General features: G+C 33.6%; 54 protein-coding genes (1 of these 54 running past the window's edge). 22 read left to right on the top strand and 32 right to left on the bottom strand.

The window, feature by feature from the left end:
- A protein-coding gene (locus B0E44_RS10705) for a malate:quinone oxidoreductase (RefSeq protein ID WP_077374275.1) crosses the window boundary here: on the top strand, positions 1–587 show its 3' portion. 907 nt of this gene lie to the left of the window's left edge; 587 of the gene's 1,494 nt are visible here — the last part of the coding sequence; its start codon lies off the left edge, out of view; its stop codon occupies positions 585–587.
- Between the two features lie 240 nt (positions 588–827).
- On the opposite strand, the gene B0E44_RS10700 is transcribed toward B0E44_RS10705, so the two are convergent.
- Complete coding sequence (locus tag B0E44_RS10700) at positions 828–3,041, bottom strand: FUSC family membrane protein (RefSeq protein ID WP_077374272.1); 2,214 nt, start codon at positions 3,039–3,041, stop codon at positions 828–830.
- A 194-nt stretch (positions 3,042–3,235) separates the two neighbouring features.
- Here B0E44_RS10700 and def point away from each other — a divergent pair, with 194 nt between their 5' ends.
- The 3 genes from def (at position 3,236) to mazG (ending at position 5,183) form a co-directional block, all read left to right on the top strand.
- Positions 3,236–3,823 carry a peptide deformylase gene (gene def / locus B0E44_RS10695; protein WP_077374268.1) on the top strand — a complete coding sequence of 196 codons (588 nt, stop codon included), beginning with the start codon at positions 3,236–3,238 and terminating at the stop codon, positions 3,821–3,823.
- 44 nt (positions 3,824–3,867) lie between these two features.
- Positions 3,868–4,326 (top strand): DUF5606 domain-containing protein, encoded by a 459-nt coding sequence (locus tag B0E44_RS10690; protein ID WP_077374265.1) that lies wholly within the window; start codon positions 3,868–3,870, stop codon positions 4,324–4,326.
- Positions 4,327–4,409: 83 nt separating this feature from the next.
- The gene (gene mazG / locus B0E44_RS10685; protein ID WP_077374262.1) at positions 4,410–5,183 is read left to right on the top strand and encodes a nucleoside triphosphate pyrophosphohydrolase; all 774 of its coding nucleotides are present in this window, start codon (positions 4,410–4,412) and stop codon (positions 5,181–5,183) included.
- Between the two features lie 37 nt (positions 5,184–5,220).
- Here the strand turns inward: mazG and B0E44_RS10680 are convergent, their stop codons facing one another.
- On the bottom strand, positions 5,221–5,901 hold the full coding sequence (locus tag B0E44_RS10680) for a Crp/Fnr family transcriptional regulator (protein ID WP_077374259.1): 681 nt from the start codon (positions 5,899–5,901) through the stop codon (positions 5,221–5,223).
- Between the two features lie 107 nt (positions 5,902–6,008).
- Between B0E44_RS10680 and B0E44_RS10675 the strand changes: the two genes are divergently transcribed.
- From B0E44_RS10675 to B0E44_RS10640, 8 genes are all read left to right on the top strand, one after another.
- A complete protein-coding gene (locus tag B0E44_RS10675; protein WP_077374255.1) occupies positions 6,009–8,450 on the top strand; it encodes a heavy metal translocating P-type ATPase metal-binding domain-containing protein in 2,442 nt (813 codons plus the stop codon).
- A gap of 117 nt (positions 8,451–8,567) precedes the next feature.
- A complete protein-coding gene (gene ccoS / locus B0E44_RS10670) occupies positions 8,568–8,747 on the top strand; it encodes a cbb3-type cytochrome oxidase assembly protein CcoS (protein ID WP_077374252.1) in 180 nt (59 codons plus the stop codon).
- Positions 8,748–8,801: 54 nt separating this feature from the next.
- The gene (ccoN, locus tag B0E44_RS10665) at positions 8,802–10,979 is read left to right on the top strand and encodes a cytochrome-c oxidase, cbb3-type subunit I (RefSeq protein ID WP_077374249.1); all 2,178 of its coding nucleotides are present in this window, start codon (positions 8,802–8,804) and stop codon (positions 10,977–10,979) included.
- Positions 10,980–10,996: 17 nt separating this feature from the next.
- Positions 10,997–11,164, top strand: coding sequence for a CcoQ/FixQ family Cbb3-type cytochrome c oxidase assembly chaperone (locus B0E44_RS10660; protein WP_077374246.1), 168 nt, complete (start codon positions 10,997–10,999; stop codon positions 11,162–11,164).
- Between the two features lie 27 nt (positions 11,165–11,191).
- Positions 11,192–12,121, top strand: coding sequence for a cbb3-type cytochrome c oxidase N-terminal domain-containing protein (locus B0E44_RS10655; RefSeq protein ID WP_077374243.1), 930 nt, complete (start codon positions 11,192–11,194; stop codon positions 12,119–12,121).
- An 81-nt stretch (positions 12,122–12,202) separates the two neighbouring features.
- Positions 12,203–13,621: a cytochrome c oxidase accessory protein CcoG gene (gene ccoG, locus B0E44_RS10650; protein ID WP_077374240.1), complete on the top strand. Its 1,419-nt coding sequence runs from the start codon at positions 12,203–12,205 to the stop codon at positions 13,619–13,621.
- A 47-nt stretch (positions 13,622–13,668) separates the two neighbouring features.
- The gene (locus B0E44_RS10645) at positions 13,669–14,127 is read left to right on the top strand and encodes a FixH family protein (RefSeq protein ID WP_371594755.1); all 459 of its coding nucleotides are present in this window, start codon (positions 13,669–13,671) and stop codon (positions 14,125–14,127) included.
- Between the two features lie 96 nt (positions 14,128–14,223).
- The gene (locus tag B0E44_RS10640; RefSeq protein WP_077374237.1) at positions 14,224–14,925 is read left to right on the top strand and encodes a sulfite exporter TauE/SafE family protein; all 702 of its coding nucleotides are present in this window, start codon (positions 14,224–14,226) and stop codon (positions 14,923–14,925) included.
- A 47-nt stretch (positions 14,926–14,972) separates the two neighbouring features.
- On the opposite strand, the gene hemN is transcribed toward B0E44_RS10640, so the two are convergent.
- The 8 genes from hemN to B0E44_RS10600 all read right to left on the bottom strand — a co-directional run bounded on the left by hemN (position 14,973) and on the right by B0E44_RS10600 (position 25,107).
- Positions 14,973–16,337 carry an oxygen-independent coproporphyrinogen III oxidase gene (hemN, locus tag B0E44_RS10635; RefSeq protein WP_077374235.1) on the bottom strand — a complete coding sequence of 455 codons (1,365 nt, stop codon included), beginning with the start codon at positions 16,335–16,337 and terminating at the stop codon, positions 14,973–14,975.
- A 123-nt stretch (positions 16,338–16,460) separates the two neighbouring features.
- Positions 16,461–16,931: a hypothetical protein gene (locus B0E44_RS10630; protein ID WP_077374232.1), complete on the bottom strand. Its 471-nt coding sequence runs from the start codon at positions 16,929–16,931 to the stop codon at positions 16,461–16,463.
- A 111-nt stretch (positions 16,932–17,042) separates the two neighbouring features.
- Positions 17,043–17,387 carry a hypothetical protein gene (locus tag B0E44_RS10625; protein ID WP_077374229.1) on the bottom strand — a complete coding sequence of 115 codons (345 nt, stop codon included), beginning with the start codon at positions 17,385–17,387 and terminating at the stop codon, positions 17,043–17,045.
- Positions 17,388–17,519: 132 nt separating this feature from the next.
- Positions 17,520–19,532, bottom strand: coding sequence for a DUF349 domain-containing protein (locus B0E44_RS10620; RefSeq protein ID WP_077374226.1), 2,013 nt, complete (start codon positions 19,530–19,532; stop codon positions 17,520–17,522).
- Between the two features lie 291 nt (positions 19,533–19,823).
- Positions 19,824–20,573 carry a shikimate dehydrogenase gene (locus tag B0E44_RS10615; protein ID WP_077374223.1) on the bottom strand — a complete coding sequence of 250 codons (750 nt, stop codon included), beginning with the start codon at positions 20,571–20,573 and terminating at the stop codon, positions 19,824–19,826.
- Positions 20,573–21,970, bottom strand: coding sequence for a tetratricopeptide repeat protein (locus B0E44_RS10610; protein WP_077374220.1), 1,398 nt, complete (start codon positions 21,968–21,970; stop codon positions 20,573–20,575). The genes B0E44_RS10615 and B0E44_RS10610 overlap by 1 nt, the downstream gene beginning before the upstream one ends.
- A 188-nt stretch (positions 21,971–22,158) precedes the next feature.
- Positions 22,159–23,340 (bottom strand): aspartate aminotransferase family protein, encoded by a 1,182-nt coding sequence (locus tag B0E44_RS10605; RefSeq protein ID WP_077374217.1) that lies wholly within the window; start codon positions 23,338–23,340, stop codon positions 22,159–22,161.
- 132 nt (positions 23,341–23,472) lie between these two features.
- Entirely contained in the window at positions 23,473–25,107 is a 1,635-nt protein-coding gene (locus B0E44_RS10600; RefSeq protein ID WP_077374214.1) for an OstA-like protein, read from the bottom strand.
- 288 nt (positions 25,108–25,395) lie between these two features.
- Between B0E44_RS10600 and B0E44_RS10595 the strand changes: the two genes are divergently transcribed.
- Positions 25,396–27,279, top strand: coding sequence for an alpha-amylase family glycosyl hydrolase (locus tag B0E44_RS10595; RefSeq protein ID WP_077374211.1), 1,884 nt, complete (start codon positions 25,396–25,398; stop codon positions 27,277–27,279).
- A gap of 19 nt (positions 27,280–27,298) precedes the next feature.
- Positions 27,299–29,104: a glycoside hydrolase family 13 protein gene (locus tag B0E44_RS10590; protein WP_217341305.1), complete on the top strand. Its 1,806-nt coding sequence runs from the start codon at positions 27,299–27,301 to the stop codon at positions 29,102–29,104.
- Between the two features lie 81 nt (positions 29,105–29,185).
- Here the strand turns inward: B0E44_RS10590 and B0E44_RS10585 are convergent, their stop codons facing one another.
- From B0E44_RS10585 to rsfS, 7 genes are all read right to left on the bottom strand, one after another.
- Entirely contained in the window at positions 29,186–29,962 is a 777-nt protein-coding gene (locus tag B0E44_RS10585; RefSeq protein WP_077374207.1) for a superoxide dismutase, read from the bottom strand.
- A gap of 13 nt (positions 29,963–29,975) precedes the next feature.
- Positions 29,976–30,239, bottom strand: coding sequence for an acyl-CoA-binding protein (locus B0E44_RS10580; protein WP_077374204.1), 264 nt, complete (start codon positions 30,237–30,239; stop codon positions 29,976–29,978).
- Positions 30,239–30,892: a phosphatidylserine decarboxylase family protein gene (locus B0E44_RS10575; protein WP_077374201.1), complete on the bottom strand. Its 654-nt coding sequence runs from the start codon at positions 30,890–30,892 to the stop codon at positions 30,239–30,241. Before B0E44_RS10575 ends, B0E44_RS10580 begins: the two co-directional genes overlap by 1 nt.
- Positions 30,882–31,733 carry a phosphatidate cytidylyltransferase gene (locus B0E44_RS10570; RefSeq protein WP_077374198.1) on the bottom strand — a complete coding sequence of 284 codons (852 nt, stop codon included), beginning with the start codon at positions 31,731–31,733 and terminating at the stop codon, positions 30,882–30,884. The genes B0E44_RS10575 and B0E44_RS10570 overlap by 11 nt, the downstream gene beginning before the upstream one ends.
- 1 nt (position 31,734) lies before the next feature.
- Positions 31,735–32,337 (bottom strand): LUD domain-containing protein, encoded by a 603-nt coding sequence (locus tag B0E44_RS10565; protein ID WP_077374195.1) that lies wholly within the window; start codon positions 32,335–32,337, stop codon positions 31,735–31,737.
- 110 nt (positions 32,338–32,447) lie between these two features.
- Positions 32,448–34,373, bottom strand: a complete 1,926-nt coding sequence (gene ftsH, locus B0E44_RS10560; protein WP_077374192.1) for an ATP-dependent zinc metalloprotease FtsH — start codon at positions 34,371–34,373, stop codon at positions 32,448–32,450.
- A 15-nt stretch (positions 34,374–34,388) separates the two neighbouring features.
- Positions 34,389–34,760, bottom strand: coding sequence for a ribosome silencing factor (gene rsfS, locus B0E44_RS10555; protein WP_077374189.1), 372 nt, complete (start codon positions 34,758–34,760; stop codon positions 34,389–34,391).
- Between the two features lie 96 nt (positions 34,761–34,856).
- Here rsfS and B0E44_RS10550 point away from each other — a divergent pair, with 96 nt between their 5' ends.
- Positions 34,857–35,585, top strand: a complete 729-nt coding sequence (locus B0E44_RS10550; RefSeq protein WP_077374186.1) for a biotin--[acetyl-CoA-carboxylase] ligase — start codon at positions 34,857–34,859, stop codon at positions 35,583–35,585.
- Between the two features lie 81 nt (positions 35,586–35,666).
- Here B0E44_RS10550 and B0E44_RS10545 read toward each other — a convergent pair whose 3' ends face one another.
- Positions 35,667–36,059: an STK_08120 family protein gene (locus tag B0E44_RS10545; protein ID WP_077374183.1), complete on the bottom strand. Its 393-nt coding sequence runs from the start codon at positions 36,057–36,059 to the stop codon at positions 35,667–35,669.
- Between the two features lie 81 nt (positions 36,060–36,140).
- Positions 36,141–36,782 (bottom strand): orotate phosphoribosyltransferase, encoded by a 642-nt coding sequence (gene pyrE / locus B0E44_RS10540; RefSeq protein WP_077374180.1) that lies wholly within the window; start codon positions 36,780–36,782, stop codon positions 36,141–36,143.
- Between the two features lie 7 nt (positions 36,783–36,789).
- Here pyrE and B0E44_RS10535 point away from each other — a divergent pair, with 7 nt between their 5' ends.
- Complete coding sequence (locus B0E44_RS10535) at positions 36,790–37,392, top strand: NUDIX hydrolase (RefSeq protein ID WP_077374177.1); 603 nt, start codon at positions 36,790–36,792, stop codon at positions 37,390–37,392.
- A gap of 8 nt (positions 37,393–37,400) precedes the next feature.
- Here B0E44_RS10535 and B0E44_RS10530 read toward each other — a convergent pair whose 3' ends face one another.
- Positions 37,401–39,131 carry a M14 family metallopeptidase gene (locus B0E44_RS10530; protein WP_077374173.1) on the bottom strand — a complete coding sequence of 577 codons (1,731 nt, stop codon included), beginning with the start codon at positions 39,129–39,131 and terminating at the stop codon, positions 37,401–37,403.
- A gap of 133 nt (positions 39,132–39,264) precedes the next feature.
- Here B0E44_RS10530 and B0E44_RS10525 point away from each other — a divergent pair, with 133 nt between their 5' ends.
- From B0E44_RS10525 to B0E44_RS10515, 3 genes are all read left to right on the top strand, one after another.
- Positions 39,265–40,449: a BamA/TamA family outer membrane protein gene (locus tag B0E44_RS10525; protein WP_077374170.1), complete on the top strand. Its 1,185-nt coding sequence runs from the start codon at positions 39,265–39,267 to the stop codon at positions 40,447–40,449.
- 119 nt (positions 40,450–40,568) lie between these two features.
- Positions 40,569–41,921 carry a DEAD/DEAH box helicase gene (locus tag B0E44_RS10520; protein ID WP_077374166.1) on the top strand — a complete coding sequence of 451 codons (1,353 nt, stop codon included), beginning with the start codon at positions 40,569–40,571 and terminating at the stop codon, positions 41,919–41,921.
- A 255-nt stretch (positions 41,922–42,176) separates the two neighbouring features.
- Positions 42,177–42,617 carry a hypothetical protein gene (locus B0E44_RS10515; protein WP_077374163.1) on the top strand — a complete coding sequence of 147 codons (441 nt, stop codon included), beginning with the start codon at positions 42,177–42,179 and terminating at the stop codon, positions 42,615–42,617.
- 71 nt (positions 42,618–42,688) lie between these two features.
- Here the strand turns inward: B0E44_RS10515 and B0E44_RS10510 are convergent, their stop codons facing one another.
- From B0E44_RS10510 to B0E44_RS10485, 6 genes are all read right to left on the bottom strand, one after another.
- The gene (locus B0E44_RS10510) at positions 42,689–43,267 is read right to left on the bottom strand and encodes an alkylphosphonate utilization protein (RefSeq protein ID WP_077374160.1); all 579 of its coding nucleotides are present in this window, start codon (positions 43,265–43,267) and stop codon (positions 42,689–42,691) included.
- A 136-nt stretch (positions 43,268–43,403) separates the two neighbouring features.
- A complete protein-coding gene (locus B0E44_RS10505) occupies positions 43,404–44,291 on the bottom strand; it encodes a restriction endonuclease (RefSeq protein ID WP_077374157.1) in 888 nt (295 codons plus the stop codon).
- 62 nt (positions 44,292–44,353) lie between these two features.
- Positions 44,354–44,818 carry a pantetheine-phosphate adenylyltransferase gene (gene coaD, locus B0E44_RS10500; protein ID WP_077374154.1) on the bottom strand — a complete coding sequence of 155 codons (465 nt, stop codon included), beginning with the start codon at positions 44,816–44,818 and terminating at the stop codon, positions 44,354–44,356.
- 88 nt (positions 44,819–44,906) lie between these two features.
- Positions 44,907–45,479: a TMEM175 family protein gene (locus tag B0E44_RS10495; RefSeq protein ID WP_077374151.1), complete on the bottom strand. Its 573-nt coding sequence runs from the start codon at positions 45,477–45,479 to the stop codon at positions 44,907–44,909.
- A 51-nt stretch (positions 45,480–45,530) separates the two neighbouring features.
- Positions 45,531–46,145: a hypothetical protein gene (locus B0E44_RS10490; RefSeq protein ID WP_124019315.1), complete on the bottom strand. Its 615-nt coding sequence runs from the start codon at positions 46,143–46,145 to the stop codon at positions 45,531–45,533.
- Positions 46,146–46,268: 123 nt separating this feature from the next.
- A complete protein-coding gene (locus B0E44_RS10485; protein ID WP_077374145.1) occupies positions 46,269–47,240 on the bottom strand; it encodes a D-alanine--D-alanine ligase in 972 nt (323 codons plus the stop codon).
- Between the two features lie 282 nt (positions 47,241–47,522).
- Here B0E44_RS10485 and B0E44_RS10480 point away from each other — a divergent pair, with 282 nt between their 5' ends.
- Complete coding sequence (locus B0E44_RS10480) at positions 47,523–48,146, top strand: PASTA domain-containing protein (protein ID WP_077374142.1); 624 nt, start codon at positions 47,523–47,525, stop codon at positions 48,144–48,146.
- Positions 48,136–49,176 (top strand): RluA family pseudouridine synthase, encoded by a 1,041-nt coding sequence (locus B0E44_RS10475; RefSeq protein ID WP_077374139.1) that lies wholly within the window; start codon positions 48,136–48,138, stop codon positions 49,174–49,176. The genes B0E44_RS10480 and B0E44_RS10475 overlap by 11 nt, the downstream gene beginning before the upstream one ends.
- A 107-nt stretch (positions 49,177–49,283) precedes the next feature.
- Here the strand turns inward: B0E44_RS10475 and B0E44_RS10470 are convergent, their stop codons facing one another.
- From B0E44_RS10470 to B0E44_RS10450, 5 genes are all read right to left on the bottom strand, one after another.
- Complete coding sequence (locus tag B0E44_RS10470) at positions 49,284–50,513, bottom strand: ATP-binding cassette domain-containing protein (RefSeq protein ID WP_077374136.1); 1,230 nt, start codon at positions 50,511–50,513, stop codon at positions 49,284–49,286.
- Positions 50,514–50,599: 86 nt separating this feature from the next.
- Complete coding sequence (locus tag B0E44_RS10465) at positions 50,600–51,238, bottom strand: hypothetical protein (protein ID WP_077374133.1); 639 nt, start codon at positions 51,236–51,238, stop codon at positions 50,600–50,602.
- Between the two features lie 89 nt (positions 51,239–51,327).
- Positions 51,328–52,746 carry an adenosine deaminase gene (locus tag B0E44_RS10460; RefSeq protein ID WP_077374324.1) on the bottom strand — a complete coding sequence of 473 codons (1,419 nt, stop codon included), beginning with the start codon at positions 52,744–52,746 and terminating at the stop codon, positions 51,328–51,330.
- Between the two features lie 214 nt (positions 52,747–52,960).
- Positions 52,961–54,238, bottom strand: coding sequence for an MFS transporter (locus B0E44_RS10455; RefSeq protein ID WP_077374130.1), 1,278 nt, complete (start codon positions 54,236–54,238; stop codon positions 52,961–52,963).
- Complete coding sequence (locus tag B0E44_RS10450) at positions 54,238–54,762, bottom strand: GNAT family N-acetyltransferase (RefSeq protein WP_077374127.1); 525 nt, start codon at positions 54,760–54,762, stop codon at positions 54,238–54,240. Before B0E44_RS10450 ends, B0E44_RS10455 begins: the two co-directional genes overlap by 1 nt.
- 281 nt (positions 54,763–55,043) lie before the next feature.
- On the opposite strand from B0E44_RS10450, the gene yaaA reads away from it, so the two are divergent.
- A complete protein-coding gene (gene yaaA, locus B0E44_RS10445) occupies positions 55,044–55,802 on the top strand; it encodes a peroxide stress protein YaaA (protein ID WP_077374124.1) in 759 nt (252 codons plus the stop codon).
- A gap of 96 nt (positions 55,803–55,898) precedes the next feature.
- Here the strand turns inward: yaaA and B0E44_RS10440 are convergent, their stop codons facing one another.
- On the bottom strand, positions 55,899–57,053 hold the full coding sequence (locus tag B0E44_RS10440; RefSeq protein WP_077374121.1) for an alpha/beta hydrolase-fold protein: 1,155 nt from the start codon (positions 57,051–57,053) through the stop codon (positions 55,899–55,901).
- Positions 57,054–57,671: the final 618 nt, after the last annotated feature.

Genomic DNA, 57,671 nt, shown 5'->3' with positions numbered 1-57,671 from the left:
TCCCTCATGTGGATTCCCGAATGATTGATGGAGAGAGAGCATTACTTTTTGGACCGTTTGCAGGATTTTCTACGCGCTTCTTAAAAAACGGCTCTTATTCAGATTTACCCTTGTCTATAAAACCAGACAATGTAATTCCGATGATTGTTGCTGGGTATAAAAACATCCCGCTTACTAAATATTTGATTGAGCAAGTGCGTCAATCTCCAAAAGACAGAATGAATGCTTTGCGCGAATATGTCCCAGGTGCTAGAACCAAAGACTGGAAATTGGAAAGAGCAGGACAAAGAGTTCAAGTTATTAAAAAAGACGAAGAGCTAATTGGTAAATTGGAGTTTGGGACAGAAATTATCAATACAAACGATGGAACTTTGGCGGTTTTATTAGGTGCTTCTCCTGGAGCTTCAACTGCGGTTTCTATTATGGTTGAGTTGGTAAGTAAATGTTTTCCAGAGCAATTTAGTTCTCCAGAATGGCAGGAAAAAGTGAAAGCTATGATTCCTTCTTTTGGTCAGGCTTTAAATGAAAATCCAGAGTTATTGGCAACTATTAGAAAAAATACAGCCGAAGTTTTAAAATTAAGCTAAACTGATTATTAATTTTTGGAGCAACAGCATAAGGCTTTTTTAGTCACATAGAACCTGCTCTACACTATATCTTTTCTTTTTTAAAGAAAAAAAGAAAAGGATGCCGTTACGATCAGGGCTAAAGATGAAGATTTGGAATTTTTGGAATGAATTTCAATTAGAACAGGCTCAAGTTGATAAACACAAAATGACAGTTTTTGGTTTCGAATAAAAGGAACCAAAAGCTGTCATTTTTTTTAATCAATCCTCCATTAGTTTTTTAGTGTTTTTTAAAATTCCTTCCGATAAATTGGTTAGCCAAATTAATTGCTCTATTACCAATTGTGCTTCCTGCATTTTTAAGGCAAAAGCTTCTTCGTCAATTGGATTTCCTTCTTTTAGTTCGCTTTCTCGAATGTTTTTTAATTCTATAAAACGATTAGCTAACTCTTCTTTTGTAATTTCATTCGAATCATTAACTGACTCTCCTTTTAAATAGGCAATCGCCTGCTCTAAGTTTTTAAGCACTTTTTCGACAACGATAGTCAAGGCTTTGGAAGAAGGTGTTGTTTTATGGGATTGAGTATAAGTACCTAAAGAGGCTGTCGATGAAAGCAAGGAATGATTAAGTTCTGTCAATTTATATAGAAGAACAATTTTCTTTTGTTTGGACTTAGGTTCTTGCGACATTCTTTGGAATGAAGCCATGAGATTTCCAATTTCGATGAATGCATTTTTTCTTGCCAAACGATAAGAGGTAGTAACGTCTCCTTTTTGGGTATAAAAAATAAAAATCTCCTTCAAATAATCTCGATTGGCAATAATAGATTTCTTTAAGTAAACAGGGGCTTTGATATATTCCCAAGAAGGCCATAAAAAATGATTGGCAAGGTAAGCCAATAAAGCTCCTGTGAAAGTGTCTGCTATTCTAAATTGAATAACATTTACAAAATCAGGAGATAGTATTCCATGTAAGAATACAATATACATGGTTACAAAAGTGGCACTTACTGTATAATTCGTTTGCGTAAAAGAAAATCCAAGTAGCATACAAAGTATAGCCAAAATACTCAATAGAAAATGAGTAGGCATTAATGATAAAATACTGAAAGCAATTATGCCACCAATTATAGTTCCTATTACACGTTGTATAGATCGCTGTTTTGTCAATCCATATCCTGGTCTCATGATGATAATGATCGTCATCAAGATCCAATAAACATTTTGAAACGGAAGAAATTCACCTACAATACCCCCTAAAATAAGTGCAACTGTCAATCGTAGAGAATGTCTAAAAATAGTTGACGAAAAGCTTATATTTTGAATAAATGTACTAATTGGATAATATTGGGGAGTTAAAAATTTTTCTAAATCTTTATCTTTTCCTTTGAAATCGTAAGTATTCGATACTGACGTGAAAGCGCGTTCAATTACTTTGATTTTTTCGATTTGCTTCTCTGCGTATTCCATCATGGTTTTTAGCATCAAAACGCCCTCGGAAGCTTCTGTTTTTCCTAACTCATTTTCGTATTCAATTATAGCTGTTTCCAGAGCTAATAAATGGTTGGATAATTTATGTTTTGGGATATAATTGGTTCTTTTTTCAATGTTTTTGGATAATTGTTTTAATGTTGATGCCAAATTATAAGCCAAGTTTTGATAAGTGGCTAATGTTTTAGGATGCTTTTCAAACTTTTGATGCAATCGATTATGGTCAAATGAAGTTGATAGCGCTAACTCCAATATTTCTACCAATGAAATAAATACAATGAGCATTTTTCTATTTTGATTGGAAGAAACTGCATTGATTTGTTTCCCTATAAGGACTCTTCGAATATTATGATGGATGTCATTGAGTTCGACTTGTAAATGCAGTTGTTTTTCGAGAATTACTTTTCTGTCGGCGATGCTGTTCCATAAATCGCCTCTTAGTTTTAAGTATTTGGATGTTAATTTGATGCATTCGGCAACTTGTAATTCGGCGTAGCGATACGGTCTTAAGTAATGAAATATTAATGAAATGATTAAATAAAATAAACCACCAGCAAGTATTAATGCCGAATGTTGAACCATTTCTAATCCAGTATGCAAATTAGAAAAGGATAACGATACTGATAATAAAGCAGAAAAAGAAGTGAAAGTAGCTCTTTGTCCATAGACAGATAACATCGCTAATATGAATACCAATATGGAGAAAAAAGGATAGAAAATAAAAGGAATGGGGTAGGTAAGATTGATTAATAAATTGACTCCTGCTATCAAAAAAGCAGTGACAATAATTCCGTTTATCTTATGCTTTAAACTGCTCGGGATATCACTTGGATAAGTCAAAAAAGCACCAAGGGCAATGACAAAACCAATTTCGAAAAGGCCAAAATAAGTAAATACCAATACGGGAAGAACTGCTGATATAGTTGCTTTTAATGCATTTGTAAAATAAGTGCTATCAGTAAATTTTTCTATTTTGGTAATCATGGAATTTCATTTAATACAAAGATAAGTTATAAATGGCTTCGTAAGATTTTATATAACCTATCAATACAATTGTACAAAAATATGCTAATTATCAAATGTAGATTATTCATTATCTATTTTTTTACTACTTTTGCCAACTTAATAAAGTGGATTTTTTCCTTTATTTACGCTAGGTATTAATAAAAATAAATCAAATGATATTACCAATTATAGGATATGGTGATCCTGTTTTAAGAAAAATAGGGGAGGAACTTACTCCAGATTATCCAAATTTAAAAGAAATTATTGCAAACATGTATGAAACCATGTATAATGCAAGCGGGGTTGGTCTTGCTGCAGAGCAAGTGGGATTGTCATTGCGATTATTTGTTATTGATACTACCCCATTTAGTGACGATGAGGATTTGGAAGACAAAGAGCAAAAACAATTGAAAGGTTTCAAAAAAACTTTTATCAATGCTAAGATTATAAAAGAAGAAGGTGAAGAATGGGCTTTTAATGAAGGTTGTTTGAGTATTCCTGATGTGCGTGAAGACGTGTACAGAAAGCCAACAGTTACCATTGAATATTGTGAAGAAGATTTTGTTATGAAAACCGAAGTTTTCGATGGTTTGATAGCAAGGGTGATTCAACACGAATACGATCATATAGAAGGGATTTTATTTACCGATAAAATATCATCTTTGAAAAAGCGTTTGATCCAGAAAAAATTAAAAAACATCACCGAGGGGAAAACATTTCAAGATTATAGAATGAAGTTTTTTGCCAAAAAGGGAAGATAATTTATACGTTCGTTTTAATAAAAAAATAAATAAAAAAAATAAAAATGAGTTTAGAGAAAATATTATCGATTTCAGGGAAACCGGGTTTATATGTTTTAAAAGTACAAACACGTACAGGTTTTGTGGCTGAGTCATTATTGGATGGAAAAAAAATCACGGTAAGTTTAAAAAGTAATGTAAGTCTGTTGTCTGAAATTTCAATTTACACTTATGAAGGCGAAAAACCTTTGGCAGAAATTATGCAGAACATTGCTAAAAAAGAAAACAAAGGTCAAACAATTTCCCACAAAGAAGATAATGCAACTTTATTGTCTTACTTTAGAGAAGTATTGCCGGAATATGACGAAGAAAGAGTATATGCTTCAGATGTTAAAAAGATCGTGAATTGGTATAATACACTTCAAGCAAAAGGATTGCTTGTTGATGAAGCTCCAGTTGTAGCTGAAGAAACAAAACCAGCTAAAAAAGCACCTGCAAAGAAAGCATCAGCTAAAAAAGAGTAATTTTAAAGTTATTCAAAATATATTAATCCTGTCAAGATATTTTCCTGACAGGATTTGTTATTTTTACACAAAACCAAAACACGATGAGCACTAAACAAAACCAGCTTCAGGCTTTTGAGCGATTATTGGACATAATGGACGATTTGCGTGAAAAATGTCCTTGGGACAAGAAGCAAACTATGCAAACGCTTCGTCATCTAACTATAGAAGAAACCTATGAATTGGGAGATGCTATATTGGATAATGATTTGAATGAAGTAAAAAATGAATTGGGAGATTTGTTGCTGCATATTGTTTTTTATGCCAAAATAGGCAGTGAAACAAACGATTTTGATATGGCTGACGTGTGTAATGATATTTGTGAAAAACTCATTCACAGACATCCTCATATTTACGGAGATGTTGTTGTTAAAGATGAAGAAGAAGTAAAACAGAATTGGGAAAAACTAAAACTAAAAGAAGGCAAAAAATCAGTTTTGGAAGGAGTGCCAAAAAGTTTGCCTGCTCTTGTGAAAGCCAGCAGAATACAGGATAAAGTAAAAGGAGTTGGGTTTGATTGGGAAGAACCACACCAAGTTTGGGATAAAGTTCAGGAAGAACTGCAGGAATTACAAGATGAGGTGGTTGCCGGAAATCAGGATAAAATGGAATCCGAGTTTGGCGATGTTTTATTCTCGATGATCAATTATGCCCGTTTCTTGAATATTAACCCTGAAGATGCATTGGAGCGAACCAATAAAAAATTCATAAAACGTTTTCAATATCTGGAAAGCAAAGCCGATGAACTAGGAAAGCCCTTGATGGATATGACCCTTGCCGAAATGGATGTTTTTTGGAATGAAGCGAAAAAGCTTTAGGTTCAAGCAGTATTCGGAACACAGTAAAAAGATTGCTTTAATCAGCAATCTTTTTTAATTTATTAATGTCTTTTAAAACAATTTTTTTACCCACCAATTCAATCAATCCTAATTTATTAAAATCGGATAATAATCGGATGCAGCTTTCAGTTGCGGTACCTATCATACTGGCCAATTCTTCTCTGGATAGTTGTACTTTCAGTGTTTTATCCGTGTTGGTGCCGAAAGTTTCATGCAAATAAATCAAAGTTTCGGCTAATCGCTCTTTTACTGATTTTTGTGCCATATTGACCATATGATCATCTGCCAATCGTAAATCTCCGCAAATTGATTTCATAACATTCATCGAAAACTGATTGTTTTTGTCGAAAAAACCTAATATTTCAGCTTTTGGTATAAAACAAACCTGCATATCTTCTAATGCTACAGCACTTAAGTTGGCTGGCTCGTCACTTATCATCGAGCGTTGTCCTAATAATTCTCCCTTGGCTACCAATTTTACAATATGGTCTTTCCCGTTTGGACTTAATTTAGTCAATTTGCAAACACCGTCTTTAATACAAAATATGCCATTCACATTTTCTCCTTCCTCAAAAATGCTTTCGCCTTTTTTGATTATTTTAGAGGTTTTACAATCGGAAAGTTTTATAAGTTCGTCTTTGTTTAGTGCTTTCAAAGAACTAAACTCTCTAACGATACATTGTTCACATTTGCTCATAACGAAATAGGATTTGCGTCTACAAAGTTATACTTTTATATGATAAATATCATTGTTTTAATACAATCAATTTGTAAAATTTGCACCCGCTTAATTAAGCTTTATTTATGGAGAAAAATAACTGTTTTCATTGTGGTTTAGATATAATAAAAGAAGAAGAAATACTTTTTGATGAAAAAGAATTTTGCTGTAATGGATGCAAAACCGTATATGAAATTTTCAGCCTGAATGATTTAACCTGTTATTATGATTTCGAAAAATCACCAGGCGCAACTCCACAAGATATTAACGGAAAATATGATTTTTTAGACAATGAAAGTATCGTTTCAAAGCTGTTGGAATTTCAAGAAGATTCAACCGCTATTATTTCACTTAACATTCCTCATATACATTGCAGCTCGTGTATTTGGATTTTGGAGAATTTACAGCGTCTTCAAAAAGGTATAAACACATCCCAAGTTAATTTTCCCGAAAAGAAAGTCCGAATCAATTACAATCCTGAAATTGTTTCACTGAAAAGCATTGTCTATTTATTGAGTTCTATAGGCTATGAACCTTATATTAGCTTGGAAAATTATGAAACCGGAAAAAATAATGTTGACCGAAGCTTAACCTATAAACTCGGTGTAGCATTCTTTTGTTTTGGTAATATCATGTTGCTATCTTTTCCGGAGTATTTTGAAGTAAAAGAATTTTGGCTGGATAATTACAAGCCTTTTTTCAGGGGATTGATTTTTGCGCTGTCTTTGCCTTCTTTTTTATATTCAGCCAGCGGTTATTATGTTTCGGCCATTAAAAGTATAAAATCCAAAATGCTCAATATCGATATTCCTATCGCATTGGGAATTGTCGTGATGTTCATTCGCAGCACATTTGATATTGTAATGGATTATGGACCAGGATTTTTTGACAGTCTGACCGGTTTGATTTTCTTTATGTTGTTGGGTAAAATGTTCCAAATCAAAACGTATAGTTTTCTTAGTTTCGAAAGAGATTTTAAATCTTATTTTCCGATAGCTATTACCAAAATAAATACAGACTCTACCGAGGAAAGCATTCCTGTTTATGAAATCGAAAAAGGAAACCGGCTATTAATCCGTAACCAAGAGCTGATTCCTGTTGATGGAATTTTAATATCGGATAAAGCCGAGATTGACTATAGTTTTGTTACCGGAGAAGCCGTTCCAATTACCAAAAAATCGGGAGATAAAGTTTTTGCGGGAGGAAAACAAATTGGGAAAGTTATTGAAATGGAAGTTTTACATTCGGTTTCCCAAAGTTATCTGACGCAATTGTGGAGCAATGATGTTTTTCAGAAAAAAGTAGAGCAAAAACACAAAACGATTACTGATAACATCAGCCGTTATTTTACGCCAATTCTTTTGTTAATAGCATTTGCAGGATTTGGATATTGGATATTTTTTGATGCCAATACAGCTTTCAATGTTTTTACGGCAGTATTAATAGTAGCTTGTCCTTGCGCATTGGCATTGACCGCTCCTTTCACTATGGGGAATATGCTCCGAATTTTTGGCAATAAACATTTTTACCTCAAAAATGCTTTGGTAATCGAACAATTAGCCAAAGTCGATACGATTGTTTTTGATAAAACCGGAACGATTACCACAAATGCAAAGTCGAATATTTCCTATGAATCCTCCCCCAGCCCCTCCAAAGGAGGGGAGCAAAAAGCTGTGCTAACAGATACAGATTTAACACTGATAAAAAATGTGCTTCGTGCTTCGAATCATCCTTTGAGCAGAATGCTTTATGATTTTTTGCCGGAAACCAAAAGATTAAAATTGGATACATTCGAAGAAATAACCGGAAAAGGAATTCAAGCCGAAATTGATGGAATTTCAGTTAAAATTGGTTCTGCAGATTTTGTAATTCAAGATGTTTTTTCGGCAGTTACAACTCCCTCCCCTTCGGGGAGGGCTGGGGAGGGGACTGCTGTTCATATAAAAATAGGCAAAGTATATTTTGGAAAATATATTTTTAACAATCAATACCGAGAAGGCTTATCCGATTTGTTCACAAAGCTGAGTACTCAGTATCAACTGAAAGTTTTATCAGGTGACAATGACGGGGAACAAAGCCAATTAGAATCAATTCTGCCTAAGGGGACGGAAATGATTTTTAATCAAAAACCCGAGCAGAAATTGGAGTTTATAAAAGCTTTACAGGAACAGGGCAAAAATGTAATGATGGTAGGCGATGGGCTTAATGATGCTGGGGCTTTGGCACAAAGTAACGTGGGAGTCTCCATCTCAGAAAATGTAAATGTTTTTTCACCAGCCTGTGATGCAATTTTGGATGCAAAAGAATTTAAAAAACTTCATTATTTTTTAAAATTATCAAAAAAAGCCATAACGACTATCAAAATGAGCTTCGTTTTATCACTTTTATACAATGTTGTTGGGTTGTCTTTTGCGATTACTGGAAATCTCTTGCCATTGGTTGCGGCTATTATTATGCCACTGAGTACCATTACGATAGTAAGTTTTGTTACCATAATGAGTAATTATTATTCGAGGAAAATAAAATAGTTTAATAAGGAAATGTTTCTTTTTTTTTCATAATTTTAACATATTAGATTAAATATGATAATTGTCATTTTTTATAAAAAGTGATAAAGATAATTTTGTTAACCAAATATTAAGATTATGAGTGTTATCTATTTGTTGATTGCCATTAGTATTTTCGTCGCCATAGGTTTTTTTATCGCTTTTGTTTTTGCGGTAAAATCAGGTCAATATGATGATGATTATACGCCATCGGTCAGAATGCTTTTTGACGATGAATTGATTAAATCTTCCCAAAAGAAATCAGAAATTAAGAGGTAAACTACTCTTTAATCTTTTTACCAATTTTAAACAACCTTAAAAACAATTATAAATATGGAAATGGAACAATTTTATTATGACAACAAAATTGTAAAGAAATTCATTTATGCTACCATACTGTTTGGAGTAGTGGGAATGCTGGTGGGGCTTATATTGGCCACTATGTTCCTTTTTCCAAACATGACCGAAGGTATTTCTTGGTTAAGCTTTGGAAGATTGAGGCCTTTACATACCAATGCAGTAATTTTTGCCTTTGTTGGTAATGCAATGTTTGCCGGTGTTTATTATTCGCTTCAGCGATTATTAAAAGCCAGAATGTATAGTGATTTCTTGAGTAATCTAAATTTTTGGGGTTGGCAATTAATTATTGTTGCGGCTGCAATTTCACTTCCATTAGGATATACTTCTTCAAAAGAGTATGCCGAATTAGAATGGCCAATTGATATTGCTATTGCTTTGATATGGGTAGCTTTCGGTATCAACATGATTGGTACGATGCTAAAAAGAAGAGAGCGTCATTTATATGTTGCCATTTGGTTTTACTTAGCCACATTTATTACTGTTGCGGTATTGCATATTTTTAACAGTTTGGAATTACCGGTTTCGGCCATGAAAAGTTATTCTGTGTATGCAGGAGTTCAAGATGCCTTAGTACAATGGTGGTATGGTCATAATGCAGTTGCTTTTTTCTTGACGACACCATTTTTAGGGTTAATGTATTATTTTGTACCTAAAGTTGCCAATCGCCCTGTATACTCTTATAGATTGTCCATTATCCACTTTTGGTCTTTAATATTTTTATATATCTGGGCAGGGCCTCACCATTTATTGTATTCTGCTTTACCTAACTGGGCTCAAAATCTTGGAGTTGTTTTCTCAGTAATGTTGATTGCTCCATCATGGGGAGGTATGATTAACGGACTTCTGACATTAAGAGGAGTTTGGGATAAAGTTCGTGAAGAACCTGTATTGAAGTTTTTTGTGGTTGCTATGACAGGTTACGGTATGGCTACTTTTGAGGGGCCAATGCTTTCCCTTAAAAATGTAAATGCTATTGCGCATTATACGGATTGGATCGTTGCACACGTTCACGTTGGTGCATTGGCTTGGAATGGTTTTATGGCTTTTGGTATTATTTATTGGTTAATTCCAAGAATGACCAAAACTACTTTGTATTCAACAAAATTGGCCAATTTCCATTTTTGGATTGGAACATTAGGGATTATATTATATGCTTTGCCATTGTATTTGGCGGGATTCCTTCAGGCTTCTATGTGGAAACAATTTAATCCAGACGGAACCTTAACCTATGGTAATTTCCTTGAAACGGTGACTCAAATTATGCCAATGTATTGGATGAGAGCCATTGGAGGAACGATGTATTTGGTTGGGATGCTTACATTGGTTTACAATATTATCCAAACAGTTAGAGTTGGTGATGAGGTTGAAGATGAATTGGCAGAAGCGCCAGCTTTGCAAACGATAAGTTCAGGAAGACTTAAAGGTGAAAAATATCATTCGTGGTTGGAAAGAAAACCAATCAAAATGGCTGTATTTGCTACGATTGCGATATTGATTGGAGGGATTATTCAAATAGTTCCAACAATTATGGTGAAATCAAATATTCCAACAATTTCTGGTGTTAAGCCATATTCTCCTTTAGAATTAGAAGGTCGTGATTTATACATTCGTGAAGGTTGTGTGGGATGTCACTCCCAATCGGTTCGTCCATTTAGAAGTGAAGTGGAACGTTATGGACCACAATCCAAAGCAGGTGAGTATGTATATGACCATCCATTTTTATGGGGGTCGAAACGTACTGGTCCCGATTTGTTGAGAGTTGGAGGAAAATACAATGACAATTGGCATTTTAACCACTTTTGGAGTCCTCAAAGCACATCGGCGGGTTCTATAATGCCTAGTTATAAATGGCTGTTTGACAATGAAGCTATGGATATTTCAATGACTGAAAAGAAAATGAAAGCGATGGTTACTCTTGGAGTTCCTTACACTGATGTTCAAGTTGCTAATGGACTAAAAGATTTACGAACCCAAGCCATTGCCATCGAAGAGAGTCTTAAAAATGATCCTGATTTTGTAAAAAGTTATGACGATAGCAAGAAAAAAGCTTTGGCTAAAGGTGAAAAATTCGTTCCGATGAATGAAAGAGAAATTGTGGCATTAATTGCTTATATGCAAAGACTGGGAACTGATATTAAAGTAAAAGAATAACAAAAAAAGTAAACGTTATGTTTGAGCAAATAAAACACAATATGGAAACCATTTCTGGAGTCGAAATTTTTCCAATACTATCGTTGCTGATTTTCTTTTCTTTTTTTGTTGGTTTAGGTCTTTGGGTTTATTCCTATAAAAAAGAGACAATAGACGAAATAAGCCAAATCCCATTAGAAGATTAAATTGTACAATTTCAAAAAATATAAATAATGAAAAAATTAATCCCACCTTATATAAGAGTACTTTTCATATTTTTCTCCGTCATGGGAGCGATGGAATATTTTATCGATTCAGGGGATAAGCCTGCTTTCATAAAATATCCTATGGTGTCAGTCTTTTTGTTCGTGTTGCTTTTTCTTTTGATTGCAATCGAAATAACATTAAAAGCAGTTAATACAATTACCTATAGTTTGCTGTCTGAAGAAGAGAAAGTAAAACTGGCTCATGAAGAAAGTTTAAGTCTGAATGAGAAAGAATGGTATAAAAAATTAATGCAGCGTTTGACGAAAACTGTGCCAGTCGAAGACGAAAAGCAACTATTAATGGATCATGATTATGACGGAATCAAGGAATTAGACAATAATTTACCGCCATGGTGGGTGTATTTATTCTATGCCTGTATTGTTTTCTCTGTAATATATTTAGTTCGTTATGAGATTATGGGAGCTCCAGATCAGGAAACAGAATTGAAGAATGAATTGGCTCAAGCCAAAATTGAAGTGGCTGAATATATGAAAACAGCTCCCGATTTGATGGATGAAAAAACGGTAACTTTGTTAACGGAACAAGCTGATTTAGATGCAGGAAAAGCAATTTTTACCACTAATTGTGTTGCTTGCCATAGAGCAGATGGTGGCGGACAAATTGGACCTAACTTAACAGATGATAATTGGATATTGGGTGGCGGAATCAAGAATTTATTCCACACGATTACCAATGGAGGCCGTGACGGAAAAGGGATGATTGCCTGGAAAGGCACTTTGAAACCAAAAGAAATTCAGGCCGTGTCAAGTTATATTATATCTTTAAAGGGAAGCAATCCAAAAGATCCAAAAGCTCCTGAAGGTGATGTTTGGGTAGAAGAAGGAACGTCAACTACTGCAACAGCTCCCGCTACAGATAGTACAGAAGTAAAATAATAATATAATATTGAATATAGAGAGCTTTGTCAAAATTTACTACTTTGAGAAAGCTCTTTTTTAATATAAAAAATAAATAAAATGTCGAATAATCTAGACGAATCTTTCAGAGATACCATAGGAACTATTGATAAAGAAGGTCATAGAAAATATATTTATCCCAAAAAGCCTTCTGGTAAGTTTTATGATTATAGAAAATGGGTCAGCTATTTTTTATTGATTATTCTTGTTGCCAATCCTTTTATAAAAATAAATGGGAATCAGTTCATGATGTTCAATGTTTTGGAGCGCCGTTTTAATATTTTTAGTTTTCCTTTTTGGCCTCAGGACTTTTACATTTTTGTTCTTTTTATGGTAATTGGGGTTGTATTCGTTATTTTGTTCACAGTTATTTTTGGGCGAATATTTTGTGGCTGGATTTGCCCTCAGACTATTTTTATGGAAATGGTTTTCCGCAGAATAGAATATTGGATAGAAGGCGATAGGGGAGCGCAGATCCGTTTGGAAAAACAAGAATGGGATAGTGAAAAAATAAGAAAGAAAGCTTTAAAATGGTTTGCTTTTCTTGTGATTTCATTTTTGATTGCCAATGTATTTTTGGCCTATCTTATTGGTAGTGATGAATTATTCCATTTGATTGAAGACGGACCTATGGCTCATTCGAGTAGTTTTATTTCATTATTGATTTTTACCGGCGTTTTTTATTTTGTTTTCGCCTGGTTTAGAGAACAGGTTTGTATAATCGCTTGTCCTTATGGAAGGCTTCAAGGGGTTTTATTGGATAAAAAATCAATAAACGTGGCTTATGATTTTGTTCGCGGTGAGAAAGAAGCAGGAAGAGCCAAATACAATAAACAGGAAGACCGTGAAGCTTCGGGAAAAGGAGATTGTATTGACTGTAAGCAATGTGTAAATGTTTGTCCCACAGGAATTGATATCCGTAATGGAGTTCAGCTTGAATGTGTAAATTGTACTGCTTGTATCGATGAATGCGATACGATAATGGAAGGTGTAGGATTGCCGAAAGGACTTATTCGATATGCTTCGGAAGATGAAATTGAAACCAAAGCCAAGTTCAAATTTACAGCCAGAATGAAGGGGTATACCGCAGTTTTGGTTATATTGGTTGGTGTACTTACAGGCTTATTGTTTCTAAGAACAGAAGTCGAAGCTACTATCCTAAGATTGCCAGGTCAATTATTCCAGCACAAAGGTGATAATATTAGTAATATTTATACTTTTAAAATAATTAATAAAACGAATCATGATATTACCAATCTGCATTTTAAATTGGTTGGAATCAAAGGCACTCTAAAGGTAGTTGGCGTTCAGGAATTGAAGGTTCTCAAACACGAAATGTCCAGCGGAACGATGTTTATTGAAATCAATAAGTTTTTGCTGGAAAGTGACAGAACTAAATTAGAAATTGATCTCTATGAAGGGGATAAAAAAATTGAGACAACCTATACTAATTTTTTGAGCCCGCGCAGTTTTGATTAGATTTGGTGCAATATTAAAATTTTTAATTAGAAGAAAACTTAAAAAAAATGAAAATAAAAAATAATTGGGGAACTTATATCGTGATAGCTTTCGCTTTGTTTATAAGCTTTATTATGTATTTTGTTTTAAAAGTACAGTCAGACAGTAAGTATGATAATGATTTGGTTGTCGAAGAGTATTACAAACATGATGTGCATTTTCAGGATGAAATGGAACGTATTCAAAATGCTCATGATTTAAAAGAAAAACCGTCAGTTACTGTTAATGGTAATGGAGTTAGTATTGCTTTTCCTGCGGATTTTAAAGCAAAAGACATCAAAGGAACTGTTGCTTTATATAGAGCTTCCAATAAAAAGTTTGATTTTCAGATACCTCTTTCATTTACGGATTCTGCCTCTTTGTTTATTCCAAAAGACAAATTTATTGCTGGCGAATGGAATATCAATATGGAATGGAAATATAGTGGAAAATCCTATTTAACTAAAGAAGAGATTTATATAAAATAAGGTTAGAGGATAGAAGTTAGAGATTAGAAGTTTTTCACGAAGACTTTATTTTGCAATCTAACTTCTAACTTGTAACTTCTAACTTCTAACTTCGCAATGCTTTACACCGCTTTTTTATTTGGTTTAATCAGTAGTTTTCACTGCATCGGAATGTGTGGTCCTATTGCTATGATGTTACCTGTAGAACGGAATAATCCTGGAAAGAAAGTAATCCAAATTATTACATATCATTTGGGACGGTTGACGGCTTATGGAAGTATAGGTCTGCTTTTTGGGTTGTTGGGCAAAGGCTTATTTTTGGCTGGAATACAGCAACAATTGTCTATTTTTATTGGTGTTGCCATGATTTTGGTGATTCTGATTCCAGAAAAGATTTTTTCCAAATATAATTTTTCGAGGCCGGTTTATAAATGGATTTCGAAAATTAAGCAAAATCTAGGTAGTCATTTCAAAAACAAAAGTTTCAAATCTCTTTTTATTATTGGTCTGCTTAATGGGTTTTTGCCCTGCGGTATGGTTTATGTGGCTTTGTTTGGAGCTATTGCTATGCAAAGTGCAGGTTTCGGGCTGCTCTATATGTTGCTTTTTGGTTTAGGAACCGTTCCTTTGATGAGTTTGGTGGTATACATCAATTCGTTTCTCACTGTTCCAATCCGAAATCGGATTCAAAAAGTGATTCCTTATGTTGGAGTTATTATAGGCGTATTGTTTATTTTGAGAGGTTTGGGACTAGGTATTCCGTATGTATCTCCTTCAAATATGAGTTTGTTTGTACAGGAAAAAGCCAATTGTCATTAATGAGTTACTAAGATTCTAAGTATCTCTTAGAATCTTAGTAACTTTTTCTAAATGGTCATTGAAAACAACGCAGTTTCAGGTGTTTTTCTTTTTAGTCTTAGGTCAAATGCCATGCAAATGTTGCGTACATAGGGTTTTCCTTTTTCGGTGACAATAATTTTGCTGTCGTTAATAATCAGCAAACCATCTTTTTCCATTTCTTTGAGCTGAATTAGAATTTCAGGAATTTCGGGAACATAATTATCGACATTATCCCAGCTGGTTTCAAATTGGCACATTAGATTCAAAATGTGTTTTCGGATAATCAGATCTTCTTCGGATAATAAATGACCTCTATAAACCGGTAATTGGTCTGACTCCAATATTTTATAATATTCTTCAATAGTTTTGACATTTTGTGCAAAACTGTACCAACTGTCGCTTATGGACGAAACACCCAAACCAATCATTAATTGCGTTTTGGAGGAGCTGTATCCCATGAAATTACGGTGCAATTTTTTGTCTTCAAATGAATGGTATAAACTGTCCGTTTTTAAAGCAAAATGATCCATGCCAATTTCATGATACTCATTTTCAAAAAGTAGTTCCTTGCCAACTTCGTAGAGTTTTCTTTTGGCATCATCTTTTGGAATATCTTCGTCATGAAAACCACGCTGTCCGTTTCCTTTTATCCATGGCACATGAGCATAACTATAGAATGCCAATCGGTCGGGCTGCAGGGAGTTTGTTTTTTCGATGGTATCAATTATATCTTCTACTTCCTGAAATGGCAAACCAAAGATAATATCATGTCCGATGGAAGTGTAGCCTATTCTTTTTGCCCAAAAAGTAACTTTGGCAACATTATGAAAAGGCTGTATTCTGTGAATTGCTTTTTGGACTTTCTCGGAATAATCCTGAACCCCAAAACTCACTCTTCTGAAACCCAAATCATACAGTTTTTGCAAGTGAGCAAGAGTTGTATTATTAGGATGGCCTTCAAAACTGAATTCATAGTTTTCTGCTTTTTCAGCAAGAGATAATATTCCGTTTATTAATTTTTCAAGGCTATCTATAGAGAAAAATGTTGGTGTTCCTCCACCTAAATGGATTTCTTTAATTTTGGGTTTTTTGCCCAAGATATCGCGGTAAAGTGTCCATTCTTTTAAAACAGCTTCTATATATGGATTTTCAACTTCATGATTTTTGGTGATACGTTTGTTGCATCCGCAAAAAGTGCATAAGCTTTCGCAAAACGGCAAATGAATGTATAAGCTGATACCTTCTTTGTCATTGCTTTCCTGAAAAGATTTTTTTAGCGTTTGAAGCCATATTTCATTCGTAAACCCAGACTCATTCCAATAAGGAACCGTAGGATAACTTGTATAACGTGGTCCGGGAACATTGTATTTTTGAATAAGTGAGGTTTTCATAATTATGTATTTATATGAAGAACAAAATTATGCTGACTTTTTTAACATAAAAATGATAATTATCATATTCTTTTTCAGGCAAATACAAGCAAAGAGGCTCATTAGAACCTCTTTGCGGAATTTTTATAGATTTTCGTTAACTATACGAACCCATTTTTTTGCCAGTTTATGATCTTCAAATAAGCAGTTATGATCCAAAAAATGATTTTCAATATTATAAATAGGAAGCATTTCTTTCTTCATTGTGTTTTTGTGAACCAATTCAATTTCAACTTTGGCTATGATACCTAATTTACTTTGAGTGGTTTCTAATAAGTTGCACAGAAGAATATTTGATAAATCCACAAAATAAACGGTTTCTTTTTTATAACTGAAATCAATAAATAGAAAGGCTTTATTCTTTTGGTCGATGGAGAGTATTTTTTTGTTCTGCGTTTCGGTTAAGTCAAAACTATAATGACCGTTTTTACTGAATTGTTTCTTTATTTGTGTTATTTTTTTCTTGTTTAAAATATTTGAGCGAAAGAGCAATGTTAGCGGAATGCCTATCAAAACTGTGATTACAAGGCCTATAATTGTTACGGAAGTATCCATTTTATTTTTTATTTTGGGATTATATATAATGATTTATTTTCTTGGTTCAGACAGAATCAAGAAGGAATTAAAAGTTGTTTTAACTTTTATAAGATGGAATCAAGTATGGAATCACCAAAAAATGTGAAAAGGAAAAAGCAAGATTGATACGCTATTGTATCTGTCAATATCTTGGTCTGATAAAACGATTTTTAGGTTACTTTCCTTGAAGTCGGAAAATAATAGAAGTACTGAGTTTTCATTTAAACCGACAGGTATGCGGTTGTTGTGTTTGAGGTCAGGATTGCTCCTTTCAACACTTGGTTGAACGAAATTTGAAGCGCTTAGACTTTCTTTATTAATTTCAGGATTGTTTCCCTTTGAAAAAGAAATCGTTTCATCTTGATTTGCTCCATAAGCAAAGCTGAACTGTACTAACAGTCCAATAAATACGATAAATTTCCAAAAATTTCTCATGTTGCAAAAATAGAGAATCCGTTTTGTGTTTAAGAAAGTAATATGGTAAATGAAAGTTAAATTTGTATGTTTTTAATGAAAAAGCCTCAAACTAGTTTGTTTGAGGCTCAGAATCTATTTGTAAATTTAAACTTATTCTAGGTTTAAATTTCTCAACTGTTTTAGTTTTTCTTTCCAAACATCTAGACTTTCTTTATGGATAGCAATGTTTTTTCGAACTTCCAATACGATTGAATTTTCTTTTTTTGCATTTTTTGTATTAGTAAAAAATTGAATATTATTTTCTAATTGAAAAATTTCGTTTTGTACTTCCTCAATTTTACGCATCAAGAAAATTTTCTCATTGTCTAGTTTTCTGGTGTCATTGCTCTCAGATAAATGATCCATTCTGTTGGAGAAACGCATCATTTCGGTATCTTTTTTGCTTAAGCTTAATTTTTCAAATAAGGCATCCAGAATTTTGTTGAATTTACCTTCGATATGTCTTCTTGGGAAAGGTACTTTACCAAAGTTTTTCCAAGTTTCAATATGCAGTTTGATAGCGTCCAAATCGGTTTTGTGATCTCCTGTTAATTGGAATTCTCTTAACGTCTCCAAATAGGCTTTCTTTTTGTCAAAAGCTTCTACTTCGTCAACGTTTTCAACATTTTTGTGCTCTTTTAATTTGTCGAAATAATGGTTACATGCTTCTCTAAATTCGTTCCAGATTTTATCCGAATATTTTCTAGGAACATGGCCTATTTTTTTCCAATCTTCCTGAATTTGCTTCATGATAGGAGTAGTGCTGGCAAAATCAACACTTTCCTGTAATTCTTTGGCTTTCTTTACCAAAGCAATTTTTTTGTTCAGGTTATCGTTTTGATCTTTTTTAATGTCCTTGTAAAAAGAATTTTTAAAGCTGTTGAAGTTTCTAACGGCAGTTTTAAAAGCAGCCCAAGTGGCTTCATTTACATCTGAAGGTACTTTTCCTGCTGAGAAAAACTCAGTGCGTAACGCTTCTACTTTTTCAATTTGCGCAAGCCATTGGGAATGTGCATTTACTTTCTCTGTAGCTAAAACTTCAATTTTGGCAATGATTTCTTTTTTCTTCTCCAAATTTTCAAGCTCGGTTCCTCTTAAGTTTTCGAACAAAACTTCACGCTTATCATGCATTTTTTTTGTCAGTTCGCTAAATTGGTTCCAAATCTCATCGCGGTGTTCTCTGGAAACTGGACCAATATCCTCTTTCCAGATGCGGTGCAAATCCTGAAGTTCTCTGAAAGCTTTGTTGATATCAGCTTCTTTTAGCAATTCTTCAACACGGGCAACAATTTTTTGTTTTTGTTCCAAGTTGTGTTTGAAATCAATATCCCTTGCTTCTCTGTCTAAGTGTAAATAATCATAAAAATTCTCAACATGGAAATGATAGTTGTTCCAGACGTGATTGTATTTGTCTTTTGGAATTGCACCGGCATTTTTCCATCTTTCTCTCAATTCATTAAAATGATTTAAGGTGTCTTTGATGTTTGCTTGAGGATTGATTAATTCTTTTAATTCTTCTACAATGGCTAATCGAACTTCTAAATTAGTTTTCAGATTTGACTGCAGACTTTTAAAATGAACATTTTTATTGTCTTTGTAGATAGTATAATATTGATCGAATTTTGATTTTAAAGGAGAGTGATATTGGAATTCTTCGTTAGGATCTTGATTTTCCTGATTGAATTCTTCTCTTTTTTCTTCTATGAGGTGGTTGTATTTGGCTAAAAAGGCTTTGCGGATTTCTTCGACATGCTCTTTAATAGACATTACTTTTTCATTGGTAACCAAATTCTTCAGTTCGCTTACAAGCGTATCCATTGGTAATGCTTCATAATCAAGCATCGGAATATCATGACGTTCTTTTAACGTTTCATCTTCACTTTCTTCAGCATTTGTCTCTGCGATGGCATCAATTGCATTTTGCTTTTCGTCTGTTTCGTCTTCATTCGAAATTACTGTTTCAGAAACTGGGTTTACCGTGTTTTCCTCTGCAACAGCATCACTGATTTCGCTTTCTTCTACTACAGACGCTTCTGATTGAACTGCTTCTTGCAATTCATTAGCTGTTTTTCCATCTATCTCATTTTCTTGAAGAGACAGGTTATCGTTCTTTTCTTCTAACATTTTGTAAATGTATAAGGTTTTTATTTTTTGAATGCGAAAGATACTAAAGGTGCGTCAAAATACAAAATAAAACTTTTGTTTATAGTCTTTTTTTAGCGAAAAATCTTTCTTTACGGTTATTATTTGATTTGATTCTAGTTTGTGGATTAATTTTTGAAGTTTTGATAACTACTTTTTTTAATGACAGGTATTAAATAGAAAACCCTCAAAGGATTATCCGTTTTGAGGGTTCTATACTTTTATAATTGTAAAGCAGATATTTTTCTAAAAGCAATATAGTGAGTAATATTTTTATTTATTCCAAATCTTCCAAGCTTTCTCCGCTTGAAAAATGAGCATATCCAAACCATTTTTAATTTGTGCGCCTTGTGCTTTGGCTTTGCTAAGGAATTGAGTTTCGGCTGGATTGTAAATCAAGTCATAAGCGATATGCTTCTCTGTAAAGTATTCATAAGGAATAAGCGGAAATAAATCAATATTTGGACTTGTTCCCACTGGAGTACAATTAATTATAATTTGATAGTTATCAAAGGTTGTGGCATTGATAAGGCTGTAATCTATGCAATTTTGCTTGGCTTCACGGGACACAAATGTATAGGTGATGTCCAATTGATCCAATGCGAAAGCAACTCCTTTGGAGGCACCGCCAGTCCCCAGAATAAGTGCTTTTTTATGATGTTGTTGTAATAGTGGTTCAAGTGATTTCTTGAAACCGTAATAATCGGTATTGTATCCTTTTAATTTTCCTTTTTTTGTAAATTTTATGGTGTTAACGGCTCCAATTTGGGTAGCGTTTTTAGATAGTTTATCCAAAAAAGGAATCACAGATTCCTTGTAAGGAATAGTTACATTTAGTCCATTAAGATCTGTGTTGTTTTCCTTTAATTCTGTAAAATTACTGATTTCGGGAATATCGAAATTTTCATAAGTGCAACCTTCAAAATGTTCTTTGCTGAATTTTTCTGTAAAATATCCTTTTGAAAATGAATAACTGATATTGCGACCTAATAAACCAAAACGTTTTCTTAAAACTTCAATCATTATTGTTTTTTATGTTTGTCAATATAATTTCGCACCATTTTTTTCTCCCAAACGACTGGGAATAAATCTTCCAATAGGATGTAATTGTCATAATTCAGACGCAGAGCATTACTCAAATGAAATTTTGCTTTGATATTGTCAGAAATCATAAAATACAATCCAGCCAAACGATATTCTACTTCGTTTTCTTCTGGGAAGTACTCGGATGCTTGTAATAATGTTTGAATTGCACTTTCGAATTCTCCTAAAAACTGTAAAATGTCAACCCAAAATAACCAAGTATCGAGTTGATAGTCACCAAACTCTACTGCTTTTCTATATCCAAATTCAGCTTCTTCAAACAAGTTCATCTGTTTGTTGATGGCTGCAAATCGTTTCCAGTATAGTTTATTTTGATTGTCGATAGCCAAAGCTTTATTGACAAAAAATAATGCTTTTTGGAAGTTTTTTTGACGCACATAAAAATCGGTAATCGCAATCCAGCCTTTATCTAATAGTGGATCTTCGTGTACCGTTTTGTTGAAATATTTTAGGGCTAAAACTTTGTTGCCTAATTTTTCATAACATTTACCTATTCGAAGCAATGCATAAGAGGTTGCATCGTCCAATTCGATTGTTCGATTGTAGCTTTCTATGGCTAGGTCATATTTTTTTAGACGTTCCAATGCTTTTGCTTTTTCCATAAAAGCACCAAGAAATTCTTCGTCTATAAGAGTTGCGTAATCAAAAGCACGTATGGCACTTTCGTATTCTTTTACGCCATAGTACAAACGTCCCAATTGATGCCAAGCGATCTCGCTATAAGGATTTTTGTCAATGTATTTGTTTATATAAGCTATGGCTTCTTGATTTTGATCCAAAAATTCAAAGCAATAAACCACATTGTATAGCGCAGATTGATCTTCAAAATCTTCTTCAAGACATTTGATGAAACTTTCTTTAGCCAACTCTAGATTGTCCATAAAAAGATATTCCATACCGATTAAGTTATAAACATCGGCATAGTCATCGGTGTATTCTAGAGCAATGGTAAGCATTTCCACTGCTTTTTCATGCTGATCCCTTTTGGAGCAAATATTGGCTTTTTGGATGTAAATTTCTTCATTTGTGGGTTCTATAGCATAAAGCTCATTCAATAGCTTTTCGGCTATTTCGAGTTTGTCGTCATAAATGAGCATTTCTACTTGAACTAATTTAAGTCCACTGGATCTTGGGTGTTGTTCCAGAGCTAGTTTTAAAGCTTTTTTGGCCAATGCTGACTTGCCCATGTCGAGGTAATGAAGAATGATTTCTTCAAATTCTTCGGAGTCAAAAAAGAGTACTTTGTTGGTTTTCAACATGGACTCAAATTTGGATAGGGATAAGTTATAATCTTCTTCTTCGTTGCTTAATTGCATACTGTGTGTTTTTAAATTATCCTAAAATAAAATTAGGAAAACGTATTGTTGAAATGAGGAAGAATTTTATTTGTTGTGAACAATTTAATTAACAGGTTTCAATGGCAATTTCAATGTCAATATCAAATTTTTAAATCGATAATTCGTTGTTCTAAAAATAAAAAATCTGCATTCTGAAATCTGCAATCTTAAATCTTAATTTCATTCATTACTTCAAGAATTATTGCGCAGCCTTCTCTGATTTCTTCTTCGGAAATTGTAAGAGGAGGTGTTATTCTAATCGCGCATCCTTCAAAAAGCAACCAAAATAAAATTAAACCTCTGTCTTGACATTTTAGAATCACTTCATTCGTGATGTCTGGACTTGCTGTCATAGCAGCAAGCATCAATCCTTTTCCTCTTATTTCTTGTATCAAAGGATGTACCAAAAGCGATCTAAAGAGTTTTTCTTTCTCTAAAGCCTCTGTCATGATGTTGGTTTCAGTTAATTCTTTCAAAGTAGCCAAGCAAGCTGACGCAATGACAGGGTGACCACCAAAAGTGGTAATATGACCTAATTTGGGATTTTCAGTCAGTAAATCCATCATTGCAGATGATGCTGTGAAAGCACCAACAGGCATTCCGCCTCCCATTCCTTTTCCCATAACAACGATATCTGGTACAACATCGTAGTTTTGAAATCCGAAAAGTTTTCCTGTTCTTCCAAATCCCGGTTGGATTTCGTCGAGTATCATCATTGCACCAACTTCGGTGCATCTTGCTCTAACTTTTTTAAGGAAATCATTATGTGGCTCAATAAAACCAGCTCCTCCTTGAATTGTTTCTAGTATGATACCAGCTGTTCTGGTGGTGATTTTTTGTAAATCGGCTTCGTTGTTGAAGGTTATAAAATCGACATCAGGTAGCAAAGGTCGAAAGGCTTGTTTACGCTCTTCAAATCCCATAACACTCATCGATCCCATTGTATTACCATGATAGGCGTTGTGGCACGAAATCAGTTGACTCCTTCCAGTGGTTCTTTTGGCTAGTTTTAAGGCACCTTCTATACCTTCTGTACCTGAATTGACTAAATATGTTTTGTCTAAAGGGGCAGGCATGAGTGAAGCCATCAATTTGCAATATTCAACTGCAGGGCTTTGAGAATATTCGCCATAAACCATAACATGCGAATATTTGTCTAACTGATCCTTTATGGCATCATTTACTCTCTTGTTTTGGTGTCCTAATGTGCAAGCTGAAACGCCAGCCACAAAATCTAGGTATTTTTTGTTATTTGTGTCAAAAATATAAGAGCCAATAGCATGCGAAACCTCCATGCCCAATGGATATGGTGATGTCTGTGCTTGGTATTTTATGAAATCAGGATTCACTTTTTGAAAAGTTTAATGAGTTATGGGTTATGAGTTTATGGTTTTAAAGGTTTAAGAGTTTAATTTCTCTGACGATCTCTCTATTCTATTTTCTCAAAATCTGTCTTCTGCAATCTAAAATCTGCCAACTGATTACTTTTTAGTACTCTTCTTTTTATCGTAATTCAAGGTTTCTTTTCGAATTTTCATCGGAACTGCTTTTTTTGCTTTGTCTTTTAAAGTAGCTTCCATTACTTTGAGTTCTTCGGCATTCTCTTCCTCGCTAAAAACATCGTCTTTGGATTTTATCCTTTCGTCTCCGCGCCATTTGAGCCCCCTGAGGGTTCTTGCATTTTCAGGTAATTCAGCTTCAGGATAGATATCACCATCAACTTGTTGGAAAAAAGTGATGGTTTCTATTGTGTTTTTATCAAAAAGAATATTGATTTTACTACTCACATTTTTGTTGATTCCAATGAGTTCTTTTGCATCATTCCGCATATAATAAATTACTTCCGCATTTTTTATAATATCGACATCATGGAGTTTTCCTTCTTGAAATTTTCCAAATAAATTTTGTCCTTTTACCTGATTAAATCCAGTCCCGAGAGTATCCTTCGAGACTATGAATGTATTGTTGAGTACTTTGAGAGAATCTAATTTTTGAGTCTTTTTATCCGCTATGAGGTGCATTAAGTCGCCTGTAATTTGACTATCGCCATTCCATAATATTGGGTTTCCGATTAGTTTTGTTAAACCTATTTTGGAGCTTGAATGGATAGAATCGCATTTTCCACTCATATCTGTTTTGTAAAAGCGAACATTATTGAAAGCGCGAATGATTCTATCGCCTTCTTTACCGGTAACCATTAATTTTTTACCATGAATATAAACCGAATCATTATCTACAAAATTAACTGCTAAGGCTCTTTTGGTTACAAACATGGAGTCTTTCTTTTTGTATAATTCGGCATAATGGCCTCGAATTACTCCCCGATTAATAGAATCGGTTATTTTTACATTTCGGGTTGCCGAAGCAAATTCTTTAGTCCGATCATAATACAAACTATCTCCTTTTATGACTCGATCATCGTACTTAATGTATGATTTATCCAGAAAATGGGCCAGATTTTTTTTGGTGTCATAGAACCCCTTTTCGGTGTAAATATAATTGGTTTTACTGGTAATTGTTGATGGACCAAAAAGATAGGAATGTCCTGAATTACTGAAATAATCCAGATGATTTGATTTGATTTCGTATGTTTTGTTTGTAAGCGTTACGGCGGTTAAGAACTGAAATTTTTTCTGTGTCACGTAATATCTTCCAGACTTGCTTTTTAAGGTGTTGTCTTTGTTTACGATAGTTCCATTTGTATTGTAATAGACTTCTTGTATGTTTCTGTCAAAATTGATTGTGTCTGTGGCCAAAGTAGCGTCAGGAGAGCTCATGACTGCATTTCCAGTTGCAAATGCTTTTTTCAATTCACCACTGTATTCTGCGTAATTACTGTTCAAATACAAGGTGTCTCCCTGTACCAATTGTACGTTTCCAAAAGCTTTTAAATAATTTTCTTTGAGAAAAAAATAAGCTTTATTACAAGTTAGTATTACACCGTCATGATTTACACGAACATTTCCAGTGAGTAATACAGCTCCTGGAAATTTATATTCATCTAAATCTTGATAGTCTGCGTTTTCAATATGTATTTTTTTGGGAGCTTGTGCTAAAGCAAGATTTGCACAAAGAAATACTAGGCTATAGATAATGAAATTTAAAGATTTCTTCAATGGTCTTAATTTTTTTGTAAATTTATGAAAAATGGGGCAAACGCCTTATATATTAGGATTTATTTATAATAGTTTGTCATTGGAATTATAAGGGCGGTTTTTGAAAAAAAAATATTTATAAACAAAGAGCTTAGCTATTACGTTGTAGTGTTTTTTTAATCTATAAACTAACCTGAATCCGTTGGTTTTGGTGGTTGTTTTTTTGAAAAAAGCGTTAAATTTATGGATTGATACCGAATGCAAATATAGTATCAATTGTATATTTTTAATTTTTTATAATTTAAAAAAATGATCACAAAAAAAATAGTAATGGCAGGAATAAGTGTTTTGCTTATAGCGACTGCATGTAAAACTAAAGATGTAAAAATGAGTGTACAAAAGAAAGAAACTGTTTCCGAAAATAAAGCAGTAGTTTATCAGGTTTTTACCCGATTATTTGGTAACAAAAATGCAACCAATAAACCATGGGGAACTATTGAAGAAAATGGAGTTGGAAAGTTTAATGATTTTACAGATAAAGCGCTTCATGAAATTAAAGATTTGGGTGCTACACATATTTGGTACACTGGTGTTCCCCATCATGCAGTTATAAGGGATTATACCGCAATAGGGGTTTCAAATGATGATCCAGAAGTGGTAAAGGGTAGAGCAGGCTCACCTTATGCTGTAAAGGATTATTATAATGTTAATCCAGATTTGGCAGTCAATCCTGAAAAGCGTTTGGAAGAATTTGAAGCTTTAATCAAAAGAACCCATAAGGCAAATCTTAAGGTAATTATTGATATAGTTCCAAATCATATTGCCCGTAAATATGAAGGGAAAAGCAATCCGAAAGGGGTAAGGGATTTTGGTGCCGATGATGATGTTACGGTAGAATATAAAAGAGACAATAACTTTTATTACATCCCGAATACTCCATTTCAAATTCCAGATACTGACAAACCTTTAAACGGAGAAAAGAATCCGCTTATTGATGGGAAATTTGAAGAAAACCCAGCAAAATGGACTGGAAATGGTTCCCGATTGGCAAAGCCAGACAAAAACGACTGGTATGAAACAGTTAAAGTAAATTACGGTGTTCGTCCCGATGGTACCAAAGATTTTCCAGAATTGCCGGCTGGTTATGATAAATTATCCAGTAAAGAACATTTTGAATTTTGGAAAGATAAAAGCGTACCTAGTTCATGGATTAAATTTAGGGATATTGCATTGTACTGGACAAACAAAGGCGTTGATGGTTTTAGATACGATATGGCCGAAATGGTTCCTTACGAATTTTGGAGTTATATGAACTCGGCTATAAAGAATGTAAATCCAGATGCCTTCTTAATGGCTGAAGTGTACAATCCGAAAGAATATCGCAATTACATTCATTTGGGTAAAATGGATTATTTGTATGATAAAGTAGAGACTTATGACAAACTGAAAGATATTATCCAAGGAAAAACTCCGCCAGATGGGCTTTCATACATTCAAAGCGGTTTGGCTGATATTGATGTTCACATGTTGAAATTTTTGGACAATCATGATGAGCAACGATTGGCAAGTCCTGAGTTTGCAGGTTCTCCCGAAAAAGGTAAACCGATGATGGTTGTTTCTGCTATGATAACTTCAGCTCCGATTATGATCTATTTTGGTCAGGAAGTAGGAGAGGCTGGTAATGAAAATGGAGGTTTTGGTTCCCATTCCAGAACATCTATTTTTGATTATGTGGGAGTTCCGAATCACCAGCGATGGATGAATAACGGCGCATTTGACGGTGGAAAATTATCGCAAAGCGAAAAAGATTTGCGTGATTTCTATAAAAGGTTGTTGAATTTTTCGGCTAAAAGTTCTGCAGTAATGGGGCAGTTTCAAGATCTTCAGGAAGTAAACCGTCAAGCAAATATTGGCTATGATCCAAACCATGTGTATTCTTTTGTGCGTTGGTCAGATAATCAAAAATTAATAGTGCTGACTAATTTTTCTTCAGAAGCTTCAAATAATTTTGACCTAAAAATTCCTGCTGATATTATTAACAAATGGAATTTGAAAGACGGAAGTTATACAATAAAAGACCAATTGTATCAAAATAGTTCAATTCAATTACATGTTGTAAATGGAGAAGGAAAGGCTTCTGTTTCAATTAAGCCTTTGGAATCATTTATTTATGAGTTAAACATTGTAAAATAAATTTTTAATAAATAAGTAAATGAAAAATATAGTTGCATTAAGTTTATTTCTTTTAATGTTTTTGCCCTCTTTTGCACAAGTAGATTTTACGCCAAATTGGAGTAAAGGAGTAGTATGGTATCAAATATTTCCAGAACGTTTTTATAATGGGGATCCTTCAAACGATCCAAAAGTGGACGATCAAAATGGGGCTTTTCCTTTTGATGTTACCTCAGATTTTCAAATTCATCCATGGACTAGCGATTGGTATAAACTGCAACCCTACGAGCAGAAAAATGGTAAAGATGTTTTTTATAATATTCAACGTAGACGCTATGGTGGAGATTTGCAGGGAGTTATAGATAAGTTGGATTATCTGCAATCTTTGGGAGTTAATGCCATTTATATGAATCCTATTTTTTGGTCGCCTTCTTCTCATAAATATGATGCCCTGTGTTATCACCATGTTGACCCAACATTTGGACCAGATCCAGTAGGAGATATGAAATTAATAGAGAAAGAAGATCCTTTGAATCCTGAAAAATGGGTTTGGACGAAAGCAGATTTACTGGCGCTAAAACTTATTGATGAAGTACACAAACGAAAAATGTTTATCATCTTTGATGGAGTTTTTAATCACTTAGGGGTAAATAGTTTTGCTTTTCGAGATGTTGAAAAAAATCAAGAAGCCTCAGCTTATAAAGATTGGTTTTCTGTTAAAAGTTGGAAAGATGATGCCAAAGGGACAAAGTTTGAATATGAAGGCTGGTATGGTGTAAAAACGCTACCTGAGTTAAAAGAAGATAGTAATGGAATTGTGCCTGGACCTAAGCAATATATTTTTGATGCGACCAGACGTTGGATGAATCCGATGAACAAGGGAACGCAATATGGAATTGATGGTTGGCGTTTGGATGTTGCTTTTTGTGTTGATCATCCTTTTTGGAAAGACTGGAGGAAATGGGTAAAATCAATTAACAAGGAGGTTTACCTGACCGCAGAATTGGTTTACTCAATAGATAAGACCAAGCCATATTTAAGCGGTGATGAATTTGATGCAACAATGAACTATAATTTTTCTTTTGCAGTACATGATTTTTTTGTTCAGGATGCAAAGGCTTCTACGGTTACACAGTTTGACACTCAACTAAAGGAATTAAGAGATGGATTTGGCGAAGGTGTTGCAATGAATATGCAAAATTTAGTTGATAGTCATGATGCCACCAGAATCGGTAGTGCGGTAGCAAATCCAGATGGGAAAAAGTTTGGCGACTGGGGTGATTATTTTAACTGGAGTCAGAAAAGTTCTAATACCGAATATAATGCTCGCAAACCCAATGCAGAACAATTACAAAAGCAAAAATTAATTGCCGCGTTTCAAATATTGTATTTGGGTTCTCCAATGATTTATTATGGTGACGAATGTGGTATGTGGGGCAGTAATGATCCTGATTGTCGTAAACCAATGGTTTGGGATGATAAAAAATATGATTCAGAAACATTCAATCCAAACCAAACTATACATGATGCTGATAAAGTAGATTTTAATACCGATTTATTTAATTGGTACAAAAAATTCATTGGGTTGCGTAATAAGTATAATGCAATTAAAAAAGGAAGCTACACAACTCTTGAAACTAATGATGCTGAAAAAACATATGCTTTTATCCGTAAAATTGGTACACAAGAAGTAATTGTTATTTTGAATCGAAGTGATAAAAATGTAAATTTCAATAACCCAATTCTTAAAAAAGGAGAATTTAAAGATGTATTTACAAAGAAAACAATGAAAGAGGTTCAAATAAAACCAATGGATATTGTTGTATTAAGCAACACTATTTTGTAAGTAGCTGAAAGAATTTTAGAAAGAAATAATAAATATTACCTATTATCAAAAAAGCTGAGACATTAATTTGTCTCAGCTTTTTTACTTTTTAAAAGTAGCTTTATAATTTTCGTTTACCTTTTCCCAATCTACTATTTTGAAAAAATCGTCAATGTAATTTTTCTTTTTGTATTGATAGTCTAAGAAATAAGCGTGTTCCCAGAGGTCAATTCCTAAAATTGGAGTTCCGTGAAATCCAATAACCGGAGCATATGTCATTAATGGATTGTCTTGGTCTTGAGTTGTTGATAATTGTAAAACTCCTGTTTTATCTACAACGAGCCAAACCCAACCAGAACCAAATTGTCTAGTTGCAGCATCTTTAAATACGGTTTTGAAATTAGAAAATGAACCAAAATCTTTAGTGATTTTTGAGGCTAATGTATCTATGGGTTCTCCGCCAGCTTTAGGCCCAATGGATTTAAAGTATAAACTATGGTTGTAATATCCTCCAGCATTATTACGTAGTATAGGGTCGTTGATATCTAATTTAGTCAATAACTCTTCTATGGTCAAATTCTCTTTGTCTGTACCTGCAACGGCTTTGTTTAGGTTGTTGGTGTAGTACAAAAAATTTTTATAATGTGATTCTAGTGTCAAAGCTGATAAATCAGGTATTAAGGCATCATATCCAAAAGGAATTTTTTCGAATGGAAACGAACCTTCATTTGCTTTTAAATCATTTGGGTTGCCTATGGTAATCTTCTCTTGTACAGTAGGCAAAGGAACTTCGACAACTTCAGTTAGCTTTTTGTCGTTACATGAAATTAAAACCGAAATAAAAAGCAAATGAGCTATTAGAGTAGTGTTTTTTTTCATCAGAAGAATACAATTACTTTATTAAGGAATGAATTAGTTCAATATATTGTTGTTTGGCTTCGTCTTGTGTAAGGTGGCTTATTTGTATCCAAGCATTGGTTTTGAATGCATTTCTTAAATCAGAATTATCCATAACAAAGCTTGTTTTATCAAATGTAGCATGCTTGTAAAAGGCATAAAGACGTAACTGTACATCTTGTGGTAAAGATGCTTGGGTCATAAATGAAGCAATTTCAACTGCTTCTTGAAATTGAGTATCTAAATCTTTTCCAATCATTAAGGCTTAATTGCAATTATAGTTTTTCCTCCAATTGCTTTTTGGTCAAGTACCACATTAATTGGTGTACCTAAAGGTAAAAAAATATCAACTCTTGAGCCAAATTTGATAAAACCGGCATCAGTACCTTGTACTACTTGCATTCCTTCTTGGGCATAATTTACAATTCGTCTTGCTAATGCACCAGCAATTTGACGGTACAATATCGAGCCAAAAGTTTTATTTTCAATTACAACCGTAGTTCTTTCATTCTCTTCACTTGCTTTTGGATGCCAAGCTACCAAGAATTTACCAGGATGGTATTTACTGAATTTTACCATACCACTTAGTGCATAACGAGTAACGTGTACATTTATAGGAGACATAAATATAGAAACCTGAATTCTTTTGTCTTTAAAATATTCACCTTCGTACACCTCTTCAATAACTACAACTTTTCCGTCAACAGGAGCAATAATATGATTTTCATTTATTTCTACCGTACGTTTTGGATTTCTAAAAAATTGCAAAATGATAATTAACAGCAATAGTGTCGCAATTTCAATGGTCATTCTGATCCATTCTGTCTGAATGAAATAATCCGTTGCTAAAAAAACTACAGCAGTGAAAATCGTGCCTAATAAAATACTTTGAGTTCCTTCTTTATGAAACATAACTTAAAATTTGATAAAATAAAAATATTATTGGTGCTACAAAGATAACACTATCTAGTCGATCTAGAATGCCTCCATGGCCTGGCATTATATTTCCGCTGTCTTTTTTTTCCGAAATACGTTTGAATTTGGATTCTACCAAATCTCCTATCGTTCCAAAAATCCCTACAATCAAGGCAATTATGATCCAAATGTACGTGTTTTTTTCAGGAAGCATTAAGAAATATTTTGATATAAAATAACTGGCAATTAATGCAAATCCAATTCCACCCAAAAAACCTTCGATGGTTTTTTTGGGGGAAATTCTTTCAAATAATTTATGTTTTCCAAAAGTTTTGCCAACTAAATACGCAAAAGTGTCGTTGGTCCATATTAAAATGAAAATACTGATTAGAATATTTGGATTATACCCTTTTATTCCAAAAGGTATTTTTGTGATAATAATAAAGGGTAATACAATGTATCCGATTAGATAAGCGAATTTCGAAAAAGTATCTACTCTTAAATTTTTATTATCAAATAGAAATACGATGCATTTTAAGGAAACAATGAGAGATAAAAAAAGTACCGCCAAATCAAAGTTTTTGCTGTAACGTAATATATAAAATAGGCCATCTGCTTTTGTGGCTATAGCAATTTTATAAAAAAACAAGTAAAATATATTGGCGATTGCGATTGGGGCAATTTTGTTTAAGTGAACTAAATTGCAAAACTCCATTACTGCTATCAATAAAAAGACTCCAAATAGAATAAAAAAAGTTTCTATAGAGTACTGTATTGAAGCTATTAATAATAAGATGTAAATAGCGCCAGATATTGATCTTTTTAGTGTTTCATTCATTTTAAAGATCTTCTAAAAGCAACAAATATAAATTTTTGGCAGAGCTTCCATATTGAGTGAAATCTTCTTCTTTTGCTTTTTCAAAATATTTTATTGTTGTGATATTTGTTGGGTATTCTGTCAAGTATTTTTTTCTGATCGCACTTAGACCATCGCTTTTCCCTTCCACTATCTGACTGGTATTGGCTAAAATAATGATGTTCGTGGGCAAATCATTTGGTTTTTTTTGTTTGATTTGATTTGAAGAAAATAAAATGGAGCCTTCTTCGGCTACAAGATTTTCACAGCTCGACAACAAAAATTTAGGATTTATATTTTGACCGTAAGTAAGTTTATTCTCATCCAGTAAAAAGTGTAGTTTTGGCTCATAGCATAGTGCTTCGCATTCAAACCAATCGTTTTCTTCAAGTATATTTTCAAATTGTTCTCTTACTTCATTTAAATTTTCGCAGTATAAAAATTTACCCCCATTTTTTTTAAAATTATAGATAAACTGTTCATCTAAAGGGGAATTGATATCTGGATTTGGTTTGTTTGAATGACCGCTTCTTGCTTCATCTGAAGAGGGGTCGTTAGAACCAAATAATTTTTTAAAAAGATTCATAATTTGTTACTAATCGTTTTGTGTTACTTGAAAACGTTCAAAGATAAAAAAATCTTAATTCAAAACGTGGTTTTGAATTAAGATTTTAAATATTTGTTAATTTTTTTAAATTATGAAACTACTTCACCTAAGTTTTTATCAAAAGTTCTTTTTCCGAAAATAGTTTCTAAATCGTCTTTGAAAATAACTTCTTTTTCGATTAAGATAGAGGCTAGTTGCTCTAATTTATCTTTGTTCTCTTCTAGAATTGCTATCGCTCTTTGGTATTGACTTTCGATAAGATCTGAAATCTCTTTATCAATTACTTTGGCAGTTTCATCAGAATAAGGTTTAGAAAAACTGTATTCACTTTGTCCACTGGAATCGTAATAAGTTACATTTCCAATTTTGTCATTTAACCCGTAAACGGTAACCATGGCGCGAGCTTGTTTTGTGACTTTTTCTAAATCACTCAAAGCACCTGTAGATATTCTGTCAAAAGTTACTTTCTCTGCAGCTCTACCACCCATAGTCGCACACATTTCGTCAAGCATTTGATCTGTACGAACAATTAGACGTTCTTCAGGTAGATACCAAGCAGCACCAAGACTTTGTCCACGAGGAACGATAGTAACTTTGATTAATGGAGCAGCGTGTTCAAGCATCCAACTTACAGTGGCGTGTCCGGCTTCGTGAATAGCGATAGCTCTTTTTTCCTCTGGAGTGATGATTTTGTTTTTCTTTTCAAGTCCTCCTACAATACGATCTACTGCATCTAGGAAATCTTGTTTATCAACAGCTTCTTTATTATTTCTTGCGGCAATTAATGCGGCTTCATTACAAACATTGGCAATATCAGCTCCTGAAAAGCCTGGAGTTTGTTTGGCTAAAAAGTCGGTATCCAGTCCTTCTACTTTTTTCAAAGGCGCAAGATGTACTAAGAAAATTTCAGCTCTCTCACGAATATCTGGTAAGTCAACAAAAATTTGTCTGTCAAAACGACCAGCACGCATCAAAGCTTTGTCCAAAACGTCTGCTCGGTTTGTAGCAGCCAAAACAATTACATTTGAATTGGTACCGAAACCATCCATTTCAGTCAATAATTGGTTTAATGTGTTTTCTCTTTCATCATTTCCCCCAGACATATTGCTTTTTCCTCTAGCTCTACCTACAGCATCGATTTCATCAATGAAAATAATGGCTGGAGATTTTTCTTTGGCCTGTTTGAAAAGATCACGTACCCTTGAAGCACCAACACCTACAAACATTTCAACGAAATCTGAACCTGATAAAGAGAAGAAAGGTACTTGTGCTTCACCAGCTACAGCTTTAGCCAATAATGTTTTACCAGTTCCTGGAGGCCCTACAAGTAGCGCTCCTTTTGGTATTTTACCTCCTAAATTAGTGTATTTCTCAGGGTTTTTAAGGAATTCAACAATTTCTTGTATTTCTTCTTTTGCACCTTCTAAACCAGCTACATCTTTGAATGTAGTTTTGATATCTGTTTTTTCATCAAAAAGTTTGGCTTTCGATTTTCCAATATTGAAAATTTGTCCGCCTCCGCCACCTGGACCACCAGACATTTTTCTCATAATAAAAATCCAAACACCAATAATGATAATAATTGGCAGTAGGCTTACAAAAAGATCTGTCCAATTGCTTTTTTGTAAAAAATTAAAATCTTTTAATTTTCCTTCAGCAACAGCTTTTTCTAATTTGGTTTGAAAAATTTGGTCATTACCAATGTCAAACGAATAATGTGGGCCTTTGTTAGGTCTGTCCAGTACGTCTTTTGAGACTTTTTTATGTTCCGCATCATTTAAAGCTTGCGCATTTAAATAAACTTCAGCTTCGTTTTTATTGTAAACAATAACTTTTTCGATTTGTCCTTTCTCTAAATAAGAATTGAATTTAGAAGAGGTTAACAGAGCAGGTTCTTGAAAGCTAGATCCACCAGTTACAAAACTTATTCCTAGAAAAATTAATAGTATTGCAGTGTAAACTAACCAAGGACTTACTTTAAATTTATTTGAATTTGGATTATTCTCTTTAGCCATTAGAAGATTATTTCTTTAATATTTGTTTTCTATTTTAGTGATTTTGGCATCACCCCAAAGACTTTCAATGTTATAATATTCACGGATGTGTTTTTGAAATACATGTACAACAATGTGAACATAGTCCATCAGCACCCATTCGGCTACATCAGAACCTTCAACGTGCCAAGGTTTGTCTTTTAAATCTTTAGAAACTGTTTTTTGAATAGAATTAACGATGGCATTCACTTGAGTGTTTGAATTACCATTACAAATAACAAAATAGTCACATACTGCAGTGTCTATTTCTCTTAAATCTAAAATATCGATATCACTTCCTTTTACTTCTTCTATTCCTTTTATAATGTTCGCCAATAGAACATCATTGTTTATAGTCTTTTTCGCCATTTAATTTTTTATATAAGTTTGTAAAGTTACCATTTTTTGTGATTAATTTTGAACCTTAACATAATATTAAATTATGTTTTACAAAAAATAGTACACATGAAGCTAATCAAACTCGATGCCATAGATTCTACAAATGAGTTTTTAAAAGGTTTATCGAACAAACAAGAGGTTCAAAATTTCACTGTAGTTACTGCTGATAATCAATTGAAAGGGAAGGGGCAAATGGGAGCCAAGTGGAATTCTGAACCAGGTAAGAATCTTATAATGAGTGTTTTGATTAAGGAATTTTTATTTGACAATGAGACAGTTTTTGATTTGAATGTAGTGGTCTCTTTAGCTGTAATTCGAACCTTAAAAAAGTATAATATTCCCGAATTAAGCGTAAAATGGCCTAACGACATTATGTCAGCAAATAAGAAAATAGGTGGCATATTGATTGAGAATAGTATAAAAGGAACTGGAGCAATTACATCCATTGTCGGGCTTGGGTTGAATTTGAATCAAATGAAATTTGAAAATTTACCACGAGCATCATCACTGGCATTGATTTGCGATTCTTTTTTTGATAAAGAAGAAATTCTATTGGGAATAGTAGTCCAAATGGAACAAATGATTGCTAATTACAGTGCAATTTCTTCTGGTTTATGGGAAGAGTATGTTAGTGGATTATTCAAAATAGGCATTCCTACAGCGTTTACAGATGAAAAAGAAAGCAATTTTATGGGGATTATAAAAGGGGTTTCTTCAATAGGGAAGCTTCAGATTCTTTTGGAAGATGACAGCATTTGTGAATATAATCTGAAAGAGGTGCAAATGTTGTACTAGGATAAGATTCCTTTTTTATTGTTATAAAAAAAAAAGCCTTTTAGCAAAAACTAAAAGGCTTTACTCTTAAATAAAAAGATATTAAAGTTTTGTCATATTGTTGGCCAAGGTCTCGATGAATTTGCTAATTGGTCCTTTTATCATCATAGCCATCATCGCATTAAATTCGCCTTCAAAATCGAGTTTTACAGCACTTGAACTTTCTGAAATGGTATCAATATTAGCTACTAAAGTGAAAGGAAGTTTGTCGCTTGCAGCACCCAAAACAATTTTGTTTGGAGCTACTTTTTCTTTCATCTTTAATTTGATTTCAGGCATTCCTTTTAATCCAAAAATAAAAGCATCTTCTCCGGTTACTTCAAATTTTGCGATATTATCGGGCATTAATTTTTCGAAGTTTTTTACATCGCTCAATAAATCGAATAATTCTTGACTTGATTTTTCAACCGTAACTTTTGGACTTTCTAAGTTCATAATTATATTTTAATGTTTGTTTTTCTTTTTTTTAATCAAAAAATGCTTTGTCTGTTGGCTATCGCTCGGGTCTGCCCTAATTTATACGTTCCAAGTTGATGGACTTATATTCCATTCTCTCAAAGTTTGCTCTTCTTTTTCGGTTATGTAACTTTTTGCGACTGCCAAATTCAATAAATTTTGATAGTTACTCAAAGTGTATAAATCTATTTTAGCATTTTTGAAATTTTGGTCGGCAACATCAAAACCATAAGTAAATATAGCTGCCATTCCTTTTATCACTGCTCCTGCTTCTCGTAAGCCTTCAACGGCAAGCAAACTACTGTTTCCAGTACTGATTAAATCTTCAATAATTACTACGCTTTGTCCTTTTTGCAGGAAACCTTCTACTTGATTTTGACGACCATGTTTTTTGGGTTCTGGGCGAACATATACAAAAGGAAGTCCCATGCTCTCTGCAACCAGCATTCCTATGCCTATTGCTCCAGTGGCTACACCTGCAATCACATCTGGTTTCCCAAATTGTTTCTCAATGTTCTTAGAAAATTCGTCTCGGACATAATTTCTTATGGCTGGAAACGAGAGGATTAAACGATTATCGCAATATATAGGCGATTTCCATCCGGAAGCCCATGTAAAAGGATTTCCTGGATTCAATTTAATTGCATTTATTTGCAAAAGCAATTCGGCTGTTTTTTCGGCTGTATCTTTATTAAAAATCATAATACAAATGTATAAAGTTTTTGTTAACGACAAACCACTTTTTTTGACAAATCAAATCTCTAAGGAGACGGATTTTCAACTTTTCTTGTTAGACAGTATTGATGTTGAGCAAGTTATTGTAAAAATGTTTCAAAATAAAATTAAGAAAGCGTATTTATATCACCCTGATGAAAGTGTGATAATGAAAACGTTGAAAGCAAAAATTCCTGTTAATAAAGCTGGAGGAGGATTGGTCTATAATAAAAAGGGTGAAGTTTTATTCATTTTTAGAAATGGAAAATGGGATTTGCCTAAAGGAGGAACAGATAAAGGAGAGCTAATTGAAAAAACGGCTATGCGCGAAGTTGAAGAAGAAACGGGCGTAAATGAATTGGAAATTGTTAGAAAGCTACAAAAAACCTATCATGTTTTTAAACGAAACGGGAAATACAAATTAAAAATCACCCATTGGTTTGAAATGCAGTCAACATTTGAAGGTACTCCAATTGGCCAGTTAGAAGAAGGAATTGAAAAAGTAGCCTGGTTGAACCCAGATCAAATAAAGGAGGCTTTGAAGAATTCCTATGAGAATATTAAATTATTGTTTGAGGAAGAAAAACTGATTAAATAAAGTGATTTTTAGTTGAGTAATCTATAAACTGGATATTGTAAATGTTCTTTTTCATAGAATTTGGAATGTTTATAAACCCAATCCAATTGTGCTTCGCTATTTTTTGCAAATGCAGGGTCATTATTGACTTTGCTTTCCAATTCAATTTTTAAACTAGGGTTGTCTTTTAAAAGTTGGGCGGCCAAATCCTCAAAAACATATTCTGAATACCCTTCTTTTTGTTGTAAAATGCTATCGAAAAAGTTCCAGTTGAAGAACGAATCAACAGCTTCGGGTTCTAAAGTTTCCAGTAAATATTTTACCGCTTTTTGTTCAGTCGAAAATACATAATCTCCTTTGCTGAAAGTTTTCTTTTCAATACTTGCCTTCAATTTTGTGTTTCTGTGCGGATAATGTCCCTCATAAGCTTGGCTTGACGTTTTGTAATCGGTAATTTTATAACTTTCGACTTCAATAATTGTGTCTTTTTTTAACTGTGTGTAGTTGCAGTTATTACTTTTTAATAAATCAATGACATTCCAGTAGCCTTTTGGAATAATATAAGATTTCGGAATCGTAACTTCTTTTACCGATTTGTACTCTTTGATATAAGGTATGTTCTTTTGGTACGGTTTGGTTCTGTCATAAAATAATCGTTGTCCCGTCGTGACCTCACTTTTTTTGTAAGAAGCCTCAAAGCCAGAAAACAGAAAAGTTGTCGCCTTTGAGCTGTCTATTTTCCATTCAATAGGATAGGACTTTTTAGGTTTGTATTGTTCTTCATTTTTGGCACGCAGTTCTTTTAATTTTTTATAATTCAAATCGGTAAAAGCAAGAGTGGAAATCATGTATTCATAAGTAGCTTTTACACGATCAGCATATTTTTTTAGCATATGGGTTTCAACAACGAAACCGATAGTATTAAACAGCGAAGTATAACCTGTTGTATATCTTGGTGTATCCGAAAATTGCACGAAACCATTGTCGGGTGTTTCCTCGAATGCATTGACATAAGGCGTTGTTGGAATGTTTTTTTGTTCCAAATCTTTTACAATAAATGGCATCATTTCGTTATTCATAAAGTCTCCAAGAACAGTTCCCAATTTATTATGCTGAGTCATGATATAGGTTAATTTGTATTGATAATCGGAGCCATTACTAACATGATTATCGATAAAAACATCTGGGTTTATTTTGTGATAGATTTCAACAAAACTTTTGGTGTTTCGTGTATCGGATTTAATCATATCGCGATTCAAATCATAGTTTCTGGCATTGCCCCGAAAACCGTATTCTTCCGGGCCTTCTTGGTTGGCTCTGGAAGAGGAATTTCTGTTCAAAGCGCCACCGATATTATAAATAGGAATGGTAACTATTACGGTGTTTTTTGGTGTTTTTATTTTGCCTAAAGCCAAATCCCGAAACAACTGCATCGTAGCGTCTATGCCGTCCGGTTCGCCTGCGTGAATCCCATTATTGAGAAATAGTACAGCTTTGTTTTTTTGAATTTCATTAAAATTAAATTTCTTTTCAGGGTTGAAAGTAATCATGTATAAAGGTTCGCCACTATCTGTCAATCCCATTTTTTCCATTTTTACTGTTGAAAAATCATGAGCCAAAAGCGTATAAAAAGCCATTGTTTCTGTATAATCAGCCGATTGGTTTCCATTTCCTTTTTCGAAAAAAGTAGTGTATTTATTGTTCTTTTGGGCAAAAACGGAAACGGTGATCAGCAGGAAACAAAAGCGAATGAATTGCATAAGGTTAATTTTGAATTTGGGTTTCAAATGTAATTAATTTAAATTAATTTTTGTCCAAAAAATAGTATCTTAGACTTGCCTCATTTGTAGTAAATAGTTGAAAATAAAACTCATCATTTAAAGAAAGTTTCAGATGAAAAAAAGAATCCTGTTAATTGTATTTTTATTTAATGTCCTCAATGCTTTTTCGTACACTACAAACAAAACATTTTTCTTTGTTGAAAGTGAAATTCTTAAGTCAAAATTGGCTGTTTTGGACACAATCAAAGATACAGTCAAAAAGAAAGAAAAGAAATTTGCTTTCATGCCATTACCTACTTTGACATATGATCGTTCTCAAGGAGCGGGAATTGGGGTAATAGCTATGGGGCTTTTTAAGGCTGACAATTCAAAAAAAGCACCTCTTTCCAGAGTTATAGGTGTTGGTAATTATGCCACAAACGATTCTTACTACATTATGTTAGGGACACGTCTTTATCTTATGGAAGATTATTGGAGAATTCTTGCAGCGGTTGGATACATAAATTATAATTTTCAGGCTTTTCAAACTTTTGAAGACGTCGACGGAGGTCAGGCTGGAGTCTATGAAACACCTTATACTACAAAAGGGGCTTTATTTGCATTTGCATTGCAGAGAAGAGTTTTCGAAAATTTTTATTTAGGAATTGGTGGATTCATGATGCGATCGGATGTAATTGTCACCCTTCCTGATGGTAGTGAACAAGTAGAACCCAATAACATTAATTCACTGTCCGTACCAATTAGTTACGATACTCGAAACAGTATCTACAATCCGAGTGATGGGCTTTTTGTTGACGGAAGATTTTCAATGATACCCGAATGGCTGGATAACGACAATGATTTTATTAAAACGATGTTATATGTAAACCATTATAAGAAATTGGGTGACCACAAAATTTTAGCCAGTCGCTTTGCAATGAAAGCCAATTTTGGCGATGTCCCTTTTGCTTCGCAGGATTATATTGGTCAAACAGATTTAAGGGGCTATACTCAAGGAGAATATAGAGGAAATCAAACTTATACAGTCCAATCTGAGTTTCGAAATAATTTTTATAAAAAATGGGGATATGTTGGGTTTGTTGGACTTGGAATTGCTTATCGAAAGTCCGAAGAAGGAGCCGCAGCAGGAGATTGGTATAATTCAGGTGCATCTTGGAGTAAGCCATTGCCAAGTATTGGTGCCGGTGCTCGTTATCAGGTAATTGAAAAGGCGGGTCAAAAAGTAAATGCAGGTATAGATGTCGCAGTAGGTCGTGGTGATTGGGGATTTTATTTCAGGATTACCGAAGCTTTTTAAAGGTAGTCTTTGGTTCTATTCTTCATTTGATATTGTATAAAAGTTATCGAAATGTTATGTCTGAAAAGGAGTGATTTCAGTATTGAAAACAAAGTGTTATTTTTGATTACCTTTGCAAAATGAATAAGAAACACCATTCCAACAATATATTATTGAATTTAGGTATCGAAAGCCTAAATGAAATGCAAGAAGTTGCACAAGATGTCATCCTAAATGACAATAATGTTTTACTCCTTTCTCCAACAGGTTCTGGAAAAACATTGGCATTTTTATTGCCGATTTTCGAAATGCTGCAACCCGAAATTTTATCGGTTCAATGTTTGATTCTAGTTCCATCACGCGAATTAGGATTGCAGATTGAACAGGTTTGGAAAAAAATGGGTACCGATTACAAAGTAAATGTTTGTTACGGAGGGCATTCCATTGAGACAGAAATTAAAAATTTAAGTAATCCTCCAGCAGTTTTAATTGGAACTCCAGGTAGAATTGCAGACCATATCGACAGAGGCACTTTTCGATTGGACAAAATCCAAACTTTAATTCTGGACGAGTTCGACAAATCCCTGCAGTTGGGTTTCCATGAACAAATGTCTTTCATTATTGGTAAATTGAGCAAACTCAACAAACGAGTATTGGTTTCGGCTACATCTGATATTGAAATTCCAAAATATACTCGAGTTGTGAATCCAACAATCTTGGATTTTATTCCAACCGAAGAGGAACAGGAAAGTAATCTGGCCACCAAAATGGTAATTTCGAAAGAAAAAGACAAACTGGGAAGTTTATTTAACCTGATTTGCTCTTTGAAATCACAGTCGGCTATTGTTTTTTGCAATCATCGTGATGCTGCAGAACGTATTAGTGATACCTTGAATGAAAAAGGAATTTATGCCACTTATTATCATGGTGGTATGGATCAGGATGAGCGTGAACGATCATTGATTCAATTCCGTAATGGAAGTATGAGTTATTTAATAACTACCGATCTTGCGGCTCGTGGACTTGATATTCCCGAAATGAAGCATGTAATCCACTATCATTTACCTTTGAAAGAAGATGAGTTTACCCATAGAAATGGCCGTACTGCGCGTATGTTGGCTTCGGGAACGGCTTATGTGATTGCTCATGAGAGCGAGAAAAAAATGGACTATCTGGATTACAGTATGGAAGTTCTGGATGTGGAAAAAGCTGCCTCATTGCCAAAACCTCCCGAGTTTCAAACCATTTATATTAGTGGCGGAAAGAAAAACAAACTCAATAAAATTGACATCGTAGGTTTCTTTTCCCAAAAAGGGAAATTAGAAAAAGGAGATTTGGGATTAATTGAAGTGAAAGATTTTATCTCATTTGCTGCAGTGAAATTCAATAAAGTCAAAGATTTACTTGAAGCCATAAAGGACGAAAAAATGAAAGGCAAGAAATTCAAGATTGAAGTAGCCAGAAAGGTAATTAAGAAAGAGGAGGAGGAATAAGATTGCAGATTTTAGATTTTGAAAATATTAGTTTAAAAATCGTTGGGAGTATGTTTTACTTTTAACGATTTTTTTATGCCATTGATTTACCTGAGATTATTCATAATTATGGGGCTTGTTTTTAATTTACAAACAAAATGAATAATTTAGTGTTGATAAAAAAATACTGTAAAAATGTAGTTACTTCTTTTTATTATTATGTTTGCCAATAAATACTTAACCTATTAAAGTATATCATTAAACCCCAAATAAATTATGAAAAAAGTTATTGCGATTGCTGTTTTGTTAATTAGTTCTATTGGCTTTAGCCAAATTAAAGTTCTTGAAACTGTGCCAGTTGAAAAATTGGGAAGAGTAAATAATAGTTTTTATGTTCAAAAAATTGGTGATGAGTTTACCTTTTTCTACACAACCGTTCAGTCTGATGACGATGAGTCAACTTTAAAGGCGTTTACATTCAAAAATGTTGACAATGCTTATCAAAGTCTTTATGGTATCATTTCAAAAGGATTTACAGCTAGCCCCTTGAATGACGTGAAATTGGAATTGCCTAATCATTTTGTTTGGCTGCATTATATTGCAAGTTCAGACAAAACAATGGTACAGTTTATGGTTTCAAACAAGGAGGCAGGTTCAACAAATATTTCTGAGCCATTATCAAAAGAGCAAGTTGAAAAATTATTTCAAAAAAGCTAATTGAACATAGTATTATAAAACAAAAACGTCCCAATTAATTGGGACGTTTTTTATTTTTATAGAAACCGAAATTATATTTTCTTAACGTATTGCGTTATAATCACAATTTGTTGTCCATCTACTTTTCCTTCAATGTATTCTGCATTTTCATGATCCAAACGGATATTACGTACCGAAGTTCCTTGTTTTGCAACCATACTTGATCCTTTTACTTTTAGATCTTTGATTAATACAACTGAATCTCCATGAGCTAAAATCACTCCATTTACATCACGGTGTATGATTTTGTTTTCATCATCTTCTCCTTCACCAGTTGCTTGTGCCCATTCCAGTGTGTCTTCGTCAAAATACATTTGTTCCAAAAGCTCTTGTGGCCAACCATTTTTACGCAAACGACTTAACATTCTCCAAGCTGCAACCTGTACAGGAATGTGTTCGCTCCACATGCTGTCGTTCAAACATCTCCAGTGGTTTAAATCTTCATGTCCTGGATTTTCTATTTGGTCAATACAAGTAGGACAGGCAAAGATACTTTCATCCAATCCGCCTTTTTTGGTAGGCAATATTTGGAATTCTTTTAGATTTTCGGTGGCAGCGCATAATTCACATTGGGAACCGCTGCGTTTATTTAATTCTCTTTCGAAGCTCATTATAAGTTGTGTGTTTTAGGTTGCGAAATTACGCTTAAATGGTAGGTTTTGCAAGTTTATGTTTTTGGGTTGTTGTAGTGTATAGTTGTTTGGAAATAAATTAAATAATTATCTAAATCACTTGGAAGAATAAACTTTATAATTTATCAAACCAATCTTTTTTGACTTCTACTGTTTCAGTTAGTTTTGTTTCTATTCCTAGTTTTAATTCTTTTAATTTTTCACAAAGTAACTCTCCGTCTATTAAATCTATTGGGGGCGCACCGTCTCTTGTTGCTTCTTTTATTGCTTCTCTTGTGAAAGAACCAGTAGTAATTACAAGTCCTTTGTCTGCTCTGCCTTGCATTGCGCCTCTAAAATCTCGAATTTGACTTGGTGATACTGAACCCTTATATCTTTTACATTGGAAAATAACATGAAAACTTAACAAACCACTTACACGAACAATTCCTTTTCCGTCAATCCCACCATCACCAACTTTTCCTGTAACTTCAACTTGAGAAAATCCACTTTCTCTTAAAATTCTTTGGGCAAGTCTCTCAAATGCGGCAGGGGAAATATTATATAAAACATTTAAAAGTTTATCTTTCCATTCTTCTGTTTCGTTTACTTCGTCTGTTATTTCTTCATCGATTTGTTGAGTTTCTGTTTTAGGAACTTTTGGTTTTGTATTCGTTGACTTATTCTGTTCTCTTACTTTTTTAACAATTTCTGTATAATCAAGTTCAGAAACATCAATATCAGATTTTGATAGTGACCAAACACCGCGAGAAGAATTGTCAACTAATCCAAACTTTTTTAAATAAGTTTTACTCCATGCAAGACGATAATCAATTTCATTCATAGTTCCTTCTTCACCATGAGGAATTAGTAGAATTTCATCTGTTAATTCAGCAATTTCATAAACTTTTGAGTTGATTTCTTCTATTGTTCCTGATCCTCCTAACTCTATTAAAGCCTTAACTGTTGGAATAATTAATTCGTCAAATGAAGGAAGTATGCCGTTTTGTTTTTTTCTCGCCATTATTTTTTTCTTTTTTAGAAAACTTACTTTATTCCTATTGATAATTGATTTACTAAAGCTTATTACTTATGCAACTTAACCCTTACTGCTTCTGGAACCAGCATTTCGTATTCCCCGTGATTTCGGATAACATCTCTCACGATACTGGAACTGATGTAAGAAGTTCTCGCTGCAGTCAATAAAAAGACAGTTTCTATTTTGGATAATCTTCGGTTAGTGTGGGCGATGGCTTTTTCGAATTCGAAATCTGCTGGATTGCGGAGTCCTCTCAAGATAAAATCGGCTTTTACTTTTTGGCACAAATCGATGGTTAAACCTTCGTAGGTGATAACTTTGACTTTAGGCTCATTTTTGAATGTTTCCTCTATAAAGCGTTTTCTTTCTTCAAGACTAAACATGTATTTTTTTTCGGCATTTACCCCAATGGCAATTACAATTTCATCGAAAAGCGAAATACCTCTTTTGATGATGTCTTCGTGACCTAAAGTGATTGGGTCAAAAGATCCCGGGAATATGGCTTTTTTCATATGAATTTTATATTTTTTTTATTGGAATATGATATCGCCATTCTGTATTTCTATTTGTGATTTGGAATATGGCTTTTTCATTTTCAATTTAGTTTAGTTGTTTTTCAATTCTCGAATCTGGAACAATCCAAAGCATCGCTACTGCAATATAAAGCAGACCAGAAATCCAAGGCGAGACAAAAGCCAAGGGAATTGCCAAAAGATAGGCTAATGCGGATATTTTACCTTTTAAATCTTTTTCAACGGCACGATGCAAAATCGAATCTTTTCCTTCTAATTTTATGATTTTATTTTGGAGTAAATTATATGCTACGGCACACATCAATAAAACAAAACCATAAATACTCATAGGTGTTGCTGCAAAATGATGTTCTCCAATCCAGCTTGTTGCAAACGGAATCAAAGACAGCCAAAAGAGTAAAAAAAGATTGCCCCACAAAATAGAACCATTCACTTTTTTAACCACTTGAAACATGTGATGATGGTTGTTCCAATAAATCCCAACATAAATGAAACTCAAAACATAGCTTAAGAAAACTGGAATCAAGTGTGTTAAGGATTCAAAACTATCTTCTTCAGGCGCTTTTATTTCTAAAACCATTATGGTAATGATAATAGCTAATACGCCATCACTAAATGCTTCGATTCTAGTTTTGTTCATTTTTTTCTTTTGAAGTTTCTAAGTTTCTGAGATGCTGAGTTTCTAAAATTTTTATTTTCTTGTAATTGCGACTATTTCATCATTATCAAATAGTTTTAATAAGTCCTTTTTTGAATAACTAATTTTGCTGTTTGTATAATTTTCTGTTTTGTCTATTTCTTTTACTTCAGACTGTAAATATACTTTATAATCATTTTGCGTGGTGTAAACACTATCTTTTGTTACTTTATCTATTCTCATAGTCGAATAATATCCATTTGAAGATTTTAAATTATAAATATCTCCAAAAGCCGGAGTCCTTACTAAAACTTTAGTTTCATTATCTGTTTGATATAAGCTAAAAAAATAATATATTATAAAACAGACTAATATAATGATACCAGAAAACAGCCAAATTGGTCTTCTTTGATTTGTTTTTTTATTTTCATCAATGAGTTTTATTTTAGTATTCTCATCTAAATCTTCGAAATCAATTTCTTTTGAACAATTGTTACATTCTATATGTACTATATTTCCAACAGGGAACAAAGGGATTAATGTTAATGAGGTATATCTTGTGAAAATTTTATAATTTATTGATGAATGAAAATTGCAATTGGGACATTTTATATTAGAAATTGTCTCATTTGATAAACAAGTCCCGTTTGTTCCAATCAATACCATCATATGCTTATTGTTGTTTTTTGTTGTTAATGAATTTTCCTGCTAGGTTTTAGAGACTTGCGGGATCATCCGTTTTTCTAAGTTTCTATGAGCTTAGAAACTTAGAAACTCGGATTCTTGAAACTTTTATTTAATAGCCAACTCAATCGCATTGGTAAACAAATCTGTTAATGAAATTCCGGCTGCTTTGGCTTGCTGCGGAATCAAACTTTCGGTTGTTAATCCAGGAATTGTATTCATTTCGAGCATGTGCGGTTCTCCATTTACGAAGATGAATTCGCTTCTGGAGAAGCCTTTCATTTTTAGCACTTCATAGGCGCGTTTTGCTGCTTCGCTTACTTTTTGAGTCATTTCTTCGGAGATTCTGGCAGGAGTTATTTCCTGTGATTTTCCTTCGTATTTGGCTTCGTAATCAAAGAAATCATTTTCGGAAACAATTTCGGTGATTGGCAGAACGATTATTTCTCCCTGATAGTTGATAACTCCAACAGAAACTTCTGTTCCGTCAAGGAAGCTTTCAATGATGATTTCATTATCTTCTTTGTAGGCAACCTCGATGGCGATTGGTAATTCAGCTTCTGTTTTTACTTTGGAGATTCCAAAACTGGAACCTGATTTATTTGGTTTTACAAAACAAGGTAAGCCAACGGTTTTAACGATTTCGGCAGTATTGAAGATATCGCCTTTGTTTAAATAATAAGAGGTGGCGGTTTTAATGCCATAAGGTTTTAAAACAGAAAGCATGTCACGTTTATTGAACGTTAATGCAGCTTGGTAATAATCACAGGAAGATTGAGGCAGACCGATTAATTCGAAATAAGCCTGCATTAATCCGTCTTCGCCCGGAGTTCCGTGAATGGCATTGAAAACGCAGTCGAAAGTGATTTTGGTTCCGTTTACGGTTGCTGAAAAATCGTTTTTATCAATTGGAAATTCATTGTCTTGGTCATCAACATAGACCCATTTTTCTTTGAAAATATGGACTCTAAATCCGTTGTATTTTGTTTTGTCTAAGAATTGGTAAACTACGTTTCCGCTGATGAGTGAGATCTTGTATTCGCTGGAATAGCCGCCCATAATGATGGCAATGTTTTTCATATTTTGTTTGTTTTTGCCACGAATTACAGGAATTTTTTGAAAGTGTAATCGTGATATCGTGTTTTAATTTTTAAATTCTAATGCTGTTTTGAAAACTGATGCCCTAGCCCCGATAGCAGTGGAAATCCTTTTTATTTTTCCTTTAAAAATAAAAAGATTGCAACGAATAGCGGGAAATAGCTCCTTACAAAAAGGATGCTCGGAAGGACAAATACTATTAAACAAAATTATCATTTTTTTTGAAACGAAATAGCTTTATCTTTGCGGGAAATAAAAATATTTATGAGCTTAAAAAAATATCTTACCAGTCGCATATTTTTTGTACAAGTGCTTATAGCATTTGCAATTATTGTTGTTTTGGCCTATTTATTTATGCATTGGCTGACTTTTACGACCGATCATGGGAATGAAATTGCGGTTCCTAATCTGAGTAAACTTACCGAAGAGCAAGTGGAAGAAAAACTGGACGAATTGGATTTGGATTATGAGTTGTTGGATAGTGTTGATTTTAGAGGGGATTATCCAAAATACAGTGTTGTAGAGCAGGATCCGATGCCTGGCACAAAGGTAAAAGTGGGACGAAAAGTATATATTAAAATTAATTCATCTGGATTTTCGTCTGTGCGAATTCCGGATTTGATTGATAAAACATATCGTGAGGCAGTGCCAACGCTTAAAGCTCTTGGGCTTGAAGCCGGTACTATTACTTATGTCCCTAATTTAGGAAAAGATATGGTCTTGGAGATGCGTTATAAAGGAAGAAATGTGAAACCTGGCGACAGAGTTTTGAAAGCATCCAAAATTGACTTGGTTTTGGGAGATGGAAAAGAGACTTATCAGGAAGAAGAAGCAGTGGACAGCACAGCCGTTCCAGCAGAAGAAGAAACAACAGCGAATGAACAATAATATTGAACCAATAGAAGATTTAGACGAGGAGTTATTTGAGCATTATCGTTATGAAGTGCCGAAGGGACAGGCGATTCTGCGAATTGACAAATACCTGATGGGTATGATTCCGAATGCCACACGAAACAAAATTCAGAACGCCGCTACCGAAGGTAATATTTTTGTGAATGACTTGACTGTAAAGTCAAATTATAAAGTGAAACCCTTGGATGTGATTCAGGTAATGCTTTCGCATCCGCCTTTTGAAAACAGGGTTGATCCAGAGGATATTCCGCTGCATATTGTTTATGAAGATGAAGCTCTTTTGCTAATCAATAAACCGCCAGGATTGGTAGTGCATCCGGGTCATGGGAATTATACAGGTACTTTGGTGAATGCATTGGCTTTTCATTTTGAGAATTTACCAATGAACAGCAGTGAGCGTCCGGGATTGGTTCATAGAATCGACAAGGATACTTCGGGATTATTGGTTATTGCCAAAACCGAAGCTGCGATGACTCATTTGGCTAAACAGTTTGAAGCCAAAACATCCGAAAGGGAATATATTGCTCTAGTTTGGGGAAATGTTGCTCAAGAAGCTGGAACGATCGAAGGAAACTTAGCAAGACACTTGAAAGACCGCATGCAGATGGCTGTTTTTGCTGATCCCGAAATAGGGAAACCTGCAATTACGCATTATAAAGTGCTTGAGCGTTTTGGTTACGTTACATTGATTTCATGTAAACTGGAAACAGGAAGAACGCACCAAATCCGTGCACACTTGAAACATATTGGTCATCCGCTTTTTAATGATGAACGTTATGGCGGTCACTTGATCTTGAAAGGAACTACTTTTACAAAATACAAACAGTTTATAGAGAATTGTTTCAAAGCTTTGCCAAGACAGGCTTTGCATGCTAAAACACTTGGTTTTGTACATCCGAATACGGGTGAAATGATGCGTTTTGACACTGAATTGCCTCAGGATTTTAAGGATTGTATCGAGAAATGGAGAGGTTATTCAAAATCACATCACGCCGAAGAAGATTAATAAAAAAAAAGCCTCAATTTTGAGGCTTTTTTTATGGAATGTCTGCTGATAATAATAGCTGAAAATGGCACACAGATTATACGGATTGTACAGATTTACACGGATTATTAATTGGGAATAGTTTTTATAATTCCTTTAGAACCTGTTGGACTTGGGGTTAATTCTAAAACAGAATTTGGAGAAAGATTCGGTTCTATTCGATGGGAAACGAATAGGATGGCTATATTGGTTTCTTTTTTTATCAAATTGATAAGTTGTGTTACCAATTCTATGTTTTGGTCATCCAAACCTTCAAGAGGTTCATCCAGAATTAATAAAGGAGGATGTTTGATTACCGCACGTGCAATAAGGGCAACTCTTTGTTGTCCGATTGTAAGACGTTTGAATATTTTATTTTTTAGATGACTCATTTGAATAGCTTCAAGCCATTGTTCGGCTATTCTTCGCTGTAAGGTTGTGGGTTCTGTGTATAATCCGATGGAATCAAAGAAACCAGAGAGAATCATTTCTTCCAGACTATAACTTTTATTAAACAAGTCTGTCATCGCTGTATTGAAAAAACCGATTTGTTTTTTGATTTCCCATATACTTTCACCGCTTCCTTTTTTTCTTCCAAAAAGTTCCACATCCTGTCCATATCCTTTTGGATTATCACCTGAAATTAGGGATAATAAAGTGCTTTTACCTGAGCCGTTAGGTCCAATAAGATGCCAAAAATCACCTTGCTTTATAGTCCAGGACAGCGAATCGATAATTGGTTTTTCATCATAGGAAACAGATATGGAATTCATTTTTACAAGAACACTGTCATTGAAAACTTCTTTGTGAATGGGGATTTTTTTACTACCGTTTTCTGATGAATTATTTTCGATTGTATTTATGGATTTTAACTCAAATGAATTATCGGTTATGAGTGCTTTATTGGCAATAAAAGGAAGTAAATCTAAAGTTCGATTGACTAATTGGATAATACGAACGGAACTTGAGATAGTCTCAATTGCAACCGCTAATTCAATTCGGGAAGTTTGGTCCAGATGATCCATAGGATTATCCAGAATGATATAGTCAGGATTTTTTTTGAGACAATATTTTAAAAATTCCTTTTTTCGTTCTCCAGACGAAAAGGTGCGTAAGTTTCGGTTGGATTCAGTGGTTGCTTCAATCGAATCGTATTGGTATTCTTCTTCTATTAATTTTTGAATGGAAATATCAGAATATAGGATTCCGTTTAACGAATTGAAAACGGATAATTCTCCCTGAATTTCTCCCGATAATAATGTGTTTATAAAGGTTTTTTTGTCAACTTGATTGGATAAAAGGATGTCCCAATGTTTCATCTTGTTTAAATGTATTTTGCATTATAAACTAATTTTTGAAATTAGCTTTAATTTTTTTTAATTGATTTTATCAAGATGAGTGATATTTATGACTTAAAGGATTTTCGCTTCAATTCTTTTAATTGTTTTAAAAAATCTTCTTTTGAATATTCACCACGATGTAGGTAGAAATTACCTTTCGGATCCAAAATTATATATCCACCATTGAATCCCTCAAAGAAGAGAAAGTTTTTTTGGATGTAATTATCAGTATCTTTTTGCCAGTTAATCTTATTACCATGGTAGTAATAAAGATTTGTAACATTAGGATTTATTACCCAAAAGTGACTTATCTTTTCAATTTTGTTCATTTCTTTAATAAAATCACCTTCAAAGATACTCCAAGGAACTTGATAGCTTTTCGATACTTTTCTTGGGTCATTGTCAATATAATTTATTACTGTGAAGTTGTTTTTGTCCAAGCTGTAATTTATCTTAAAGTAGTCAAGCGTAGATTCATTTAATTTGCTTGTTATATTTATTTTTGACAAGATAGAGACTTTTATAGAGTCATTTTCATAGATAAGAGGATAGCTTAAATCATTCTTTAAACTCAGATATTGGCTTTCTGATATTTCATATAAGTTATTGTTAGAGTCATTATCATAGTACTTGTGCTTTTTATCTTGAGAAAATAAAAATACAGACTGTGTTGTTACAATTAAAGTAATTAAAATTTTTTTCATAAAATTTATTGCCTTTTAATGTTTTACTGAATGTTAAATTTAAAAGATTTTAATCAATTGTCTAAATCTTGAATGGGTTATTTTTAAATTTATTTCACTGGAAAATTGGCTTCAAAAGTCTTGAATTTATTATCCAAATCTTGAATTAATTGTTTTTTTACTGCAGGATCTTGTATAAAACTATAGTTGATGCTGTTGTAAACAAATTGTTTAATGTCGGTATAGGAAATGGCTTTATATCTTTTTGCCAGTAAAACATATTGCTCGGTCATATTGGTTCGCAATATTCCGGCATCGTCTGTACTAATGACAATTGGTACTCCAAATTCTTTGTACAATAAAATAGGATGGCGGTTTTCTTTTACTTTTAAAATAAACTCATTACTAGTAAGGTTAATTTCAATCGGAATGTTATTCTTCGCCATATAACGCATTAAATCATAGCTCTTTTCTTCGTAAGCGATATCAACTCCATGCCCGATTCTATTGGCTCCAGCGGTATAAACTGCTGCATTGATATGCCAAGACAATTCTTCGGGACGAACTAGTCCAAGGGTAAGTTCACCTGCGTGCATCGTGTATTTTACCTTCGGAAAACGACTGTGGCAATATTTGAACATCACCATGTGTAACCAATAATCTTTCATGGATGTTTCGCCATCTTCGGGAGAAACGATATTGACACCTGCCATCAACGGACTGCTATCAGCTGAGATAAAAGCGACTACTAGATTCTTGAATAAATCCACAGGTTCCATAAAGCGCAGAACAAAATTTTGGTATCGCATAGTGAATTGGCTGTCGTCTATTTTAAGCTCTTTGTGCATTTTGGCTACAAAGTTGGTGTTGAAATCGGCAGCATATTTTTTGGCTTCTTTTTGGTTGAAAATAGTATATAAGGAATCCAAAGATTGCATAATTGCTTTTTCGTTTTTGGTTTCGGCCATTTTTCTCAAATGAGTGTTGTATTTGGCTAAATCGTCAGTTTTTATATCAGAAGGAATAGTCGATAGTTGGGTTTCAATATAGCTTACATTTTCTTTGATAGCCCTGTTTTTTAGTTCTAATAAACCAGCTTCAAAATTGTTTTTTGTGGCAGGCTCAAACTTCATGAAGGATTCAAAGAATAATTTATCAGATGGATAGTCAACATTATTGTAATCTTTGGCAGACCATTTCTGCATTATTTTTTGTTTGTAAGTATCCAATTCGCCGTTTTTTTTCAAAGTAGAAAACAATATCCAATCATTTCCAGATTGTTTCTCTTGGCTGACGGTCATGGTTTGAGTATTTAAATAAAAATCTTTGGCAATGGCGTGAGCCAATAAGGGTTCTGCATAAATCGAACCTGAATAATGATGGTGTAAATCTCCACCTTTAGGCATTTGGGCAAAGAAAGCGGTAAGTGCGGCTTCGTTATTTCTAATTTTTTCAAAATACGTTTCTGCCGATTGAGCGAATCCTAATTGGAATAGGATGTAAAAAAGGAAGGTGAAAAATATCTTCATAGTATAAATTTCATTCAAATATAATTCAAATATAATTGAAATAAAAATTGGCAATTCTGAAAAAAAAAAATTAACCATTAAGAAATTAAGTTCATTAAACATTGAGTCTAAATGAACTTTAATTTCTAAATGGTTTAAAAAAATCTGAAAATGAATGTGTTGTTGTGTAAGTAAATGATTTAACAACGAAAATGTTTTTACTAGTGCATTTTTTTTAAATAAAAGTTTCATCATTACTTTCGGTATAATCTAAATCTACATGGAAAGTTTCCTCTAATTTCCATAGTGCCAACAATGAAATTATCGATAATAACGAGCCAACAATCATACCTGATTTTAGAATGTCTCCTTCAAAAAGGCTATCTCTAAAAAAGCTGTAAATCAAAATAATCAGCGGAAGTGAACCCCTAACAAAATTGGGGACTGTGGTCGTTACCGTAGCTCTGATGTTGGTTCCAAATTGCTCTGCGGCTATGGTTACGAACAAAACCCAATAGCCAACGGAAAATCCCATTGCAAAACAAAGCAAATAGAAAGTCGAAACCGAAATTCCGTAGGCATTCAAATAGACAAATACCATGATTAGGTTAGAAATCAAAAATAGGTACATGATTTTTTTTCGGCTTTTTAGCCATTGGCTTAATAATCCGCTTGCAATATCCCCAAATACCAAACCGCTGTAGCAGAAGGCAATCGCTTTTCCTGCGGCTATGGTTTCGGCTTGTTGAACACCGAGGGCTTTTGCAAATTCGGGTGAAAAAGTAATCAAAACACCCACCAAAAACCAAAGAGGAACACCAATAAGTATGCATTGAAGGTATTTTAAAAACCTTTTTGAATTGGTAAACAAAGACAGAAAGTCTCCTTTCTTTTCGTCGCTTTGCTGGATTTGCTTGAACATTCCGGACTCTGTAATGCTGATTCTTAAAAACAATAACAAGATGCCAAGACCGCCGCCTGCATAATAACATAAGCGCCAATCCTGAAAAAACTGATAGACCAAATAAGCGGCAACCGCTCCCGAAACGCCAACAGAAGCCACAATCATGGTTCCGTAGCCGCGTTTTTCTTTAGGTAGAGATTCGGCAACCAAAGTGATTCCAGCGCCCAATTCTCCTGCAAGTCCGATGCCTGCAATTAATCGCCAAAAAGCATATCCATCAACAGTTGTCACCATTCCGTTTGCAATATTGGCCACTGAATACAGTAAAATTGAACCAAATAATACGGAGATTCGTCCCTTTTTATCTCCTAAAATACCCCATAAAATTCCACCAAACAGCATTCCGAACATTTGCATGCTGATAAGATATTCTCCTTGATCACGTATGGCATCACCTGTTATTCCTAAATCTTTTAAACTATCGGTACGAACGATTCCAAAAAGCAATAAATCATAAATGTCCACAAAATAGCCAAGTGCGGCTACAATCACTGCGGCATTGAGTATGGATTTTGAATTTTGAGACAGTGATGTGTTAGTGCTGGTCATTAGGATTTGGTCTTTATTGGCAATTTCATTAATAAATCGGTTTGCTGGTCATTGCCCAAAATGAAAATATGTTTGTCGAATGTGACAAAACCATTTTTGGTGTAAAATTGTATGGCTCTGAGGTTTTCTTCCCAAACGCCCAGCCAAATATAATCGACGGCATTTTCTTTTGCAACTTTTAAGGCTTGGTCGAGTAAAAGCTGTCCTAATTTTTTTCCGTGAAAAGCTTTTAAAACATAAATTCGCTGTATTTCGATTGTTTCGTCTTTTATTGTTTCAGTTTGTGCATTTCCTAGATTTAACTTGAGATAACCAACTGGTTCATTATCACAAAAGGCGATGTAAAAAGGCGAATCAGGATTGTTTATTTCTAAAGTTAATTGTGCTGTATTGAAATTTTCCTGCACGTATTTCTCCATATTTTCAGGAGTATTTATCTCTGAGAAAGTTTCGGTAAAAGACTCAATACTTATTTTTTGTATCGTGATAAGGTCTTCTAAATTGGCTTTTTTAATTTCTATCATTGGAATCGTTTTTATTTCTTTATAAAATCAAAAATACATAAATAGTATGATTTTTCAGGACTACTGCCATTCTTCTGTTTTACAAACTGTTCTTTGCGTCTCTGCGCCTTAGCGTGAAATTGGGCTCGCAAAGGCGCAGAGACGCAAAGTTTAGACTCTTGGCATGAATTACTGAGATTCATTTTAAAAATCTATGCTTGCATTAAACAATTCAATTCATTGTTTCTGAATTCTAGTTTTCAATTTGTATTTTTGAAAGCGTTTTAAATGAACACATAAATATGAAAATTGTACTCTCTCCAGCCAAATCGTTAAACTTCGAGCAAGAATTACCAACAACCCAACATACAACATCTTCTTTCTTGAAAGAATCTAGACAGGTTCATAAAGTTTTGAAACAGCAATCACCTAAAGACTTATCTGAATTGATGTCGATTTCGGATAAATTGGCGGATTTGAATTGGAAACGCAACCAAGATTGGAAAACTCCTTTCACGCCCGAAAATGCACGTCCGGCAGTTTATGCTTTTGATGGTGATGTTTATACTGGATTGGATGCCTATTCGATTCCGATGGAGAAACTGGAACAGTTTCAAGATACTTTAAGAATTTTATCGGGTTTGTACGGATATTTAAAACCATTGGATTTAATTCAGCCTTACCGACTTGAAATGGGTACAAGATTGCCCATTGGCGAAAGCAAAAATTTATATGATTTTTGGAAAAAGACCATTACCAATTCACTGAACAAAGAACTCAAAAAAGGGGAGTTGTTTATCAATTTGGCAAGCAACGAATATTTTTCGGCTGTGGATGTGAAGGCTTTGAAAGTTCCTGTCATTACTCCAGAATTTAAGGATTATAAAGATGGAAACCTGAAAATGATCAGCTTTTTTGCCAAGAAGGCTAGGGGATTGATGGTGCGTTATATTATTGATACCAATGCCGAAACTATTGATGATTTAAAAGGATTCAATTATGAAGGTTATCAGTATGACGCTAATTTGTCGAAAGGGAATAATTTGGTTTTTACGAGGTAGATTTTGGTAGACAGAGTTCAGGAAGCAGAATTCAGATTTAAGTTTGTCAATGTACTTTGTGGACAAGGATTGCAAATATGCATTATCAGGTTTTCATTATTCGTTAAATTGTGTAATCTCAAAATGATATTCTTTTTTATCTTTAGGGATAATTGTTAGGTTTTCCATTGTCCCATTTTTAATTACTGCTTCTGTTTCCCAATTTCCTTTTGTGAATTTAAATTGAGCTGGAGAATGTATTTTAACTTTTAATTCTCTTTCAAAATCAGATTTTTTATTCATTTTAATTTGATTTGGATTCCAATTTCCTAGACTCATTTGGTTTCCTGTAATAAACAAAGTGTCATCCTTATTGGGAACTTTTACATTAATGGTGATTTCATACTCTTCAGTTGAAAGTTCATTTTGTTGTTCTGGAAAAATAGTATTGAAATAATATTTAATTGCAAAATTTAGACTAGGTGGAAACGTACTCCAATGGTTTTCATTCGAAAAATCTTTAATGGTAAATTTTAACTTATCCGTTTTTAAAGAATCTTTCAAATAGGAATATACTTTTTCTCTTGCAAGTTTCCATTCTTTCTGATTCTCCGCTTCATTTGCGTTACTTAAATATAGGTATTTGTTTGTTTTCAATTTAGAAAAATCAAAATGATACAAATCATCTACTAATCTTTCTTTGTCAAATGAAAAGTTTGGGGAAATAGCAATACAATTGTCAAACAAGTTTGGTTCATTTAGCAATGAGTAGATAACGAAAGAAGCACTTAATGAGTGACCAATAGCAGTTCTGTGCTTTAAAGTTCTATAGTGATTTTCAATATAAGGGACAACTTCATTTTTTACATAACTCAAAAAGTTATTTGCATTTCCTGCATAGCCTCCATAAAAATCTTTGATCGCTGTGTTTTTTGGATATGGCAAGAGGTCATTATTCCTTGCATAATTAAGTTTTTCAATATAAGGAGAAGGGATTCCTACGACAATAAACTTTTTGTCAGCATCACTTAAAAAACTAATTATTGAATGTGTGTAATCAAAAAATTCCCTGTTTTGTGAATCGAAGACATAAAATACATCATAATACGAGTATTGATTTTCGGTATAGTTTTTTGGGGTATAAACTAAAATTTCACGTTTTTGGTTTAATTCTTTTGAATTGATTTTAATATTATCAATTTGAGCAATTTCTTGCCCCTTGATTATATTTATTAGTGAGAAAAATAATAGTAAAAAGGTTGTTTTTTTCATGTTTAATAAATCATGGACAATTTACCTATGCGAGCTATAAAATGGCTCCCAGTCTGCCTTAATTGGACTAGCTTGGTATAATAAATACCTTTTTTGTAGTTCCTTTCAAATATAGAAAATAATAGTCACAAACCTATAAAGTTTGAATTTTAGATTACTACAATAGACTTTAATAAAGTTCCGAACCTTATTATTGATAGTGAAATACTGAGCTCATTATTTGTCGTTTTTTAATCTTGGAAAAAGCGAAATACCTCCTGCTTTCCTACTTGGTAGGACGAAGTTGATCTTTTATACAACAAGAGCGTAGTTTTCTTTGCCATGTAAAATGTTTGAGACTTTTTATTTACGAGAATTACCCTAGTTCTAGATATACTTATTTTTTAATTCGACTTGCTGTCAAAACCAATTGCCTCCATTTAATTATGTACTCAATTTTAGGTGTTCAATTTATGATTGAATTCTGTTTTTGTACTTAGCCTACATTCTGAAAATATACTGATATATTGTTGAATTGAAAGTATAATGTAAAAACCTTTTGTAATTCAGGCTTAAAGTAAGTAGATATTGAAAGTCTTAATTTTAAATAATTTTCAACATTGTGTATTGTATTTTGAC

It is taken from the genome of Flavobacterium sp. A45 (assembly GCF_002001005.1).
Taxonomy (GTDB): domain Bacteria; phylum Bacteroidota; class Bacteroidia; order Flavobacteriales; family Flavobacteriaceae; genus Flavobacterium.
The sequence above is the reverse complement of the archived record's forward strand: the minus strand, read 5'-3'. Positions and strand labels throughout refer to the sequence as shown.

What these genes read in the sequence shown, in the direction of transcription:
- B0E44_RS10625 (WP_077374229.1), bottom strand. Translation starts at nt 17,387, where the DNA reads ATGAGAAATTTTTGGAAATTTATCGTATTTATTGGACTGTTAGTACAG.
- pyrE (WP_077374180.1), bottom strand. Translation starts at nt 36,782, where the DNA reads ATGATTTTTAATAAAGATACAGCCGAAAAAACAGCCGAATTGCTTTTG.
- B0E44_RS10505 (WP_077374157.1), bottom strand. Translation starts at nt 44,291, where the DNA reads ATGGCGAGAAAAAAACAAAACGGCATACTTCCTTCATTTGACGAATTA.
- yaaA (WP_077374124.1), top strand. Translation starts at nt 55,044, where the DNA reads ATGAAAATTGTACTCTCTCCAGCCAAATCGTTAAACTTCGAGCAAGAA.
- B0E44_RS10565 (WP_077374195.1), bottom strand. Translation starts at nt 32,337, where the DNA reads ATGAATCTTTTTAAAAAATTATTTGGTTCTAACGACCCCTCTTCAGAT.
- B0E44_RS10530 (WP_077374173.1), bottom strand. Translation starts at nt 39,131, where the DNA reads ATGCAATTCATTCGCTTTTGTTTCCTGCTGATCACCGTTTCCGTTTTT.
- B0E44_RS10680 (WP_077374259.1), bottom strand. Translation starts at nt 5,901, where the DNA reads ATGAGCAAATGTGAACAATGTATCGTTAGAGAGTTTAGTTCTTTGAAA.
- B0E44_RS10595 (WP_077374211.1), top strand. Translation starts at nt 25,396, where the DNA reads ATGATCACAAAAAAAATAGTAATGGCAGGAATAAGTGTTTTGCTTATA.
- B0E44_RS10510 (WP_077374160.1), bottom strand. Translation starts at nt 43,267, where the DNA reads ATGAGCTTCGAAAGAGAATTAAATAAACGCAGCGGTTCCCAATGTGAA.
- B0E44_RS10615 (WP_077374223.1), bottom strand. Translation starts at nt 20,573, where the DNA reads ATGATTGAAGTTTTAAGAAAACGTTTTGGTTTATTAGGTCGCAATATC.
- B0E44_RS10495 (WP_077374151.1), bottom strand. Translation starts at nt 45,479, where the DNA reads ATGAACAAAACTAGAATCGAAGCATTTAGTGATGGCGTATTAGCTATT.
- B0E44_RS10610 (WP_077374220.1), bottom strand. Translation starts at nt 21,970, where the DNA reads ATGCAATTAAGCAACGAAGAAGAAGATTATAACTTATCCCTATCCAAA.
- B0E44_RS10700 (WP_077374272.1), bottom strand. Translation starts at nt 3,041, where the DNA reads ATGATTACCAAAATAGAAAAATTTACTGATAGCACTTATTTTACAAAT.
- B0E44_RS10480 (WP_077374142.1), top strand. Translation starts at nt 47,523, where the DNA reads ATGAGCTTAAAAAAATATCTTACCAGTCGCATATTTTTTGTACAAGTG.
- ftsH (WP_077374192.1), bottom strand. Translation starts at nt 34,373, where the DNA reads ATGGCTAAAGAGAATAATCCAAATTCAAATAAATTTAAAGTAAGTCCT.
- B0E44_RS10620 (WP_077374226.1), bottom strand. Translation starts at nt 19,532, where the DNA reads ATGTTAGAAGAAAAGAACGATAACCTGTCTCTTCAAGAAAATGAGATA.
- B0E44_RS10550 (WP_077374186.1), top strand. Translation starts at nt 34,857, where the DNA reads ATGAAGCTAATCAAACTCGATGCCATAGATTCTACAAATGAGTTTTTA.
- B0E44_RS10655 (WP_077374243.1), top strand. Translation starts at nt 11,192, where the DNA reads ATGAAAAAATTAATCCCACCTTATATAAGAGTACTTTTCATATTTTTC.
- def (WP_077374268.1), top strand. Translation starts at nt 3,236, where the DNA reads ATGATATTACCAATTATAGGATATGGTGATCCTGTTTTAAGAAAAATA.
- B0E44_RS10630 (WP_077374232.1), bottom strand. Translation starts at nt 16,931, where the DNA reads ATGGATACTTCCGTAACAATTATAGGCCTTGTAATCACAGTTTTGATA.
- ccoN (WP_077374249.1), top strand. Translation starts at nt 8,802, where the DNA reads ATGGAAATGGAACAATTTTATTATGACAACAAAATTGTAAAGAAATTC.
- B0E44_RS10690 (WP_077374265.1), top strand. Translation starts at nt 3,868, where the DNA reads ATGAGTTTAGAGAAAATATTATCGATTTCAGGGAAACCGGGTTTATAT.
- B0E44_RS10675 (WP_077374255.1), top strand. Translation starts at nt 6,009, where the DNA reads ATGGAGAAAAATAACTGTTTTCATTGTGGTTTAGATATAATAAAAGAA.
- B0E44_RS10575 (WP_077374201.1), bottom strand. Translation starts at nt 30,892, where the DNA reads ATGTTTCATAAAGAAGGAACTCAAAGTATTTTATTAGGCACGATTTTC.
- B0E44_RS10485 (WP_077374145.1), bottom strand. Translation starts at nt 47,240, where the DNA reads ATGAAAAACATTGCCATCATTATGGGCGGCTATTCCAGCGAATACAAG.
- ccoG (WP_077374240.1), top strand. Translation starts at nt 12,203, where the DNA reads ATGTCGAATAATCTAGACGAATCTTTCAGAGATACCATAGGAACTATT.
- B0E44_RS10440 (WP_077374121.1), bottom strand. Translation starts at nt 57,053, where the DNA reads ATGAAAAAAACAACCTTTTTACTATTATTTTTCTCACTAATAAATATA.
- B0E44_RS10660 (WP_077374246.1), top strand. Translation starts at nt 10,997, where the DNA reads ATGTTTGAGCAAATAAAACACAATATGGAAACCATTTCTGGAGTCGAA.
- B0E44_RS10465 (WP_077374133.1), bottom strand. Translation starts at nt 51,238, where the DNA reads ATGAAAAAAATTTTAATTACTTTAATTGTAACAACACAGTCTGTATTT.
- ccoS (WP_077374252.1), top strand. Translation starts at nt 8,568, where the DNA reads ATGAGTGTTATCTATTTGTTGATTGCCATTAGTATTTTCGTCGCCATA.
- rsfS (WP_077374189.1), bottom strand. Translation starts at nt 34,760, where the DNA reads ATGGCGAAAAAGACTATAAACAATGATGTTCTATTGGCGAACATTATA.
- B0E44_RS10585 (WP_077374207.1), bottom strand. Translation starts at nt 29,962, where the DNA reads ATGAAAAAAAACACTACTCTAATAGCTCATTTGCTTTTTATTTCGGTT.
- B0E44_RS10525 (WP_077374170.1), top strand. Translation starts at nt 39,265, where the DNA reads ATGAAAAAAAGAATCCTGTTAATTGTATTTTTATTTAATGTCCTCAAT.
- B0E44_RS10645 (WP_371594755.1), top strand. Translation starts at nt 13,669, where the DNA reads ATGAAAATAAAAAATAATTGGGGAACTTATATCGTGATAGCTTTCGCT.
- mazG (WP_077374262.1), top strand. Translation starts at nt 4,410, where the DNA reads ATGAGCACTAAACAAAACCAGCTTCAGGCTTTTGAGCGATTATTGGAC.
- coaD (WP_077374154.1), bottom strand. Translation starts at nt 44,818, where the DNA reads ATGAAAAAAGCCATATTCCCGGGATCTTTTGACCCAATCACTTTAGGT.
- B0E44_RS10515 (WP_077374163.1), top strand. Translation starts at nt 42,177, where the DNA reads ATGAAAAAAGTTATTGCGATTGCTGTTTTGTTAATTAGTTCTATTGGC.
- B0E44_RS10460 (WP_077374324.1), bottom strand. Translation starts at nt 52,746, where the DNA reads ATGAAGATATTTTTCACCTTCCTTTTTTACATCCTATTCCAATTAGGA.
- B0E44_RS10570 (WP_077374198.1), bottom strand. Translation starts at nt 31,733, where the DNA reads ATGAATGAAACACTAAAAAGATCAATATCTGGCGCTATTTACATCTTA.
- B0E44_RS10490 (WP_124019315.1), bottom strand. Translation starts at nt 46,145, where the DNA reads ATGATGGTATTGATTGGAACAAACGGGACTTGTTTATCAAATGAGACA.
- hemN (WP_077374235.1), bottom strand. Translation starts at nt 16,337, where the DNA reads ATGAAAACCTCACTTATTCAAAAATACAATGTTCCCGGACCACGTTAT.
- B0E44_RS10450 (WP_077374127.1), bottom strand. Translation starts at nt 54,762, where the DNA reads ATGATAGAAATTAAAAAAGCCAATTTAGAAGACCTTATCACGATACAA.
- B0E44_RS10535 (WP_077374177.1), top strand. Translation starts at nt 36,790, where the DNA reads ATGTATAAAGTTTTTGTTAACGACAAACCACTTTTTTTGACAAATCAA.
- B0E44_RS10580 (WP_077374204.1), bottom strand. Translation starts at nt 30,239, where the DNA reads ATGATTGGAAAAGATTTAGATACTCAATTTCAAGAAGCAGTTGAAATT.
- B0E44_RS10590 (WP_217341305.1), top strand. Translation starts at nt 27,299, where the DNA reads ATGAAAAATATAGTTGCATTAAGTTTATTTCTTTTAATGTTTTTGCCC.
- B0E44_RS10475 (WP_077374139.1), top strand. Translation starts at nt 48,136, where the DNA reads ATGAACAATAATATTGAACCAATAGAAGATTTAGACGAGGAGTTATTT.
- B0E44_RS10470 (WP_077374136.1), bottom strand. Translation starts at nt 50,513, where the DNA reads ATGAAACATTGGGACATCCTTTTATCCAATCAAGTTGACAAAAAAACC.
- B0E44_RS10455 (WP_077374130.1), bottom strand. Translation starts at nt 54,238, where the DNA reads ATGACCAGCACTAACACATCACTGTCTCAAAATTCAAAATCCATACTC.
- B0E44_RS10640 (WP_077374237.1), top strand. Translation starts at nt 14,224, where the DNA reads ATGCTTTACACCGCTTTTTTATTTGGTTTAATCAGTAGTTTTCACTGC.
- B0E44_RS10520 (WP_077374166.1), top strand. Translation starts at nt 40,569, where the DNA reads ATGAATAAGAAACACCATTCCAACAATATATTATTGAATTTAGGTATC.
- B0E44_RS10545 (WP_077374183.1), bottom strand. Translation starts at nt 36,059, where the DNA reads ATGAACTTAGAAAGTCCAAAAGTTACGGTTGAAAAATCAAGTCAAGAA.